General features: G+C 41.5%; 43 protein-coding genes (2 of these 43 only partly in view). 13 read left to right on the top strand and 30 right to left on the bottom strand.

What is annotated here, in order from left to right; translation table 11 throughout:
• The 3 genes from B9A91_RS17080 to B9A91_RS17070 form a co-directional block, all read right to left on the bottom strand.
• Window positions 1-3,277, bottom strand: the 5' portion of a protein-coding gene (locus B9A91_RS17080) for a SusC/RagA family TonB-linked outer membrane protein (RefSeq protein WP_235012588.1). It extends 2 nt beyond the left edge of the window; only the first 3,277 of its 3,279 coding nucleotides appear in the window; its start codon is at window positions 3,275-3,277; its stop codon straddles the left edge of the window (only 1 of its three bases is visible, at window position 1).
• Between the two features lie 181 nt (window positions 3,278-3,458).
• Complete coding sequence (locus tag B9A91_RS17075; protein ID WP_084240217.1) at window positions 3,459-4,526, bottom strand: FecR family protein; 1,068 nt, start codon at window positions 4,524-4,526, stop codon at window positions 3,459-3,461.
• Between the two features lie 121 nt (window positions 4,527-4,647).
• The gene (locus tag B9A91_RS17070) at window positions 4,648-5,202 is read right to left on the bottom strand and encodes an RNA polymerase sigma factor (protein ID WP_084240216.1); all 555 of its coding nucleotides are present in this window, start codon (window positions 5,200-5,202) and stop codon (window positions 4,648-4,650) included.
• A 176-nt stretch (window positions 5,203-5,378) separates the two neighbouring features.
• Between B9A91_RS17070 and B9A91_RS17065 the strand changes: the two genes are divergently transcribed.
• Window positions 5,379-5,840, top strand: coding sequence for a hypothetical protein (locus tag B9A91_RS17065; protein ID WP_084240215.1), 462 nt, complete (start codon window positions 5,379-5,381; stop codon window positions 5,838-5,840).
• Between the two features lie 56 nt (window positions 5,841-5,896).
• On the opposite strand, the gene B9A91_RS17060 is transcribed toward B9A91_RS17065, so the two are convergent.
• Window positions 5,897-7,522 (bottom strand): NADP-dependent glyceraldehyde-3-phosphate dehydrogenase, encoded by a 1,626-nt coding sequence (locus B9A91_RS17060; RefSeq protein ID WP_084240214.1) that lies wholly within the window; start codon window positions 7,520-7,522, stop codon window positions 5,897-5,899.
• Window positions 7,523-7,550: 28 nt separating this feature from the next.
• Window positions 7,551-8,990, bottom strand: coding sequence for an MFS transporter (locus B9A91_RS17055; protein WP_084240213.1), 1,440 nt, complete (start codon window positions 8,988-8,990; stop codon window positions 7,551-7,553).
• A 332-nt stretch (window positions 8,991-9,322) separates the two neighbouring features.
• Here B9A91_RS17055 and B9A91_RS17050 point away from each other — a divergent pair, with 332 nt between their 5' ends.
• Window positions 9,323-10,126: a DUF4350 domain-containing protein gene (locus B9A91_RS17050; protein ID WP_084240212.1), complete on the top strand. Its 804-nt coding sequence runs from the start codon at window positions 9,323-9,325 to the stop codon at window positions 10,124-10,126.
• A gap of 22 nt (window positions 10,127-10,148) precedes the next feature.
• Here B9A91_RS17050 and B9A91_RS17045 read toward each other — a convergent pair whose 3' ends face one another.
• The 14 genes from B9A91_RS17045 to mnmE all read right to left on the bottom strand — a co-directional run bounded on the left by B9A91_RS17045 (window position 10,149) and on the right by mnmE (window position 30,052).
• Window positions 10,149-13,592: a pyruvate carboxylase gene (locus B9A91_RS17045; RefSeq protein WP_084240211.1), complete on the bottom strand. Its 3,444-nt coding sequence runs from the start codon at window positions 13,590-13,592 to the stop codon at window positions 10,149-10,151.
• A gap of 149 nt (window positions 13,593-13,741) precedes the next feature.
• Complete coding sequence (locus B9A91_RS17040; RefSeq protein WP_084240210.1) at window positions 13,742-14,545, bottom strand: TIGR04325 family methyltransferase; 804 nt, start codon at window positions 14,543-14,545, stop codon at window positions 13,742-13,744.
• A gap of 12 nt (window positions 14,546-14,557) precedes the next feature.
• Window positions 14,558-15,751, bottom strand: coding sequence for an enoyl-ACP reductase FabV (gene fabV, locus B9A91_RS17035; protein WP_084240209.1), 1,194 nt, complete (start codon window positions 15,749-15,751; stop codon window positions 14,558-14,560).
• 69 nt (window positions 15,752-15,820) lie between these two features.
• Window positions 15,821-16,351 carry an isopentenyl-diphosphate Delta-isomerase gene (gene idi, locus B9A91_RS17030; RefSeq protein ID WP_084240208.1) on the bottom strand — a complete coding sequence of 177 codons (531 nt, stop codon included), beginning with the start codon at window positions 16,349-16,351 and terminating at the stop codon, window positions 15,821-15,823.
• Between the two features lie 5 nt (window positions 16,352-16,356).
• Window positions 16,357-16,740 carry a DUF3037 domain-containing protein gene (locus B9A91_RS17025; protein ID WP_084240207.1) on the bottom strand — a complete coding sequence of 128 codons (384 nt, stop codon included), beginning with the start codon at window positions 16,738-16,740 and terminating at the stop codon, window positions 16,357-16,359.
• Window positions 16,718-17,512, bottom strand: coding sequence for a HipA family kinase (locus tag B9A91_RS17020; protein ID WP_084240265.1), 795 nt, complete (start codon window positions 17,510-17,512; stop codon window positions 16,718-16,720). Before B9A91_RS17020 ends, B9A91_RS17025 begins: the two co-directional genes overlap by 23 nt.
• Before the next feature lie 73 nt (window positions 17,513-17,585).
• Window positions 17,586-19,175: a beta-N-acetylhexosaminidase gene (locus B9A91_RS17015; protein ID WP_084240206.1), complete on the bottom strand. Its 1,590-nt coding sequence runs from the start codon at window positions 19,173-19,175 to the stop codon at window positions 17,586-17,588.
• 62 nt (window positions 19,176-19,237) lie between these two features.
• A complete protein-coding gene (locus tag B9A91_RS17010; RefSeq protein ID WP_084240205.1) occupies window positions 19,238-19,633 on the bottom strand; it encodes a DUF5017 domain-containing protein in 396 nt (131 codons plus the stop codon).
• A gap of 28 nt (window positions 19,634-19,661) precedes the next feature.
• Window positions 19,662-21,287: a RagB/SusD family nutrient uptake outer membrane protein gene (locus B9A91_RS17005; RefSeq protein WP_084240204.1), complete on the bottom strand. Its 1,626-nt coding sequence runs from the start codon at window positions 21,285-21,287 to the stop codon at window positions 19,662-19,664.
• 35 nt (window positions 21,288-21,322) lie between these two features.
• A complete protein-coding gene (locus B9A91_RS17000) occupies window positions 21,323-24,721 on the bottom strand; it encodes a TonB-dependent receptor (RefSeq protein ID WP_235012587.1) in 3,399 nt (1,132 codons plus the stop codon).
• Window positions 24,722-24,974: 253 nt separating this feature from the next.
• The gene (locus B9A91_RS16995) at window positions 24,975-26,144 is read right to left on the bottom strand and encodes a FecR family protein (protein ID WP_084240203.1); all 1,170 of its coding nucleotides are present in this window, start codon (window positions 26,142-26,144) and stop codon (window positions 24,975-24,977) included.
• Window positions 26,145-26,233: 89 nt separating this feature from the next.
• A complete protein-coding gene (locus B9A91_RS16990) occupies window positions 26,234-26,821 on the bottom strand; it encodes an RNA polymerase sigma factor (RefSeq protein WP_084240202.1) in 588 nt (195 codons plus the stop codon).
• Between the two features lie 164 nt (window positions 26,822-26,985).
• Complete coding sequence (locus B9A91_RS16985; RefSeq protein ID WP_084240201.1) at window positions 26,986-28,665, bottom strand: PNGase F N-terminal domain-containing protein; 1,680 nt, start codon at window positions 28,663-28,665, stop codon at window positions 26,986-26,988.
• 16 nt (window positions 28,666-28,681) lie between these two features.
• A complete protein-coding gene (gene mnmE / locus B9A91_RS16980; protein WP_084240200.1) occupies window positions 28,682-30,052 on the bottom strand; it encodes a tRNA uridine-5-carboxymethylaminomethyl(34) synthesis GTPase MnmE in 1,371 nt (456 codons plus the stop codon).
• A 93-nt stretch (window positions 30,053-30,145) separates the two neighbouring features.
• Here mnmE and B9A91_RS16975 point away from each other — a divergent pair, with 93 nt between their 5' ends.
• Complete coding sequence (locus tag B9A91_RS16975) at window positions 30,146-31,279, top strand: AI-2E family transporter (protein ID WP_084240199.1); 1,134 nt, start codon at window positions 30,146-30,148, stop codon at window positions 31,277-31,279.
• Window positions 31,280-31,321: 42 nt separating this feature from the next.
• Here the strand turns inward: B9A91_RS16975 and argS are convergent, their stop codons facing one another.
• Window positions 31,322-33,103, bottom strand: a complete 1,782-nt coding sequence (gene argS, locus B9A91_RS16970; protein ID WP_084240198.1) for an arginine--tRNA ligase — start codon at window positions 33,101-33,103, stop codon at window positions 31,322-31,324.
• A 23-nt stretch (window positions 33,104-33,126) separates the two neighbouring features.
• The gene (locus tag B9A91_RS16965; protein ID WP_084240197.1) at window positions 33,127-34,077 is read right to left on the bottom strand and encodes an arginase; all 951 of its coding nucleotides are present in this window, start codon (window positions 34,075-34,077) and stop codon (window positions 33,127-33,129) included.
• A 102-nt stretch (window positions 34,078-34,179) separates the two neighbouring features.
• Here B9A91_RS16965 and B9A91_RS16960 point away from each other — a divergent pair, with 102 nt between their 5' ends.
• From B9A91_RS16960 to B9A91_RS16935, 6 genes are all read left to right on the top strand, one after another.
• The gene (locus B9A91_RS16960; protein ID WP_008246064.1) at window positions 34,180-35,571 is read left to right on the top strand and encodes an arginine decarboxylase; all 1,392 of its coding nucleotides are present in this window, start codon (window positions 34,180-34,182) and stop codon (window positions 35,569-35,571) included.
• A gap of 318 nt (window positions 35,572-35,889) precedes the next feature.
• A complete protein-coding gene (locus B9A91_RS16955) occupies window positions 35,890-36,840 on the top strand; it encodes a hypothetical protein (RefSeq protein ID WP_084240196.1) in 951 nt (316 codons plus the stop codon).
• Window positions 36,841-36,934: 94 nt separating this feature from the next.
• A complete protein-coding gene (locus tag B9A91_RS16950; RefSeq protein ID WP_084240195.1) occupies window positions 36,935-38,314 on the top strand; it encodes a PP2C family protein-serine/threonine phosphatase in 1,380 nt (459 codons plus the stop codon).
• Window position 38,315: 1 nt separating this feature from the next.
• Window positions 38,316-42,305 carry an FtsW/RodA/SpoVE family cell cycle protein gene (locus B9A91_RS16945; RefSeq protein ID WP_084240194.1) on the top strand — a complete coding sequence of 1,330 codons (3,990 nt, stop codon included), beginning with the start codon at window positions 38,316-38,318 and terminating at the stop codon, window positions 42,303-42,305.
• Window positions 42,306-42,312: 7 nt separating this feature from the next.
• Window positions 42,313-43,110, top strand: a complete 798-nt coding sequence (locus tag B9A91_RS16940; protein WP_084240193.1) for an FHA domain-containing protein — start codon at window positions 42,313-42,315, stop codon at window positions 43,108-43,110.
• Window positions 43,111-43,116: 6 nt separating this feature from the next.
• On the top strand, window positions 43,117-44,661 hold the full coding sequence (locus tag B9A91_RS16935) for a serine/threonine protein kinase (RefSeq protein ID WP_084240192.1): 1,545 nt from the start codon (window positions 43,117-43,119) through the stop codon (window positions 44,659-44,661).
• Window positions 44,662-44,686: 25 nt separating this feature from the next.
• Here B9A91_RS16935 and B9A91_RS16930 read toward each other — a convergent pair whose 3' ends face one another.
• Together B9A91_RS16930 and B9A91_RS16925 are read right to left on the bottom strand one after the other, a co-directional pair.
• On the bottom strand, window positions 44,687-46,030 hold the full coding sequence (locus tag B9A91_RS16930) for a TlpA family protein disulfide reductase (protein ID WP_084240191.1): 1,344 nt from the start codon (window positions 46,028-46,030) through the stop codon (window positions 44,687-44,689).
• 164 nt (window positions 46,031-46,194) lie between these two features.
• A complete protein-coding gene (locus B9A91_RS16925; protein ID WP_084240190.1) occupies window positions 46,195-46,629 on the bottom strand; it encodes an Hsp20/alpha crystallin family protein in 435 nt (144 codons plus the stop codon).
• 87 nt (window positions 46,630-46,716) lie between these two features.
• Between B9A91_RS16925 and B9A91_RS16920 the strand changes: the two genes are divergently transcribed.
• Entirely contained in the window at window positions 46,717-47,205 is a 489-nt protein-coding gene (locus B9A91_RS16920) for an acyl-CoA thioesterase (RefSeq protein ID WP_084240189.1), read from the top strand.
• On the opposite strand, the gene B9A91_RS16915 is transcribed toward B9A91_RS16920, so the two are convergent.
• Entirely contained in the window at window positions 47,202-47,576 is a 375-nt protein-coding gene (locus B9A91_RS16915) for a dihydroneopterin aldolase (protein ID WP_084240188.1), read from the bottom strand. The genes B9A91_RS16920 and B9A91_RS16915 overlap by 4 nt on opposite strands.
• 103 nt (window positions 47,577-47,679) lie before the next feature.
• On the opposite strand from B9A91_RS16915, the gene B9A91_RS16910 reads away from it, so the two are divergent.
• On the top strand, window positions 47,680-48,870 hold the full coding sequence (locus tag B9A91_RS16910) for an acyl-CoA dehydrogenase family protein (RefSeq protein ID WP_084240187.1): 1,191 nt from the start codon (window positions 47,680-47,682) through the stop codon (window positions 48,868-48,870).
• Window positions 48,871-49,251, top strand: coding sequence for an SRPBCC domain-containing protein (locus tag B9A91_RS16905; RefSeq protein ID WP_084240186.1), 381 nt, complete (start codon window positions 48,871-48,873; stop codon window positions 49,249-49,251). It abuts the gene before it with no gap.
• A gap of 37 nt (window positions 49,252-49,288) precedes the next feature.
• On the opposite strand, the gene lysA is transcribed toward B9A91_RS16905, so the two are convergent.
• The gene (gene lysA, locus B9A91_RS16900; RefSeq protein WP_084240185.1) at window positions 49,289-50,440 is read right to left on the bottom strand and encodes a diaminopimelate decarboxylase; all 1,152 of its coding nucleotides are present in this window, start codon (window positions 50,438-50,440) and stop codon (window positions 49,289-49,291) included.
• 187 nt (window positions 50,441-50,627) lie between these two features.
• The gene (locus B9A91_RS16895; protein WP_084240184.1) at window positions 50,628-51,941 is read right to left on the bottom strand and encodes an aspartate kinase; all 1,314 of its coding nucleotides are present in this window, start codon (window positions 51,939-51,941) and stop codon (window positions 50,628-50,630) included.
• A 209-nt stretch (window positions 51,942-52,150) separates the two neighbouring features.
• Between B9A91_RS16895 and B9A91_RS16890 the strand changes: the two genes are divergently transcribed.
• A complete protein-coding gene (locus B9A91_RS16890; RefSeq protein WP_084240183.1) occupies window positions 52,151-53,884 on the top strand; it encodes a phospho-sugar mutase in 1,734 nt (577 codons plus the stop codon).
• 11 nt (window positions 53,885-53,895) lie between these two features.
• Here B9A91_RS16890 and B9A91_RS16885 read toward each other — a convergent pair whose 3' ends face one another.
• The 4 genes from B9A91_RS16885 to proB form a co-directional block, all read right to left on the bottom strand.
• Window positions 53,896-54,336 carry a response regulator gene (locus B9A91_RS16885; protein WP_084240182.1) on the bottom strand — a complete coding sequence of 147 codons (441 nt, stop codon included), beginning with the start codon at window positions 54,334-54,336 and terminating at the stop codon, window positions 53,896-53,898.
• Window positions 54,337-54,356: 20 nt separating this feature from the next.
• Window positions 54,357-55,409, bottom strand: a complete 1,053-nt coding sequence (locus B9A91_RS16880) for a sensor histidine kinase (RefSeq protein WP_084240181.1) — start codon at window positions 55,407-55,409, stop codon at window positions 54,357-54,359.
• Window positions 55,410-55,612: 203 nt separating this feature from the next.
• Window positions 55,613-56,860 carry a glutamate-5-semialdehyde dehydrogenase gene (locus B9A91_RS16875; protein WP_084240180.1) on the bottom strand — a complete coding sequence of 416 codons (1,248 nt, stop codon included), beginning with the start codon at window positions 56,858-56,860 and terminating at the stop codon, window positions 55,613-55,615.
• Between the two features lie 8 nt (window positions 56,861-56,868).
• Window positions 56,869-57,671 carry the 3' portion of a glutamate 5-kinase gene (gene proB, locus B9A91_RS16870; RefSeq protein WP_084240179.1) on the bottom strand. 232 nt of this gene lie beyond the right edge of the window, so the window shows 803 of its 1,035 coding nt (coding positions 233-1,035); the start codon falls outside the window, past its right edge; its stop codon occupies window positions 56,869-56,871.

Here is a 57,671-nt window from a genome sequence, read left to right as displayed (position 1 = left end):
AAAACTTAACACTTACATTCAGGCCAAAAGTTCTGGCCGGCGGCACTCCGCCTAATTCCAGTCCGGGGAAAGTAGCGTTATAGCTCGATTCCGGGTCTATGTTGTCGGTTTTCTTCATTAGAATAAATAGATTCCTTCCCACCAGGCTCACATTTAAGCTCTTAATTTTGTTGTTGAATATCTGAGCCGGAAAGTTATACCCTAGTGTAAGTTGCCTGAACTTGATAAAACTTGCATCCTGCACAAACGTGGTAGACACGTTATCTACAAATGACAAATAGTAATCGGCAGCTGTAGCACCCAATGACTCCCGGTCTGCAACGGTTGCCTGGTGCAGACCGAAACGATAGCCATAATAGTCGGTTGCCGAAAACAGCTTTCCTCCCCATTTTCCGTCTATCAGGAATGAAAGGCTTACTCCTTTATAATTAAATTCGTTATTCCATCCGGCAAACCATTTGTTATAGGCAGAGCCATGTGCCTTTAACAAACCTTTCGCAGGCGCTCCGTTTGCGCCCTTTTCTATCTGCCCGTTTGCGTCATACTTATAATCGTATGCCATTACCTGGCCCGCGGCTTTCCCTGGAATATTTTGAATAAAACCATTTCCGGTACGTGATGTGGCGATTAGCTGAGAGGATACCCCTTCGGCGAGTTTAAGCACCGTATTGTCGTTATAACTACCATTGAAAGAAGATGTCCAGCTAAAATTGCTGCTTTTGATGATTGCTCCCGAGATCAGGGCTTCTACACCCTTGTTTTCAATTTCACCAGAATTTAGCACGGCACCATTATATCCTGTTGTACTTGAGGTTGTAACGGTGGTTATTTCATCTTTTGAGTGTTTCTTATACCAGGTCAGGTCCAGATTCAAACGGTCTCTAAAAAACCTGAGTTCGGTACCTATTTCAAATTCAGAGGCTTTAGATGCCTTAAGTCCTGAATTTGGAATGTCTACGTTGCTAATGGTTCCGAGCGGTCTGCCGTTTAATGTTTCGCTCCTGAATGCATACGTAAGCTGCGTTTGGTATGGGCCGGTAGCCTGGCCTACTACTGCATAGCCGGCCCTCAGCTTACCAAAACTCAGAAAATTGGTTTTAAGTAGTTCTGAAAACACGAATGAACCACTCACAGAGGGATAAAACACGTATGGCTTATTATTTTTACCGGGTGTTGCAAGGGTTGAAAACCAGTCGTATCTGCCGCTTCCTGTTAAATAAAGAACATCACGGTAAGCCAGCTCCATGGTTCCATAGGCAGACTGGGTTTCTACTTCGCTTTGTACAATGCCTACAGACTTATTTGTTGCATTCAGGATATTATAGACACCAAAAACTGCGAAATCTGTGCCATTATTGGTGGTCTGATCAATTTTAGTATTCCTATAACTGGCACCTAAATTAGGCGTAATGGTAAAATCCTCCTGTACCCTGAAGGATTTACCCAGCAACACATCTGCATTTAAATCCTGGAACTTTGTTTTTTGTTCCGCAATTTTTCCTGCCGCATAATAAGCCGTGCCAGATGGAACTACATTTTTGTAGCTGTCGGTATAGTCATCCATCCCAACCCTGCCCTGGATAAACAGACCATTGTCCAGCGTATATCGCGTATTGAATGAACTGATTAGTCTTTTTCGTCTGGTGTCATTTACAAATTCATTTGCTGCAAACCAGGGGTTGGTGGCATATACGTTTCCTTTGTTGTAACCGATTTCGTTGCCGCTGGCATCCTTCCAGGGTTTAAGGTCGTTTACATTGATACTGGTAGGTAAAAATATCACATTAAAATTGGCGTTACCCGCCCCATCAGAAAGCATTGGCCTGTTTTTAGCCTGTTCAAGAATATAATTTGCACGGGCATCTATGGTTAGACGCTTTATAGGCTCAAATGTACCTACCAGATTGAAAGACTGCCTGTTTAAGCCAGAGTTTGGAACGATGGAATTGTTGTTGACGTCATTGGCAGAAAACCTTAATGATCCACCATCAAATGTTTTATTCAATGCCAATGTATTAGACCAGGTACTTCCATCTCGGTAAAAATTGTTGATATTGTTTCTTTGTGCAGTGTATGGTCTTGAAACCCCATCAAATTGAACCACGCTGCTTCCATCTAATTTTCCTCCCCAGCTGGAACCACCCACATCGGAGGCTGAGCTTGCACTGGTTGGTTTAACCCCATTGGCACCTTGTCCGTAAACATATTGCCAGTTGGTCCTATCCATTACCTGTTCAATAACATAATTGCTGTTGAAGTCTATACTTGTTCCTTTTCCACTTTTTGTTGTGATGAGTATTACACCGGCCTTGGCCCTTGAACCATACAAAGCCGAGGCGGCAGCACCCTTTAAAACGGATATACTTTCAATGTCATCAGGGTTCAGGTTGCCCACTGCGTCCCCAAGATCGGGTGCATTGTCCCATTGACTGCCCTTATTCCCATTTGGATTACTGTTGTTTAGTCCAACTGGTTTGTTTTCCATAGGCATACCATTGATCACATAAAGCGGTTGGTTCGTTTGACTCAGACTGGATACCCCCCGGATTGTTATGCTTGTTGCTGCGCCGACACCACCTGCTGTGGCGCTTACATCTAAACCTGCAACTTTGCCTACCAGTGAATTGGCCACGTTATTTTCTCTTGCCTGGGTGAGCGTCTCGCCCTGTATTTGTGAAACAGAGTATCCTAAAGCTCTCCGTTCCTTTTTGATGCCCAGGGCCGTCACTACCACTTCACTGAGTAATTTGGTATCCTCCATAAGAACAACCTCAATGCTCGTTTTATTTTCGGTACTGATTTCTTTACTCTGAAATCCTGCAAAGGAAATAACAAGAACTGCATTTTCAGGAACCGAAATAGCAAACCTTCCATTAATGTCTGTGGAGGTGCCTGAAGCTGAGCCTTTCACGCGTATGGAAGCTCCGGGTAAAGGAGCACCCGTATTGTCCTTTACCGTACCACTAATTTTTACATCCTTTTTTCGGCTGATTACGATTAGCCCTCCCTCAGAAATGGAGTACTTCAGGTTTGTGTTGTAAAATATAGTGGAAAGAATATCTGCAACAGGTGTATCTTTCACGGATAGCGTATAATCTTTGTTTACCGGTACATTTGCCGAACTGTACACAAAGTGGTAACCGCTTTGCTCTTCAATGATTTTTAGCACTTTACTTAACTTGGTCCTTTTAACATCCAAAGAGACCTTTTGCTGAGAAAAGACCGATGCCGATACATTAAGACATGTAAAAAAAATGAAGATACACGTTAATTTCATTATGACAATGAATTTTAGGAGCACTTTATAATTAAAGTACTCTTGCACTAAGTAAGAATTAATCATATTTTTGTTTTTTTGGTTGCTTTAGTATTTGGCAGGAATCTGTTTGCGCATAAATCTGCCATTGCTTTATATCAAAAAATTAAAGGGGGTGGTGCGTCAACATCGCCCCTCTTTTTTATTTTGATATGATCACCTGGTTTCCTTTTATTTCATATTTAAAAAATTCTGCACATTGAAGTGCGTATAATACTTCTGTTAAACTCTCGTCTTGGAATGTCGCTGTAAATTGATATTTTTCTATTTCTTTATTTTTGAATGTTATTTCTACATTATACCACCTCTCCAGCGTTTTTTTAAGTTCCATAAAACTCTGGTCCTGAATCTCGAGGCGGTTTTGTGTCCAGGCCATTTCCACAACCGTACTGTCGCTTTTTTTCGTGTAGCTGTTTATCGTGATTTCGGGATGTTTTACCTGGGCCTTCATTGGCTTGATTGCAGGTGTTTCTGGCAGGTTTTTATAGAATGTAACTTTTTGACTTGGCTTTAAGGTGATTGAATTTCCATTGCTGCCTGCCCCTTCCATTACAATAACCCCCTTAATTAAAACCGCTTCCGATGTGGGTTCGTCGGGATAAGCTTTTACGTTAAATATAGTACCCAATACGTTGATATTGAAGTCTGACGTAAGCACCTTGAAAGGTTTATTCTTATCATGGGCAACATCAAAATAGGCTTCCCCCACAAGCGTGACCTCACGGTTATCAATATTGAATTTCTTATTTAATCTGATCGAGCTTTTGGCATTTAACACGATGATGGTCCCATCTGGCAGGGTTATTTTTTTGCGTTCTGCACCATTAGTATGGTAATTGGTTACCAGATTGGGTATAGATTTTTCCTTAACCACGTTTGCCCGAAATACCAGCACCAGACCAGAAATCAACAACAAGACAGCAGCAATCTTTAACCAGGTATATGTTCTTCTTAGCGGAACTGTACTTTCCTCGTTTTCGGCTTTAATATTGTTTTTTAGTAAGCCCAGTTGCCGATTTAAAGGTTTCTTTTGACCACTTAAAATGATATATAAGCGTTTAGCCTCGTTAATAGTGGCCTCCTGTTCCGGATGAGCTTTAATGTAATCTTCCCAATAGGCAATGCAAAGTTTGTCTTTACCGGCACAATATAACTGAAATGTATTGTCAACAAGGAAGTCTTCAATATTGAAAAGACTACGATCTATCATAATATTTGGCTTTTATAATATCAGTGCCAAAAAAATGATCTTTTTCCTAAAGAAATTTTATATTTTTTTTTGACCTGTCTTTAAACGGCCAATTAAATGACGTGGAGCCTATAAAATAGACTTATGCTTTAAGCTCCTTTCTTAGGATTTTTAAAGCATCATAGACCGTATTGTAGGCAGTTTTAACACTTTGCTGGGTTTGATTTGCGATCTGTTCATAACTCAAACCATCAAAAAACTTCAGATGAATTAATTGTTTCTGTCTGTAAGTTAGTTTTTGTAAGGCACTTTTAAGTTTAAACCTGACCAACTCATCTGTCTGTACTTTGACGATAAACTCTTCATAAGACATTTCCATCCACTCACCTTCAGCCCCAGCATTCGCCAGGGCATCATCTATCTTTTTCTTACGTTCCAGCAGGCGTAAGATCTTACGTTTCAAAAAAGTACGCAGATATGCACCAACATGGTCTACCCGGTTTAGCTGGGCATGCTTATCCCAAATTGTAATGAATACCTGATCAGTAGCCTCTCCCGATGTTTCAGCGTCACCACAAACCCTTATACCGAAATTTACAAGGTCGTAGTAGAGTTCCCGGTACAGATCAAAAAAAGCATCATGATCACCTCCACGCAAGCGTTCCCATAGTAAGTGATGTATAAGCTTATTTTCCATTTGGTCAGATTAGGTGATAGCAATGTTAAGAAAATCTGCTGACAAAATCTTATGAAGTTTTATTTGGCAACACTATTTTTCTAAAATATCCTGCAGGTATTAATTCTAACTAAAAAGGCTTTGAATATTTAATATTTGTAGTTAAATTTGAGTACAAATGTTTAATTTACAGACATATGTACACATCTAAATTTAAGCTTCTTCTTCATTGGTTAGGTATTGTTACTGGTTTTTATGTCTTTTGGGCATTAAGCTATCTGATTCTGGCCAAATTTGCCACATCCCAGTTTAACAGGTTTCAATATACCAAACAAAGCCTGTGGACCGAACTTACTGCCAGTGATGTATTCTGGTACATCATGTTCATTTTCGGTATGATGCTCACCATCTATGTGATTCATATGCTGATAAAGTATGCGCCCCATAAAAAAGCAGCGGCTTTAGTGTTTGCTGTCTTAATCATACTATCTGTAGGCGTATTGCTAGATAAGTTGCTGGAAACCAGCTCAGGTTTTAGCAGTCTTCCTCACATCTTTATCAATGGGGTTTTTCTGATCTCCATTGTTTACGCATTTATCAAAGCTGAACAATCGCCTGTCAGAAATGAGGAAGACTATCTGGAGGAAGGTGAGGAATAAAAAACGCTATTAAACAGTTTAAGTTGTTTAATAGCGCCTTAAATTCGAACAGTTGTTTAGAAAAGGTACTTCGTACTTAGGAAATTTGAACTGTTACTGTCTACTATTTCATTAATTAAGTGTTTGTTGCTGTCATTCAGTTTTGTTGCAACCAGAGACCGGATAGAAAAAGACCTAAGGGCGTCAACTACTGAAAGTGTACCCTCAGCACTGTCTTTTCTTCCTGTAAAGGGGAAAACATCAGGCCCACGCTGACACTGGCAATTTATATTAACCCTGCTTACCTGGTTAACCAGTGGGTCAATAAGGGCAGCAACTTCTTCGTCATCATTGCTAAAAATGCTTACCTGTTGCCCGTGAGTAGAGTCTATCAGGTACTGTATTGGTTCTTCAAGGTCATTAAAAGGAACAACGGGGATCACTGGTCCAAATTGCTCCTCGGTATAGAGCTTCATGTTTTTGTCTACTGGATAAACTACTGCCGGGTAAACAAATGATTCACAACTTTCTCCACCATGCGCATTCACCACCCTGGCGCCGTTAGCCAAAGCATCAGCTATACATTCTTTAAGGTAGGCCGGTTTATGTGGTTCTGGTAATGGCGTTAAAGCCACGCCTTGCTCCCACGGCATGCCAATTTTAAGTTTAGCGACTTCCGCTGATAGTTCTTCTAAGAACCCTTCTGCCAGGCTGCTATGAATAAAAATGATCTTTAGCGCCGTACACCTCTGTCCGTTGAAAGACAAAGCGCCGAGCACTGTTTCCTGTACCGCTAGTTTTACATCAGCTTTTGAAGTGATTATTGCTGCATTTTTGGCATCCAAACCCAGAATAGCCCGTAACCTGTTTACTTTCGGATGAAGCTTTTTAAGTTCATTTGCAACTTTGCTGGAACCGATCAATGTCAATACATTAACCTGACCAGATTTCATTAGGTCAGGTATAATTTTATTGCCCCGCCCATAAATGGTATTTACCACACCTTTTGGAAAACAATCCCTAAAGGCTTCCAGTAAAGGGTAGTGAAGCAAAGTGCCATGTTTAGGTGGTTTAAACAACAAGGTGTTTCCCATAATCAGTGCCGGAATTAAAGTGGTAAAGGTTTCATTCAATGGGTAGTTGAATGGCCCCATACACAAGACCACACCTAAGGGCGAGCGCCTGATCTGCGCTACAATACCTTGTTCAATACTGAACTTGGAAGACTGTCTGTCCAGATCCTTTAATGCATCAATAGTCGCATAAATATATTCCACAGTACGGTCAAACTCTTTCAATGAATCCGCATAGGATTTGCCTATTTCCCACATCAGCAGTTTCACAACTACAGCCTTCTTTTCAATAATTCTATGTGTAAACTGCTCTACACAGTAAATGCGGTCTGCAACGCTCATTGTAGGCCATTCGCCGCGTCCATTGTCGTAAGCTTTAACAGCAGCTTGCAATGCCGCATCTGCCTCTTTTTCACTGCATAAAGGATAGGTACCTATTAATTTTCTCTGCAGGCCGGTTTCGGTTCTGATACAAACTGGAGACAGTACCTCATGTACTTCACCACTCCAGGTATGCATTTCACCATTACTTAGGTACTCGCGCTGGTGTACTTCTTCTGATAGTTTAAATTCTTCAGGGATCTGATCTTCTTCTACAAAGATTGAATCGAGCTGATTTTTTGGAAACATTAGTTAAATATTAATTTTTGGTTATAGGTTATAAATCTGAAATAGGTTTGTATTTAGGCACCAATGTTTTCATCACTGTCCAGCCTATTAAATAACAAACAGAACACAATGAGAATATGATAAAGTATCCTGCTTCTTCACCTTTGAACCCCATAAACACCATTTGAGTCTGGCCTGCGTAGTCAAACAATACCCCAGACCCTTTATTGATTAAAAATGCACCGATGCCTCCAGCCATACCACCAATGCCCGTAACCGTTGCAATGGCTTTTTTAGGGAACATATCTCCTACTGTAGTAAATATATTGGCAGACCAAGCCTGGTGAGCTGCTCCGGCAATGCCAATGATAATTACAGGAATCCAGTAAGTAACCTGTCCCAGTGGTTGTGCCAGCAGCGCGAGCAAAGGGAAGAAAGCAAAAATCAGCATAGCCCTCATTCTACCTTCATAGGGATTCATTCCTTTTTTTTCAACAAAATAAGTAGGTAGCCACCCGCCAATAATTGAAAGCAAAGTTATCATATAAAGCACAAATAATGGCAAGGCACTTTTTGTAGAATCCATTCCATAAACAGCACTTAAATAAGCTGGTGTCCAGAAAAGGAAAAACCACCAGACGCCATCTGTCATGAACTTGCCAAAAGCAAATGCCCATGTCTGATTATATTTCAAGCAATCTACAAAAGAAGCTTTGGTGGGAGTCTCTTCAACATAATCTACCAACTTTCTGTCTGCTATCAGATCTTGCTGAATATACTCCAGTTCCGCAGCGTTTACTTTTGGGTGTACCTCTGGCTTGTGATAGATAAACACCCAAAAGCCCATCCATACAAAGCCGAGTGCACCGATAATTATAAAAGACATCTCCCAGCCCCATTTTGCCGCTATAAAAGGAATGGTTATAGGAGCAGCAAGAGCGCCTACTGTTGCTCCAGCATTAAAGATACTGGTTGAAAAGGCCCTGTCTTTTTTTGGGAAATACTCTGCTGTTGCTTTAATAGCTGCAGGAAAGTTTCCTGCTTCACCAACTGCCAATATAAAACGTGCAAAAATAAACAAAGTAACGCTTACAGTAATGATCATTGCTGTATCGTTTACAAGGGCCAGTGATTCTTTTGCACCTTCAAAACCAACGAGCCAGTTGCCTGTAATTATACCAGAGGTTGCTATTCCACAAAATGCGTGTAAACAGGCACCTATCGACCATATACCAATAGCCCATAAAAAACCCTTTTTTGTATCTAACCAGTCTACAAACCTACCGGCAAACAGCATAGAAACCGCATAAAAAATGGAAAAAAGAGCAGTAATGTTACCGTAATCATTGTTTGTCCAATGAAACTCCGGAGCTATAAAATCTTTCCAGGTTAACGAAAGGACCTGCCTGTCCATATAATTAATTGTGGTAGCAAAAAATAACATGGCACAGATGGTCCATCTGTAATTTCCTCTTTTAGTCTCTTTCATTATATTTGGTTTAGTTAAATTTGCATCTGATAGAAAAAATCTGTTTCTGCTCGTTATATCTTTAATCGTCATTTTAGGACTCAATATATATAATTCCCTGTAATTACCACATCCAAATTCTTGACCCAATTTATCGGACACTTGAATTCTGAGTATGCCTCTGTGGTAATAAAGGTCCTCAACGTTAGCAATTCTACATAATAATTGTAAGTAAAAGTATGGTTCATCCGAAAATATTTACGCAATCGTTATCGTTTAGCTAATTAGTAAATTATTTTAGCAATTGCCATTTTTGACGCATCCATATTGGTTTTATTTTTATAGATTTAATTATGTTACTAAAATACGTATCCAGGAAGAATATACTCGCAATTGTCTTTTGCTGCTTAACTACTATTTCTAGTGCTATTGCCCAGCAAAAAACAGTGTTGCTCGATAATTATTTTAATCATGAGCTAAAGAAAGACAAATCTGGTAAAGAAATCAGGTTTCATTACACCTGGGAAGACAAAACATTAAATGGCTTTTCCATGTTGGGAGATATTTTTACCAGAGAGGGGCTGTCAATAAAAAGTCTGGATATGGCTCCCAGCACTCAAAACCTTAAGGAGGCTTCGATCTACATCATTGTTGACCCCGATAACCAAAAGGAAAGTCCGGTTCCAAATCTTATATCGGCAAATGATGTTAATGCTATAGTAAATTGGGTGAAAAAAGGCGGGGTTTTGGCCATTTTTGCCAACGATAGCAGCAACAACAACCTGGTACAGCTGAATGATTTGTCGAAGAGATTCGGAATTACTTTTACCAATAAGAGCAGGAATATGGTGAGAGACAAAAAAATTGAAATGGGAACCGTAAATGTCCCTTCCGGAAATGAAGTGTTTCCTGGCTCCAGGAAATTTTACCTGAAAGAATTAGCTGTAATCCATGCCGAAAAACCGGCTATACCCCTGATCAAAGAAGGGGAAGATACCATCATGGCCATCTGCCGGTACGGTAAAGGTACCGTGTTTGCCGTTGGAGATCCGTGGTTGTATAACGAGTATATTGATGGCACAAGGATTCCGGCGGAATATGAAAATTATAATGGGGCTGTGGAGCTTGTGAAATGGCTGAAAAAGCAGATTCCTTAACAGCCATTTCCAAAGCTCCTGTTTATTCAGCTAATTCCAGAACCAAATCGTCAGTATTCACCATAGTTCCTGCATTGAGTGTAATGGATTTAACAACCCCGTCAGTTATGGCGGAGATATTTGATTCCATTTTCATTGCTTCTATCATAAACAAGGGTTGATTCTTTTTCACCTGATCCCCTGCTTTGACAAATACTTTAGACAACAAGCCCTGTAGCGGAGAGCCAACATGACTATTGTTGTCTTTTTCTATTTTGCGGTTTTCTGGTTTCACTACTTTTATCGATTTATCCTGGATTTCAATATTCCGGGTTTGCCCATTTAGTTTAAAGAATACCGTCCGCATGCCATTGTCATCAGCCGGGCCTATAGAAAGTAAACGAACCAGCAATGTTTTTCCCTTTGCAATTTCTATGGTCGTTTCTTCACCTGGCTTCATTCCATAAAAAAAATAACGGGTTGGTATCACAGATACGTCGCCATACAGCCTAAAGGTCTTGATGGCATCGGCCGTAACTTTAGGATAGAATTTGTAGGCGAGATACATGGTATAACTCAGATCGTCGCCAAACTCTTTTTTAAAGTCCTCAAAATCCTGGTTAAGGTCTAATGGCTGTAAATGTTTATTTGGCCTGTCGGTAAACGGAGTTTTACCTTTCAATAAAATTCGTTGTAATTCTTTCGGGAACCCTCCTTCAGGCTGACCGATTTCCCCCAGAAAAAAGGAAACTACAGATTCAGGAAAGGAAAGCTGTTCTCCCCTTGTGAAAATATCCTCAGGTGTGATTTGGTTTGCCACCATAAATTGCGCAAGATCGCCTACAACTTTAGAGCTTGGAGTAACTTTTACAATATCTCCGAAAAGCCGGTTTACATCTGCATACCTTTGTTTAATCAATTCAAACTGATCTCCTAAACCAAGCGCTATTGCCTGCGGCTTTAGATTGGAATATTGGCCTCCAGGGATTTCATGTTCAAAAACTTCTGCAGAGCTTGCTTTTAAACCAGATTCGAAAGGATAATAATACTCCCTTACGGCCTCCCAATAATTGGAATACGCATTTAACGATTTCTGATCGTATGGATTTTCCCGTTCGTGAAAACGCATCATCTCTACGATTGCGTTGAAGTTGGGTTGGGAAGTAGTGCCCGATAAGGCTCCTAAAGCACAATCGACCACATCAACTCCTGCTTCAATTGCCATTAAGTAAGTTGCTGACTGCAAAGACGATGTGTCGTGTGTGTGTAAATGGATAGGAATTTTTACAGTATCCTTTAAGGCCTCTATCAACAATTTGGCTGCATAAGGCTTGAGCAGACCAGACATGTCTTTGACACCAAGTATATGGCTTCCCGCATTCTCCAGATCTTTTGCAAGCCTTAAATAATAATCCAGACTATATTTGCTGCGTTTGGGATCAAGGATATCACCTGTATAACACAGTGCCCCTTCGGCAAGTCCCTGCGTCTTCTTGCGCACCATTTCGATGCATGGGGCAATATTCTCCATCCAGTTCAGGGAATCGAATATCCTGAAAATATCTACTCCTTTTTCCCAGCTTTTTTCAACGAAAGATTCAATCAGATTGTCGGGATATGCCGCATATCCTACACCGTTACATCCTCTGATGAGCATTTGAATCAATATGTTTGGCATAGCGGCCCTTAATTTCTCCAGGCGTCTCCATGGATCTTCATGTAAAAATCGCAGACAAACATCAAATGTAGCTCCGCCCCAGGCCTCCATACTAAAGGTCTGAGGATGGTGTTTGGCAAAACCCTCTGCCACCTTAAGCATATCATAGGTGCGCATACGCGTTGCCAAAAGGGATTGATGCGCATCCCTTAATGTAGTATCGGTGTATTGTATTTTCTTTTCCGCTTTAAGCCACCTGGAAAAACCATCTGGCCCAAGTTCGGTTAAAAGGTCTTTTGTGCCTTTTGGATAAGCACTATAATGATCAAAAGCAGGTATCTCTGGCTTTTCCAGCCTTTTGTTTTCGTCCACAAACCGTATATCCGGATTTCCATTTACAGAGACCTCTCCTAAATAGGTCAGAATCCTTGTACCTCTGTCAAGCCTTTTTTTAGATTCAAAAAGTTCAGGATGTTCCTGTATGAAATTGACAGTAGCCTTTCCCTGAATAAAGGTGGGGTGATTGATCAGGTTCTCCAGAAACTGTACATTGTTTTTAACTCCCCTGATCCTGAATTCCCTCAGCGCCCGGTTCATTTTTCTGGCGGCATCTTCCAGGGTAGCCCCGCTTGTGCTTACCTTAACAAGCATAGAGTCAAAAAAGGGGCTAATTTTCATGCCGGGATAGGTACTCCCCTCGTCTAATCTGATGCCGAAGCCTGTCGCATTCCTGTAAGTGATCAGTGTTCCATAATCAGGTTTGAAGTCATTTGCAGGATCTTCAGTTGTAATCCTGCATTGCATGGCAAAACCATTGCACATGATGCTATGCTGATTGGACAGGCCAATTTCAGCGTCTGAAAGACGATGACCATCAGCAATAAATAATTGAGTTTTGATCAGGTCTATGCCGGTAATCATCTCTGTAACAGTATGTTCAACCTGTATCCTTGGGTTTACTTCTATAAAATAAATATGCTCGGCCTGGTCTATAAGAAATTCAACCGTTCCAACATTATTGTACTGCACTGCTTTTGCAATAGAAGTAGCGTAGTGATAAAGCTGGTCCCTGGTTTGCTGACTTAAATTTAACGATGGTGCCAACTCTACTACCTTTTGAAAACGACGTTGCACAGAACAATCGCGTTCATACAAATGGACCACCTCACCGTGACTGTCAGCTACGATCTGGACTTCAATGTGGCGCGGGCGGTCAATAAATTTTTCAAGAAATATGGTATCGTCGCCAAAAGCGTTTTTTGCCTCACTCCTGGCTTCCGAAAAGCCTTTTTCCAGTTGTTCGTCGTTTCGTACAATGCGCATCCCTCTTCCACCTCCACCAGAAGCGGCTTTGATCATCAGGGGATAACCGATCCGATGCGCTTCTTTCAACGCTGTTTCAATTGTCTTTAGTTCTTGTTCATTACTCTCAATAATCGGTAAGCCCGCAGCTTTTGCCACAGTTTTAGCAGTTACCTTATCACCAAGGGCACGCATTACATCTGGTCTGGGGCCAATAAATACAATACCATTTTGCGCACACCTTTTTGCAAACTCTTCATTTTCAGATAAAAATCCATATCCGGGGTGGATGGCATCGGCTCCGCTATATTTAGCCATTTCAATAATGGCATTCATATCCAGATAGGGTTTCAGTGGTTCATGATCTTCTCCAATCTGATACGCCTCATCGGCTTTGTAACGGTGCAGAGAATAACGGTCCTCATAAGTATAAACCGCGACTGTCTGGATATTCAGCTCACTACAGGCGCGCTCAATACGGATGGCAATTTCGCCCCGATTGGCAATAAGTACTTTCTTAATGTTCATTTGGTTTTGTCTTAAGTGTCGCTAAATTATTACATTACTTTGAATCCAGCACCATCAAAATGCATTTATTATCAGGGATTTAAAGTGTAAAATGTACACGAAGAAAGTACCAAAACAAAGAAAAACCTTGCTGCCGGATGTTTACTTGTCTATTTTTTATGTTTAAAATAAAAGCCTTTGCTGTATGCAACCGGCTTGTTGTCGATGTAAAGAATAGGCTCACCTTCTACATAGGATGAAAAATCGGCCACCAGTTGATATTGATCAGAGAAGTGTTTCAGAAATCCTTCCTGGTTAAAGAACCAGGAAGGATAAGATGCAGGATAAATTTCAGGAGGTACGACTTGTAATGTTAGCCGGTCTTTATCTCCGTAATGAAAGGCTGTTCTGTCAAAAAGAATAAATTCAAAATTATAAGTTGCCAATTTATCAAGAAAGGCATGCGGCTGTTCGAGATACTGAACTGAGCTGGAAAGTAAAACAAAATCAATTTGCTGATCTTGCATACAAGCTTCAATTGAGCGGTAAAACTTCAATTGCTGATCCTGAAAATGGGTGTTGCCGGCAACTACATAATGTTCCTGCTCTACTACACTCCAGCTTGAACATACTTCAGGCGTCAGAAATTCCCGGATCTGGTAATAGGTGCTGCCCAGTGATCCGCCAAAATCCAATACATGAAGCGGCTTTTTTTTAGAAACTGCACTGTGAAGCAGGAAGGATAACAATGGAAAGGGATATTCTTTTTTATCAAAAAGTACCGAATCCCTTTCGTAAGCTGCCTCGCCCCTTTTTACTTTCAATAAGGCATTTTTAGTTATTTCAAGAATAACACCGGCATCATAACCATTGGCATTTTTCAATACGTCATGCCAGGACTGATAATTACCGGACCAGCCGTATCTTTGTACTTTCCCTTTCGTCAGTTTCTTCCAGAGTTTCCTTAAGCCCATACTTCAGTTGCCTTATACCAGTCCCGGTATTTCTACCATTTCATCGGTATCTTTTCCGTAGTCCACACCTGCAACATCAAAACCAAATAAATTCAGGAAGTCCCGTTTATAACCAGGCAAATCACCAATTAAAGGTAAGCTTTCATCTGTAGCTTCGGCCCAGAGCCTGGCTACTTCTGTTTGAACATCATCGCGCATTTCCCAATCGTCGATACGGATACGTCCTTCAGGATCAACAGGTATTTCGTTGCCACTATACAGTCTTTCTGAAAATAAACGTTGTATTTGCTCTATACAGCCTTCATGAATACCCTTTTGTTTCATAACCTTATACAGCAATGATATATATAAAGGAATTACGGGGATAGCTGAACTGGCCTGGGTAACCAGCGCCTTGTTTACTGAGACAAAAGCTTTGCCTCCAATGTCTTTTAAACTGTTCGTGATACTGAAGGCTGTAGACTCCAGGTGGTCCTTTGCCCGGCCTATGGTTCCTTTCCTGTATACAGGTTCTGTTACCGCAGGACCAATGTAGGAATAAGCAACTGTTTCTGCTCCTTCAGCCAGTAACCCTGCTTCTTTCAGTTCATTGATCCACATCTCCCAGTCTTCTCCCCCCATTACAGCTACCGTGTTTTCGATTTCTTCTTCATTGGCCGGAACTATAGATACCTCTGAGACTATGCCGGTGTGAAAATCAACTGTTTTGTTACTGAAAATAGAATCACCGATAGGCTTTAATACAGAACTATATACCACTCCTGTTTTAGGATGGGTCCTTTTTGGCGAGGCCAGGCTATAAATCACCAGATCAACCTGCCCAAGGTCTTTTTTTATGAGTTCAAGTGTTTTTTGTTTAATCTCATCCGAAAAAGCATCTCCATTTATGCTTTTGGCGTACAAGCCGGCTTTAATGGCTTGCTTTTCAAAAGCAGCAGTATTGTACCAGCCCGGTGAAGCTGTTTTTCCTGGTGCAGGTGGCTTTTCAAAGAAAACACCAATCGTGGCAGCACCCGATCCAAATGCACTTGTGATTCTGGAGGCAAGACCAAATCCTGTTGATGCACCAATAACCAATACCTTTTTAGGCCCTTCAATAGTACCTTTGGATTTTACATATTCGATCTGGTTGATTACATTTTGTTCACATCCAGTTGGATGTGCTGTAAGGCATATAAACCCACGCATTCTAGGTTCAATAATCATAAAGAGTTTTCTTAGAGTTAGAAATTAATATAAGAATGGATAAACATAAAAACAAAATAGCCATTGTTTTTATATATTTCCAATAATTTTAGGATAAGTTTCCAGTACCTGCTCAAAGCAGATTTTTAACCATTCCGTATACGTCTCTGCATTTTCTTTTAAATCCAATTTAAGGGATTCAATATCAATGTACTTAAAGGAGGCCACTTCAGCCGGGTCAGGCACGGGAAGCTGGTCGCTGGTCCCGAAAAATACATGATCATATTCATGCTCTGAAATGTCGCCCAACAATTCAGCCTGATAAATAAAATGGAAACCATAGTTGAGTTCACATGTCAGCCCCATTTCTTCCTGCAATCTTCTTTTGGCCGCAGTTATGGTCTCTTCGCCTTTTCTGGGATGACTGCAGCAGGTATTTGTCCATTTGCCCCCGGAATGGTATTTGTTTATTGCACGTTGCTGGAGCAGCAGCTGACCTTTGCTGTTAAAAATAAATACAGAGAATGCTCTGTGCAGGCTACCTGTCAGGTGTGCTTCCATCTTTTCCATCGTTCCGATTTCAAGATCATTTTCGTCAACCAATATTACTTTTTCTATCATTTTATCTAGCAAACCAATTGATGGTGTAAGTTTTTTAATGTTTCTGCCGGATCATCACAAAAGCCCGGATGTGGCCTGGAGGTTTGCAGAACAGTACTTCTTACTGCAGTTAACCATCTGAACCTGGATGGCAAGTCCAGGTTGCCAATTGCTCCTGAACCATTTCCCCCTCTACAAATCCGCTCAAATGACTCCAGGTTTTCTTTCAATGCCGAAATATCCAGCTCAGGGCAAAATGCGTTCAACCGTTGTTCATCCAGCTTAAATATTACATTCAGAAATTTCTGCTTTGCGCAATAAACTACCACGCCTACATTCATAAACTCCTCACGTTCAACCCTCGGCACAACGCGAATGACAGCATACTCAAATAAGTACTTTTCTTGCATTTTGTGCTTCCTTTACAAAAATTTCTGAATGGGCTATCCTCGATATTAAAAACTGCTCATATGCTTTTCTATGGGCCTGTGTTGTTTCAAATGCATCGTCCTGCAGCCACTCCTCAGGAATCAGCGCTACTATGGACCGGATAATGTCCGGGCTAAGCAGTGCTCGAAACTCCTTGTCAACTGTTTCAAGCTCATCAGCACGGGACAACAATACATGGTCTTTTATCAGTACGAACGGACGCAGGGCCTGTTCCTCCCAGTTTTGCCAGGAATGATGGAAATAGAGTGATGCCCCATGATCAATTAACCAGAGCTCTTTATGCCAAATCAACATATTTGTGTTTCTAGCGGTGCGATCCATATTCATCAGCAAACAATCCAGCCATACAATCTGGGAAGCTGTCCTGGAATCAACAGTAGTAACTACCGCATCAAATGTTATGGCACCCGAAAGGTAGTGCAAAGCAAGGTTCAATCCTTCACTTGCCCTCAGCAAGTCTTGTATCTCTTCATCCGGTTCCGTTCTGCCGAAGGCTTCGTCTAATGTTGAAAAAACAATTTCAGGTACCCGAAATCCAAGTTTCCTGGCAATTTCACCACCAATTATTTCTGCTATTAGGGCTTTGGGCCCCTGACCGGCGCCTCTAAACTTTAATACATATAAAAAACCATCGTCTGCCTCAGCAATGGCGGGCATAGACCCTCCTTCTCTTAAAGGAGTTACATATCTTGTTACGTTAACAGACCGTAAAGCCAATTGGCTATCGCTCATCTTCATCTTTAATAGCGGTGAATAATCAGCGCTAAGATAAGGTTTAGGCAGCAATATGATGAAGCATTGTGGATTAATCCAGGTAAGAAACAGATAGCTTTTTCGGAATTGGCTCTGGATTGGTCTTTTTGTTGTTATAATAATAGATGCCTGCTGCTTTAAACTGCTCAAGGTGATTTTTTAACCTTAGCTGAAAATCGCTGAAGTCCTTTTTAACATCTGCTGTCCAGGCGGCCTCTGCCAATGCACTTATTCTTGGGAATAGCAGATAATCCAATCGCTGATTACTGTTTACTGTTTCTGTCCATAAATTAGCTTGTATGCCCATAATCTGTTTTTCGTGCCCTGCAGTTTCAACTATCTGCCCGGGAGAAAAGGCGTACACCTTTTCAATCGGACTGTATTCACCTGCCGACCACCTCCTGCCCGAAACGTCACTTGCATCTTGTACAAAATCAAAATATAATGGGATTCTCGGGCATATCACAACAGCATAACCTTTATGCAGCGCTGTTTTAAGCGTATTGGGTCGATCATGCCTCCACCAAAAAACAATGGTGTTCTTCGATTCGAGTTCAGCTTCTGCTACTTCATCCCATGCAAGCATTTTGTTGTTTATTTTGGCTATAGAGTCTGCCATTCTTTTGATGAAATAGTACTCAACCGCTTTCAGATCCTTTAAGCCTTTTGTTTTCATCAATTGCTGTACATCCGGATCATTATTCCATTTTTTGTTTCCAAATGCGACTTCATCTCCGCCAATATGGATCATTTGGGAAGGAAAGAGTACATCAGTTTCTTTAAGGATGTTAGTGAGGTATTGATAAGTTGCTTCCTTTCCCGGGTTGAAGGTAAATTCAGGATGTTTTTCCGATCCACCACCGCTATACTCCGGATAAGCCATGTTTGCGGCTGTAGCGTGCCCGGGCATGTCAATTTCAGGAATTACCTGAATATACCGTTCGGCTGCATACTGTACAATTTCATTGATGTCGTCCTGACTATAATATTTTGCCGGTGCAAATGGATTAAAGTAATTGCCTATGCCACCTATCAAAGTCAGCTTCGGATATTTTTTAATGTCTATACGCCAGCCAGGCTGGTCGGTCAGGTGCCAGTGAAACCGGTTTAATTTATAAAATGCCATCCAATCCATCAGCTGCTTCACTTTTTCCTTTCCAAAAAAATATCTCGACTCATCCAGCATCATGCCTCTCCAGGCATATTTGGGTGCATCTGTTATTTTCCAGCAGGACAGCGATGAAGTTGCCGATTGCCTTACCAGCTGCAAAAAAGTACTGACACCATTGAACAAGCCGTTGTGATCATGAGCACTTATGGTGATGGCTTCTGGTTTCATATCCAATTCATAAGCTTCAGTTCCAGCTGTTTTTTTTGTGCTGATTTTCAATGAAATTGTCGAAGCACTCTTTTTTTGTCCAATGTTCAGGCTCAGGTTCTTATGTTTGAGCAACTCCTTTTGTAAATAATGAGCAAGGGGGGCCAGATTTGGTTGATCAAATACTATAGTGCTGCGTTCCGAAAGCTCAAAACTTCCAGCAACTTCTTTAAAATCAGCCGGCAGCGGAATTACAGGGCAGGATTGCTGTGCAGAAACAGCCATACTTATGCCTACAAAAAAGGATAGCAGCAATTTTTTCATTAGAAATTTATAAGGTTTTTAATAAAGCCAAGATAGCGCTTTTCAGCGCTATCTTCAGGCCACTAGGGTACTATTGTGAGAACTATTTCTTTAACATCACTAATTGAACGGTATACATTTGTATTGCTTACCACAAAAGTTGCCCTATAGGTGCCGGCCTTGGCATAGCTGTATGGATAGGTCAGTAGCTGAGTGGTCATATTCTGTAGCGGTACACCAATATCGCTCCTTGCTCCGGAGGTAATACGATCCCTGAATTCATACATCCTGCCATCCTCTCCGGAATAAAAAGTGATATAATTTGGGTTTCCTGCAAAATTAAAGTTGATCTGCTCGTCTACCTTAAAGGTAGTTTTGCCTTGATCAATACTGACATTAAAATTTGGGGGCTGTACTTCTTTCTTGTTACAGGCAAATAATGTCATTAAGAATACGTATAATAATAATATTTTTTTCATTTCTAGTTTTTAAATTGAATATCAGGTGTTAATAACCATCATTTTGTACCATGGCCTTGTTGAGGGACATTTCAAGAATGGGTATCGGATACAATAAGTGCGTTGCTGTTACCCTTTGTGCCGCATCTCTGGCGTTTTTATATATGGTTGTAGTCATTGATGCATAAGTGGTGAACTCTGTTGCCACTTCCTGCATGGTATTCACGAAAATCCCCCATCTGATCAGGTCATATTTACGCAATCCTTCAAAGCACAATTCCCTGGCTCGCTCATCTTGTATTACTTTTAAAAATGCAGCCTTACCTAACGAGATTGCTCCCGGATAGTCAGCATTTCCCAGGTTAGTGGCCCCTGGCATCAATTTTCCGTAACCACGCCTTCTTACTTCGTTCAATGCATTTACGGCAGTAACATTAGGTCCGTTATTTATTTCGTTTTCGGCTTCGGCCTGCATCAGCAGAACATCTGCATATCGTAAAATCTGAAAGTTTGTAGGGGTATAATTTTTATTCTTGGGAGACAGCAGTTCATATTCCCTGCGCCATTTTGCACAGTTCCTGGCATAGATATTTGTAGCCCCAATGTTCGCTTTAACGCCTGAAGCATTTAAGGTATAGGTAGAAATGGCCCAGTCCCTTCGTAAATCTCTTTTTGAGACATCACTGGCATTGAATTCGTAAGAGGTATACAGTTTTCTTGTAGTACTGATAAAGCCATAGGCATAACCTACCGAAGCAATTACAGCTGCATCGGTAGCGGCACACCGTACGCCATTTTCATTGCCTATCCTGCCACCTTCTCTCACAGCGTCATTATTCGTCCCAAACTCCTCAGCTTCAAAGATACTTTCCTTAATATCATATTGGTCTTTGCATAGGTTAATGAAAACCTGGCTGTAGTCAGGATTTAGCGAATGTTCTCCAAATTCATTAACCTTGCCTGCCCATTCAGCTGCATCTTTAAACTTGGAGATATCTTTCAGAGGATAGCCAGCCATTGTTAAACATACTCTGGCAAGGATACCGCGAACGGCTGATTTCGATACCCTGCCACCGAAACCGATCTGGGAGATTTTAAGCACTCTCCCTTCAGCCTCTGTCATGTCCTTCAAAATCTGGTCATAAACCTCCTTAATGGTATTTCTCGGTATGTTTACTTCATTTATCGATGTGGTCGGGTTAAGTTTTAACGGTACCCCGCCCCAGTTTTGCACCAGGATGAAATAATAGAAAGCGCGTAGAAAAAGGGCTTCACCTTTTACTACCGATCGTTTTCCATCATCCATAGTCGCTTTATCCAGGTTAGCCAACAACACATTGGCCCGTTCTATACCGTCGTACATGTACTGCCATAAAACCCTGATGGTGGCATCATCTGCACCAAAATTATAATAAAATGGCCCGGTTGGAAATGACGCATAAGAAAAGAACGATTCATCTGTGCTGGGCGCATGCCGAATGGGCAGCTGACCGCCATAAACCTGCTCTTTTCCTAAAATGTCGTATACGCCATTCAATGCAGTATTTACTTCTTTTTCTGTGTTAAAGTAGTTTACCGGAGATACGAATGTAGAAGGTACTTTATCTAAAAATTTCTTACAGCCTGTTGATGAGCAAATGATTGCCAAAAAACTTAAAAGAATTATTTTTTTCATGTCCTGTTGTTTAATCAGTTGTAATAATCTTATGTTTAAAAGGATAAATTGGCCCCAAAAGTGATGGTTCTGGCCCGTGGATATGCCGAGTAGTCAAAACCTGGAGTCAGTGCTGTACGCTTTACATTCACCTCCGGATCAATCCCCGTATAGTTAGTCCAGGTATACAGGTTCTGTGCGGATGCATATAGCCTTAAACTCTTCAGCTTAAGCTGCGTAAGAATGCTTTTAGGTAAGGTATAACCCAAAGCAACCGTTTTAAGCCTCAGGAAAGAGCCATCCTCCACAATTCTTGTCGAATAATTGTATCCGTACTGTCCACCCGGTCTGTGCATGGTAGTGTTGGTATTTTCAGGTGTCCATCTATTCTGATAGCTGGCAAACTGGTTTAAAAAAGCCTTATTTCCCGCTTCAAAAACCAGCTTGTTGGCATTGATGATGTCGTTCCCGTAAGACCACTGAAAGAACACACTAAGGTCGAAATTTTTGTAACGGAAATTGTTGGTCATACCTCCCTGATGTATTGGATATCCCCTCCCAATTACCGTTCTGTCAAAATCATTAACTACACCATCTCCGTTGATATCCCTGTATTTGATGTCACCAGGTCGTATAGACGCCCTTGCATTGCCATTGGTTGTAATTTCAGGCTTTAACAAATAAGTAGTTGAGGTTGGCTGTGTAAAATCTTCCAGCTGATAAACCCCGTCCCAGATATAACCATAAATCTGTCCGATTGGCTGGCCAAGTTTGGCAATATACAACGGAACTGCACTGTAAAAGCTGTCCCAGCTTACGGTGCTGGTTAAACTTTCCTGGTTTTCGGTCAACTCTATCACTTTGTTTTTGTTGAAAGCAATATTGAAACTGGTTGTCCAGGAAAAATTATCATTTTGAATGTTTGAAGTATTCAATGAAAATTCAAAACCTTCATTTCGGGTTGCGCCAATGTTCTTAAAGGCACTTCCATAACCAGAGGTATAAGGTAGTTGAGCATTCAGTAACAGATCTGTTGTATTTTTACGGTAATAATCTACGGTCAGTGTTATCCTGTCTTTAAAAAAACCAAGATCTAATCCAGCATCTACCTGTTTTGTTGTTTCCCATCTTAAATTCGGACTGCCCACATTGGTAATGTGTATACCTGGCACCAATGTATTGTTAAACGAGTATGAGGAGGCAATTGGATAGGTCATCTGCGCAAACCGGTCGCCATCACCAACACGGTTATTTCCTGTAGCCCCAAAGCTTGCCCTTAGCTTTGCCTCTGAAAGGAAAGACAGCTTTTTCATAAAGTTTTCATTCATCAGCTTCCATGCTACGGCGCCTGAAGGAAAGTCACTCCATTGATTTCCAGGTGCAAATTTTGATGAACCGTCGTTACGGTACGAGAGCGTCAGCAAATACTTGCCTTTGTAACTGTAATTGATCCTTGAAAGTACGGATACCATAGACCATTCCGAACTATAGGAAGTCACAGGTTGTGGTGTTCCGGATGACAAGCCACTCAAACCCAACGCTTCATTTGGAAGCGCGTTTGCAGATAAACCATAATACAGATACTTGTTACCGGTTAAACTAAAAGCCCCAACGGCGGTAAGCCTGTGGTTCTTTCCAAACTTTTTGTCATAGGTTAATATATTCTCATTCGACCAGGTAGTTGTCTCATAGTTGACAATACTTCCATTTGGCCCATTTGAAAAAGGGTTAGAGGGGCTGCCGCTATAAGTATTTGAATTGTTAAACGATTCCGAACGTCTGTTAACCCTGTTTAAGCCGCCGGTTACCTTCAGTCTCAATTCAGGTATAAAAGCATATTCCGCATATCCGTTTCCTATGAAATTTCTTGCAAATGTTTGCCTCAATTGGTTTTTGGCTGTCATAATCGGATTGAACCTGTAATCCGTACCTGCCGAGACATATTCGTCGGTATCCTCTTCAATTACCTCTTCAGGCAATACCCCTATTGGTGTGACCGGTCGGTAGCCCCATACGCTGTAAAGAAAGTTATTCATTGAAGAACCCGATGCTGTAGATGTAGCTGAGCCAAAGGTTTTCGAACTGGTATAAGTTAGGTCTGCCCCTACTTTAAGTTTGTTGTTTACAGTTTGGTCTAAGGTCATTTTAACCTGCTGGCGTCTGAAACCAGAGTTTATAATGGTGCCATCCTGTGAAAAGAGCTGTCCTGAGAGCGAATAACGGGTTTTATCGGTGCCTCCCGACACGGATAATGAATTGCTCAGCATTGGCGCAGTTCTGAACAACTGACTTTGCCAATCTATGCCTTGCGCATTTCTGTAATCTTCCAGGGTATATTTATAGCCTATTGGCGGGTCTGTTGGATCTACCGGATCGGGGATTGGGCCCAGATAAGCATTTTTGAAGTCGGTTGCATTGATTTCACTTTGCAACTTCAGGTACTCGTACGGACTCATTAAGGGAATCTGGTGCACATTATCCTGTATGCCAAACGATCCATTATACCTGATTGTTGGAAGTCCTATTTTTCCTCGTTTTGTAGTGATCATGATCACACCATTTGCTCCCCTGGCACCATATATCGCAGTAGCAGATGCATCTTTCAATACATCTATCGATTCTATCTCAGCGGGATTAATTGCGTTGTTGTCAAAGTTATCGATCGGAAAACCATCGATTACATACAATGGGGAATTGTCTTGTGTGATGGAATTGGTACCACGGATGATGATGTCTATTCCTGAACCGGGTTGCCCTTCGGATGAAGTGACCTGTAGCCCCGCTACACGGCCGGCAAGGGCCTCATCAAAAGACCTGACCGGAGCCTGCTGAAAATCGCTGATATTTACCTGGCCCACAGCGCCCGTCAGGTCCGAACGCTTAACAGTTCCATAGCCGATTACAACCACCTCATTCAGTTTAGATAAATCGGCCTCAAGGTATACATTGAATTGATTTTGGGTACCAACAACAATTTCTTTGCTGGCATATCCGATATAGGACACAATTAAAGTTGATTTCGGGTCAACCCCTTTTAGTTCAAATTCGCCATTTGTATTGGTAGTAACCCCTTTGGTTCCACCTTTAACCCGTACATTAGCGCCTGGCAGGGGCTTCCCTTCAGTGTCGAGTACTTTTCCCCTAATGTCAACCAATGCCATAATACTGGTCGGCGAAGATTTGTTCTGATTCGACTTAATGATAACGGTTTTGTCTTTAATGGAATAACTGAGCTGTTGATTGGCAAAAAGTTTTTCCAAAGCTTCATTTAAGGAAACATTAGAAAAATCTATGTTTACAGCTTTTGCATTAGCCAGGTCGGTATCCTCGTAAAGAAAGTTGTAACCACTTTGCTGCCTGATTTTCTTGATTGCATTTTCAAGTGCAATATTTCTTGCAGAAAGTGTTATTTTTTGCCCGTAGGTAGCTGCACTCACCTGAAGTATTGCAACCATTAATAATACTGAAGTTAATTTCATAACCATCAGGAATTTCGTTCTATAGCAATGAGGTTTAAATAAAATCCTTGTAGAAATTTTATACATTTGGTTTGGTTTTGGTTATCATAAACAATTGTTTCGCGACATTTTTTATAAGTACCTTAACTCTTTTTCAGGAGTGTTGGTCGCACTCCTGATTTTTATTTCAGCACTTCTTTTAGTCTGTTAGGGGTCTCTTTTAAAATCTTTCATATTTGGTTTATTTGGTTTATTTGGTTTGTATAGTTATTGTTTGTTTTCCTTTTCCGGGAGATACTTTTATTTCACGGCCTTTAACCTTAAATTCTACTTTATTGGTCATTTCCAGCATCTGCAATACCTCGGTAACCTGTGCGTAACGGGATAATGTTCCGGTAAATCTTAAAGCAGAAACATTTCCGTCATAGCTGATGTCAACATTGTACCATCTGGAGATTTTGCGCATAATCGCAGTTATACTTTCGCTTGAAAAGACAAACTGACCATTCTTCCAGGCAATGGCTTCTTCGGTATCCACATGTTTGATACGGATTCCGGAGTTATTTCTCAAAGCCTGATCTCCGGGTTTGAGCCGCCGTTCAGCGCTAAAGTCTGCTGCATCATTAATGAGCGGACTAATGCTCACAGCACCTTCTATAAGTGTGGTGGTTGTTTCGGGTTCATCTGTATAAGCATTGATATTGAAATGCGTTCCCAGTACTTTAACTTCCTGGCTGGCACTGTGAACTATAAAAGGCCTGGCTTTGTCTGTTGATATTTCAAAATAAGCTTCCCCGTTTAAGAATACCAAACGTTGGTTAGACTTTGTAAAAGATGAAGGGTATTTTAATGAAGATGCGGCATTCAGCCAAACCTTTGAGCCATCAGGAAGGAGAATATGGTATTGTCCACCCTTCGGGGTCTCTATGGTATTATAGCGCGGCGTTTCATCGTCGTTCTGCTGGTCTGAAACAGTATACACCAATTGTCCTTCAGCTGTCTTTTTAATTTGCACTCCAGATTCGTTCAGCACTTCCCCACTGTTTAAATCATTTAACGCTACTCGTTTGCCTGAGCTTAACGTCAGGTAGGCAAGATTGTTACCGGGTAAAATAGACGTGTTGTTTTTTACAATGTTTTTCTTGTCCGAATCTTCTGAAACGAGGTATATCGCAAATACTGAAAACCCTATTAAAATCAATGAGGCTGCTATATATTTAAGCCACGGACGTCGTATCTTACCAGATTGATCCCTGGTAGTCAGACGTTCGATATGCCGGTCCATGTCCTCTTCTATAAATTCGTCCATTTCATCGATGCCCATCAGCCCGAATAAGGATTGCAATTCTTTTTCAGACGCTGCATTTTCTGCATAACGTTGAATTAATTTACGCTTATGGCCTGAATTCTGTTCGCGCATACCTGGCAATGATTTCTGTTGTTTGTGGTATGACGATTAGCATACAGGGCTAAGGTACCCCTGTTAAAAAATAAAATTCAATATTAAGGTTAGAGTCTTGTCAGAAAACAAACTAAAACACTTAAAGAAATTCCCAGCTCAGTCTCTGCAGCAACACGCAATACCTTCATAGACCTCACCATGTGTTTTTTTATGGCATGACGTGATATGCCCAGTATCGCCGCTGCTTCATCATAACTTTTAAATTGCTGCCGGCACAATTTAAAAATCTGCTGGCTCTGAGGCGGCAATTTTAAAAGTGTCCGATCAATAAAGCGAAGGTATTCATTATACTGATGGTTATCTTCACTGGGATTGTTATGCAGTGGGTAAGCCTGAAGGATCAGGTTCATTGCAGTTTGTTCAATTGCTGCGCGTTTTAAGAAATCCAGGCAGAGCCTTTTGGCAATGGTAAATGCATAGGCATTAAAAGTATGAATACCACTTAGCTCCTCTTTCCGTTCCCATATTTTTAAAAATACGTTTTGGCAAATATCATCAGACAATTGTGCTGATTTCAGGTATCTTTTAATGAACAGATAGAGGCGAATGTGGTACCGCTCATATAACACAGTAAACGCTACTTCATCTCCCGCAGATACGAGTTGGAGCAATGAATATTCGTCAATGTGATCCATTTTTATCCTATGCAGAGCGGCTTTTAAGGTTGAAATTCATCTGCAAAATATTGATATTTTTTAAAATAATAGCACCTGAATTGAAAATAAATGTTAAATTTTATTTAATTGTGTTGTTTTTTGTTTAAATTAATTACGAATCCACTATTTAAAGCTAGAAATATCTATTCTGTATCTCCAATTAATGTCCCGGAGACATTCCAGGCGCTAAAACTTCCACCCTCAGGTTTACCAAGAGGTATGGCTACCTGTAGCGTATGCTTGCCAGGTTTTAGATTTGGGAGTGGGATCTCTACAGGCAGGGTAATTGTTCCAGGACACCAATTGGAACGACTCAGATCGGAAGAAGATAAGCCATTGCCAAAATTACCGGAAGCCGGGTTTAAGAATCTGTATGTCGCACAATCTTCCCGCCAGGGTATAAAATGATAAACACGCTTGCCGTCAACAAAAATTTCATTCTGCTTAGGTACAAACTCGTCACCACCACCCCAGCCTCCATGACCTGTGGTAAGGTATCTTAATTTAAGATTTTTTACACCTTCCGGTATATCAAAGGTTACATGGAGTGAATCCTGGTCGAACATGGTCCCGTATTCCTGACCAGACATTTCCATTAAATTCGTGGTGTTAAAAATCGGCATTAGCCATTTTTTTTCTTTCTGTTGCTTATCTCCTTCATATCCAGGATAATACTTGAAATAAAGACTCGCTTTGTGCCCGCCTTTATCGTAATTTCCAATAAAAACACCTATCCATACTTCTTGTTGTAAAGCTGGCAGAAGCGCCGTAATATCTTGTTTATACACCACCGAATCGGCCCAGTTGTACCCCTTTATCTTTGCCTGGGCATTGAAATGCCCAACCCCAAAAGAAGTAAAAAAACGCATCAACTCCAGCGGTGGTAAATAGTCATCTGTAGCAGTAACCCCCTGGTATTTTTTTCCATTCCGGCCAGTATAAATGGGTAAAACCTTAATACCGTTCTGAAGGGCATTAAGATAAGAAATGGATTTATCTGCAGGAACCATAAACACAGAACCTGTTCGGTCATAAGCATCACCGTTAGAGCGTTGTACCAGCTCCACAAACAATTGCTGGCCAGCTTTTGTCTGAGGTAATCTTACTTTCTTCAGTATAACGGTTCCACCTGAGAAACGATAAGTTACATTGGTTTGCACTCCCTTTGGGTTTTCTATGCTATTGCCAAAGCTAATCTGTTCATCATTAAAAATTGTAAGCTTGGTATAACGATTTTCTATAACCTGTCTCTGGTAAGCCGCTTCATCTAATATAGTGCCCCAGCTACTTGGCCAGGCAAGTTCTTCTTTTGTTACCGGACGATAGTCAATGTGTTTTGCAAAAGTCTCTGCGTTGCCGTTACGGATGGTCTTTAACACCAAACCTATTCCGGGTGCAACGGATATAGCAGGTGTTCCCTTGATTTTAAGGCTATTTGTATACCAGATTTCTATGGTATTGGAACGGATAAAAACCTTTGCTCTTTTACATGGAATACCAAGGATGGTATCAATTCCCGAAAGTAATTCGGCCTTGGCATATTCGTTAAAGTTCTTTTTTAGCGTATAAAAACTGCCGTTACTATTTTGGACCTGATAGCTCGCCTTTTGGGCCATTTGAAGATACTGCATTTCTGATTGGTACCCCGGAGCAGCCAAACGTACCTGATTGCCTTTCACAAACATTTTTTGTTCGCTGTTCGACTCCTTTCCGTTATTCCGGAATCCATAGGTCACCACTGCTTCGGTAGCTGCTGTATTTATCTGGGAAAATAAAGCACTGGGACTTAAAAATAAGGCCAACCCTAATAAAATTACTCTCATGAATATAAAGTTAGTTTTATTTTCCGATACAGAATTTGTTAAAGATATTCTCCAGCAGGTCATCTGTTGACACAACCCCGGTGATGAGCCCAAGATAGTAGAGCGCCTGCTTGATGTCCATAGCCAAGAAATCAGAAGTAACAGGATTGTTCAACCCTTCAGCCACATCACTTAAAGCTGCCCGGGTTTTTTCCAGTGCTTCCACATGCCTGATATTGGTTACCATTGTATGGTTGTTGGAAAGCTTATCTCCCACTGCTGCATCATATAGGAGTTGTTTCAATTCTTCAATATGCTGGTTTTGTTTTGCAGAAATTGAAATGAATTGTATGCCGGCAGGTAATTTAAGTTCTTTTAAGCGGTCACTGAAGGAAAGGTCCATTTTATTCGCCACAGCAAGAAATGCCAGACCAGGCTTATGTAAGCGTAAGATGTCCTCTTCAATCTCTGAAGCAGAAAGGTTTACCACATCAAACAGATAGACCAGTAATGCCGATTGATTAATTTTCTGCATTGTTTTCTCCACGCCAATGGCCTCAATTGTATCCGTAGCTTCCCGGATTCCGGCAGTATCGATGAGCCTGAAATTAATGCCGTTTATATTCAAAACCTCTTCTATGGTATCTCTTGTCGTACCTGCAATTTCACTTACAATGGCCCGGTCTTCATTGAGGAGGGCATTTAGTAAGGTCGATTTTCCGGCATTGGGTCGGCCTGCAATTACCGTATTGATCCCCTGTTTAATTACGTTGCCTAATTCAAAAGAGCGAATCAGTTTGTTCAAGACCAAAGTGATCTTTCCAATAAGTTCCTGTAGCTGGTCACGATTGGCAAACTCTACATCTTCCTCGGCAAAATCAAGTTCCAGCTCAATCATAGATGCAAAATGTATCAGCTGTTCCCTTAACACATTCAGTTCGGTGCTGAAGCCACCCCTTAGCTGGTTCATTGCCACATTGTGGGCCGCGGCCGAATCTGAGGAGATCAGATCAGCAACAGCTTCAGCCTGAGAAAGATCCAACCCCCCATTTAAAAAAGCTCTTAAGGTAAATTCACCTGGCCTGGCAGCCGAAGCCCCTTTCCTGATCAACAGGTTAATGATCTGCTGTATGATATAATTGGAACCATGACAGGAAATTTCTACAACATTTTCTTTGGTATATGATTTAGGCGCGACAAATAAACTTACAAGTACTTCATCTATAATTATTTCACCATCCTTAATTAAACCAAAATGTATGGTATGAGAATCCTGTTTTAGTAAATCCTTTCCACTAAAAACGGCGTTGGTAATGGCAATGGCATCTTTTCCTGAAAGTCGGATTACTCCTATAGCACCCGTACCCGGCGGTGTAGATAAGGCAACTATAGTGTCGTTTGTAATCATGGCTAATTTTATTATGTTTGATTAAAGGCACAAAACTAGCCAAACATTTGATACCTTTTACTGTTTACCTCTTGAAAAACAAACAAATTACGAATGAAAGACATGCCCCTAACCGTCCGACGGTCAATCGAACTCCTTGGAATTGCACTTGTTGGTGCAATTCTGGTCATAGGAAAGGACATCATCATGCCAGTCATCATGGCATTTTTTATTAGTATCGTTCTGCTACCTGTATTTCGTTTCTTAAGGAAATATAAGTTTCCGGAAATAGCCGCCATTATTCTCCCGATCTTACTTGTTGTTATTTTTGTGGGGGCTATTGTCTGGTTCTTCTCTGCTCAGATTGGAGTTTTGGCTGCAGATTTTCCCCAGATCAAAAGTAATGTCAACACGCATTTAAAGTCGCTCAGCGAATGGTTTAGCACCATCAGTCATGTTTCTACAACCGAACAAATGAAGTTCATTACAGAAAAGAGCGATGATCTGCTCGGGATGGCAGGAAAGGCTGCAAGCGGGGCTGCTGTAACGCTAAGCTCCATTTTTGTATTCCTTGGCCTTCTTCCCATTTACATCTACCTGATGCTTTTTTACAAAGACATTTTGCTGCGTTTTATTTTCATGTGGTTTACACCGGCACACCATCCGAAGGTAAAAGAAGCGATCTATGAGACCGAGTCCATCATTAAAAATTACCTGATAGGCTTGTTGATACAGGTTACTTATATGACCATTCTCCTGGGCGGAATCCTGTTGCTTGTTGGAATTAAACATGCGTTGCTGATTGGTGTTATTTTTGCCATTTTAAACCTTATCCCCTATGTGGGTGCATTAATCGGAAATATCATTGGCGTATTGCTTACACTGACCTCTTCCACGGAGCTGTGGCCGGTAATTACAGTTTTAGGGGTGATAGCGGTTGTTCAGTTCCTTGACAACAATATACTGATGCCTAGGATAGTTGGTTCCAAAGTAAAGATCAATGCTTTGTTTGCGATCCTGGGGGTGATCATTGGGGGTAGTATCGCTGGTGTATCCGGAATGTTTCTCTCTATGCCAATTATAGCTGTTTTAAAGGTAATTTTCGACAGGACAGTTATCTTCAAACAATGGGGCGTACTGCTTGGTGATGAAAGGCCTTCAAAAAGCCCGATGACTTTTGCTTCTTTCAGAAAGAAGCAGGCCGTACCTGCAAAAGCCGGTGTAGAAAAAACAAAAGAGAAGGATTAGCCCTTCTCTTTTGTTTTTATCTGGGTTCAGAAATACTCCTGTCTACATCCTTTCCGGAACAGTAATGCCTAAAATGCGCATACCTCGTTTCAATACATCTGCAGTAACATGGCTCAGATTCAGGCGGTGCAGCTTTACAGCCTCGTTTTCCTCTTTAATGATTGGTGGTACTTCATGGTAAAACTTATTGAACATCTTAGCCACTTCGTATAGATAATTGGCTAAAGTAGCCGGACTATAAGTTTTAGCTGCAGATGAAATCTCGGCAGGATACCTGGCCAGTAGCATGATCATGTCGCGTTCGGTAGCTGTAATGGCTGCAGCATCAATACCCTTTGCAGCAAAATCATAGCCTGCTTTTCCCAGCAAAGATTTGATCCTTGCATGCGTATACTGTATAAAAGGTCCTGTATTGCCTTGAAAATCAATAGATTCTGATGGGTCAAACAGCAGTCTTTTCTTAGGCTCTACTTTTAACAGGAAATACTTTAATGCACCTAAGCCAATGTTATAATAGAGTGTCTTTCTTTCCTCTTCTTCAAAATCGTTTACCTTGCCCAGTAGTTCCGTTTTTGCCCTGGCGGTTTCTATCATTTCGGCAACCAGGTCATCGGCATCCACTACTGTCCCTTCTCTGGATTTCATCTTTCCACTTGGCAAATCGACCATACCATATGAAAGATGGTGCAGACCTTTTGCCCAGCTTTTGCCCAGCTTTTCTAAAATCAGGAACAAAACTTTAAAATGATAGTCCTGTTCATTTCCCACTACGTAGATGGATTCATCCATTTTAAAATCATCGTATTTCATCTGAGCGGTACCCAAATCCTGGGTAATGTAAACGGATGTTCCATCGGCGCGCAATACCAGTTTCTGATCCAAACCGTCTTCAGTGAGGTCGATCCAAACCGAGCCATCAGGCTTTTTAAAGAAAACGCCTTTTTCCAGGCCTTCGTCAACAGTTCCTTTACCCAATAGATAGGTATTGCTTTCGTAGTAATATTTGTCGAAATCAACTCCAAGGTTCTTATACGAAACTTCAAAACCCGCGTAAACCCAGCCATTCATCTTTTTCCAAAGCTCAATCACCTCAGGTACGCCAGCCTCCCAGTCCTGCAGCATTTTTTGTGCTTCTTTAATTAATGGCGCATTTTTTTTGGCTTCTTCCTCGGTTTGTCCTTCCAGTTTTAAAGCATTAATTTCCTTTTTATATTCCTTATCGAAAATTACGTAATACTTCCCAACCAGGTGGTCTCCTTTCATCAAGGAACTTTCCGGTGTTTCTCCATCACCCCATTTTTGCCAGGCCAGCATAGATTTACAAATGTGAATTCCTCTGTCGTTTACCAGGTTCACTTTAATCACCTCATAGCCATCAGCCTTAAGGAGTTCTGCTACAGAATAACCCAGTAAGTTATTTCTTACATGCCCCAGGTGCAGGGGTTTGTTGGTATTGGGTGATGAATATTCAACCATCACCTTCCTGCCATTGGGTTTAATGGCCATAAACAAAGGATCCAACAACTTGTTATTGAACAGGTTTAACCAATAGGAATCAGCGATGCTAAGGTTTAAGAATCCCTTAATCACATTAAAGCCAGTTACCTCCTGCAAGTGCTGCACCAGATATTCACCCAGCTCAGTTGCAGTTACTTCGGGCGTTTTTTTTGAAAACCGTACAATGGGGAAAACTACAAGTGTCAGTTGCCCTTCAAATTCTGGTCTGGTATCCTGTAAAGTTAACTGGTTTTCTGGTAAATCCTGATTGTATAAGTCTTTTACTGCCGCTGTTACTGCAGTGATAATTTGTAGTTCGATATTCATATTGCTAATAATCCCCAAATCTACTATTCATTTCTGAAAGCATTGGTAGCTTTAATTAAAATTTCAAAAGCATGTTCTGCCATTTGATTTTCACGGTCTAAGGTTGGGTTTACTTCTACAATTTCAAAGCAGCATACCTTTTGATTGGTAATTAGGCGCGACATCAGGTTCCCCGCTTCACGCTCCGTAAGGCCTTGGGCTACCGGGGTACCTGTGCCCCTCGATGCAGTTGGGTCAAGGGAATCCACGTCAAAGGAAACATAGATCAGGTCACAATGCTCCAGGTACTTAAGCGTTTCAATCACTGTACGTTCCACCCCTCTTTTACGCAGTTCAGCTGTAGTCACAATTTTAACCTTGTTTTTTTTCAGCAGCAACTCTTCAGGGCGTTCCATATCCCTGGCAGAAATTAATACCAGGTCCCGGTAACTGATTTTAGGCGCTATTTTACCCACGTTCTTCAGCTGATACCAATAGTTTATCGTTTCCTGATCCAGTTTGTTCACCTTAGCGTCCAGATTGTCTTCATCAAGTGCCATCGCCAGGGGCATTCCGTGCATATTTCCTGAAGGTGTTGTGTAAGGCGAATGTAAATCTGCATGTGCGTCAATCCATATTACACCTAACCTGGCCTTTGGATTTACTGCTTTAATGCCGGCAATGGTGCCGGCCGCTGTACTGTGATCGCCCGCCAGAACGATCGGAAAATCACCTTTATTTAATGTAGAACTTACCTCATCACTTACCCGCTCCACCATGGTCAGAATTCCTGAAATCCGCTTTGCATAGGGGCTTCCAGTACTTTCAAGCAACAAATGGTTCTCGTTAGGAACCTCTACTGTCTTGTGTTTTTTAAAAAATCTGCTCCCAAAATCAAGCGCCGCAATCTTGATTGCATCCACACCCAAACTCGCCCCTCGCGTGCCGGCACCTATCTCAGATTTTACTTCTATAATTTTTAAAGTCTTAGTCATAAAAAAAATACGGGTGTATTTTATAAAGTGTTTATCTTTGAGCCCAAAATTAACTCATTTTAATTTGCCACACCTTATAAATAATAGTTCAAAAATAAAAAAATGCAGAGTTACTCCGAATTTCTTGATCTAAGTGTTGGGTTTCCACAGGAAGGTTACAGCGTAATAGACGACGAATTATATTTTCAAGACCTCAATCTGATGGAGATGATTGAAACCTATGGCACGCCATTACGTTTCACTTACCTTCCAATGATCAGTAAGAAAATTCAGCAGGCCAAGTTGTTGTTCCAGACAGCGATTATCAAAAATAACTATCGGGGCGACTATAAATACTGCTATTGCACTAAAAGTTCACACTTCAGACATATCGTAGAAGAAGCGTTAAAAAATGGAATCCACCTGGAAACCTCTTCTGCATTCGATATGCCGATGATTGAAGCCCTGGAAAAGAAAGGCGCCTTGACCAAAGATATTACCGTGATCTGCAATGGTTTTAAAACTTACCAGTATAAGCAGTACATTATTGATATGCTGCACGATGGTTATAAAAACATCATTCCGGTGCTGGACAATAAGGAAGAATTTAATCTTTTTGACGATGAAGTAGAAATGGACACCCCTTGTAACCTGGGTATCCGGATCGCTGCAGAGGAACAGCCAGATTCGCAGTTTTATACCTCACGTTTAGGTGTACGTATGGAAGATGTGATTGACTTTTATAACAACAAGATTTCCGCTAATCCTAATTTCAGAGTTAAACTGCTGCATTTCTTTATCAATTCCGGTATCACAGACTCACCTTATTACTGGAACGAGCTTGAGAAATATGTAACTTTATATTGTAAATTCAAAAAAATCAATCCGGAACTCGATACTTTAGATATTGGTGGTGGAATGCCTTTTAAAGATTCACTGGTATTTGATTTCGATTACGAGTATATGGTAAATGAAATTGTAAAGCGAATCAAAGAAATCTGTGCAGAACATGACGTGGTTGAACCGGATATCATTACCGAGTTTGGAAAATATACCGTTGCTGAGGCCTCTGGGATTCTATATAAAGTCCTTGGCCGTAAGCAGCAAAACGACCGGGAGAAATGGCTGATGCTGGATGGGTCATTTATCACTAACCTTCCGGATGTATGGGCTTTAAACCAGAAATATATCTTATTACCCATCAACAATTGGGATGCCGAGTATGAGCGGGTAAACCTTGGCGGTATCACTTGCGATGGGCAGGATTATTATAATCAAGAGGCGCATATGAATAGTGTGTTTATGCCTAAAACCAGAAAAGTGCAATACCTTGGATTCTTTAATACAGGGGCATATCAGGAAGTGTTGAGCGGATATGGCGGAATACACCACTGCCTGCTTCCTAGCCCAAAACACGTCATTATTCGCCGCAACCGCGACGAAACTTTTAACTTTGAAGTCTTTGGCGAAGAACAGAACAGCAAACAGGTTTTAAAAATACTAGGCTATACCTAGAATGAGCCTCCTGCAATTTTTATTACCCCGAAGAGATGATATCTATCGGGGTATTTTTTTTCGGTACGGTCTTGCCCAGGTCCCCTCCAGCTTAAGGTCAAAAAGCACCTTTATACTGCCTTAATAATGCCTTTATCCCACCTTTGTTCGCAAAAAGTACCCTTTTTGTGGCGCAGGGCAGAACAATCTCCGAATAAAGGCCAATGAAAGCTGGCTTTAGCCCCATTTTTGCAGGTTAATAAGATAATGGTTATTTTTAGTATTGTTGGTACCGAATTAGCTAGCTTTACCGTTATATAGAAATTTAAGCATTTATAGATGACAGACAAACCTTCTTTTTGGCAGCGGATCGGTATACAGGATTGGTTTTTAAGTAACAATAACTCGGCCCCCATCGCTAAACCGGAACCGCTTACACCAGACACCGTATACAAGTACATCATTGATAAATTCAAGGAATCCATTACTGAACTTTCTTTTGCCGAACGTGTTGTTTTTTATCATGAATTCATCATTTGCCTCAACACAGAAGATTACCGGATGTTTATGGACAATAAAAACGGCTTGTTTGGATTAATCGCCCAGGAATCGGTAAAGAAGTTCTATGAGATACTAAATGATCAGGCCGCAATAGGCAAAAGAGTTGAACCATCCAGCAGCAAATGGGTATTCCGCTTTGTTTCCCATCCTGATTATAAACAGGGTGATAAAGGCTTTATAGGTAAACTGATGCCGGATGGTGCACAAAAGCAGGAAAATTTAAGGGTAACTTTTATACCAAGACAAACCGGACTTGCCCAAACATTTGATATCAGTAATGAGATCTTAAAGGATTTCATATTTTACAGCGAAGGTTATTACGAAATCCCTTATCTGGCTAACCTTAAATTTGAAACTAAAGCCGAGGCAGAAGATGGAAATTTATTGCTGGCCAGGTTTGAAACTACCCTGCCGGATAAAGCGTATGTAGGCCAGAAACTGGAATACCTGATGAAATTTAACGAGATCACTGTCTCGGGCAATGAAGAAATAAAAGAAAGCCCGAACATTTTTAAAATACCTTCGGATTGGGTCAACTCTCCTCACCTGCGCATCCGGTTCAACAAAACAGAAGATAAGTTTTATTTGTCTTCCTTTGGTGAGAAAACTATTCTCAATGAAGCCCTGGTGGAAAGAAGTAATATAGATGATCCGCAATGGGTAGAACTTCCCCTGAACTCCAGGATAATATTGAATGGAATTATTGGTGTTAATATATTTAAAAATTGATTTATGTCGCAGATCGCGTCTATTGTGTTACTAATGATATGTGTGATCCTGTTGATCGCCCATTTTGTGGCCATTAAAAAATCGACCAGCAGGAATGGATAAAAATTATTTTGGAATAACCGATACCGGAAAAGTACGCAGCAACAATGAGGATACCTTTATTGCAGAAAAGATAACGGATACCGATTTTGTGTTGGCCTGTGTGATAGATGGTGTGGGCGGTTATAGTGGTGGCGAGGTAGCTGCATCCATAGCCAGGCAAACATTGCTGCGTTTACTCGATAAACCGGAAGGTGACCTTTCTTTGTTAATCCAGGCCGCACTTGCCGAGGCAAACGATCAGATCATCATAGGCAGGCAACAAAATAAGGAGCATGAGGATATGGCCTGTGTACTTACCCTGGCCCTTGTTGATATCAAAAACAACCAGTTCTATTATGCACACGTGGGCGATACCAGGCTATACCTGCTAAGAGATGGTTCATTGATAAAGATATCTAAAGACCAGTCCTTTGTCGGCTTTATGGAAGATTCGGGCCGTTTAACAGAAGAGCAGGCCATGCGGCACCCCAAAAGGAACGAAATCAATAAAGCCCTTGGTTTTGCCGGTAATATTGGCTGGCAGGAAGATTATATAGAAACGGGCCATTCCCCCTTTCTGCCGGGCGATCTGATCCTGCTGTGCAGCGATGGTTTGTCGGATATGGTAAACAAACAAGAACTCACAGCTATATTGTTAAAAGAACCTGATCTGAAACTGCAAGGGATTGAATTGATCAACGCTGCAAACAGAAATGGCGGACTCGACAACATCACTGCCGTACTGGTAAAAAACACTAATGTTCCCTTTGCGCATGAAGCAACCAAACCGGTATCAAAACACAATAAAAAGAAAACGCCACAGGCGACACCTGCAGCATCAGTTCCGGTTGTACAGCCTGGCATTGAGAATGCAGACCAGCCTGCTGTTATAGCCCCGGTAGCCGGCGGGAAAACAAAAGGCATCCTCCCCTGGCTGCTGTTTGTTGCGGTGATTATCCTGCTCAGTGGAGCTTATTTTCACTGGAAACAGTCCTCCGGAAGTCTGGGCAATGGATCTGCAAACCTACCCGACTCAACTTTGACAAGCCAAAAAACACAGGAAGAACGATTGCAGGACACTTTAAACAAATTAAGAGGAAATATATTAATCCTTGATGATTCCTTATTTAAATCGCCTGTATTGATCAGCAAGCCTATTCAGATTACCAGAGATAGCCTGTATTTAAAAGCCGAAAGCAATATTGTGTTTAAAAGTGACAGCGGTTACACCGGGCAGCCATTTTTTATAGCACCTGCAAATAAAAGTTCCCTATTTGAGAATTTCACCTTCGAAAATTTTAAAGAGGTAAACGCATTGCAAAAAAAAGGTGTTTTACTGAAAGATGTGAAATTCCTGAAAACAGATTCTTTAACTCCAGCAGCTAAACCTTAACATGGGAATAACAACGGTAAACCATCAAGGCAGAAAGACAGAGCGTATTTTTTTACTGCTCATTTCGCTGGTTCTTGCAGCTTTGTTTGTGATCTTGTTTTTTGCCCAGCAGCAGAACTTTAAAGAGGTGCATGCCCGTACGACTGATGGCACGATGGTGAACCTTAACGATCACGAGCCTGGGAAACACATCAGAACTTTACTTACGAAGGGCTATTATTTTGAGGATAAAAAAGATATAGACCTGATTGAAAAAGTGGTAAATCAAAGTACTGCAGTGTATAAAGCGCCCATTGATAATATCGGCGAGCTGAATAAACGCAACTTCTTTGTATCGGCCGCCCAGGCCTATGCCCTGGGCGGAAAGAACTTTAAAGAACGGGTGCTTGCTTCCCGGCTTTTGCTTGGTTTTACAGATTCTGATTCCCTGGCTTATGTGCAGGAACAGCGTCAGCCGAGACAAGCTCCCGCACAGCAGGATTTTGCCCGGGGAAATTACAGCATTGGCGGAAAAATAACCGATACTGCAGATAGGCCTGTAGCAGGGGTGTTATTGCGCTTAAAAATGATACTCCCCCAGGACACTCCCGGAATAGAAGACACAATAATAAATGATTTTACAGCATATACCCGAACTGATGCAAGCGGCAGCTACAAATTTGCACACCTTCCTGATGGTAAATCCTATGGGGTCCTGCCACTAAAGCCTGGTTTCCAATTCGGCCGTTCTCAAGGTGTTCAGGAACTGGATAAAGACATCATTTTCAATTTCCGGCAATCGGAACACAGTATCAAACTATTCTCTACCCGGGATTTCAAAATCCTTAAAAAAGAAAAATCGCTCATTGTACGTAGTCCTGAAGCCTACAACCAGTGGTATTGGATCATTGCAACCACTTTCTTCGCAGGCTTCTTTTTGATCCATTTTTTAATGAGTGTAAAATATCCGTCAGCAGATCAGCTTATTTTACCGGTAGTGATGCTCATGACAGGCCTTTCATTTCTTACTTTGCTGAGCTTGCAGGATCCTTTGAGAGATCGTTTCTTGGCAAAGGATAGTTTGGTCTTCTTTGGTTTAGGCATTGCAGGGATCTGTTTGATGCTTATGGTAAAACTGCGCAAGTTCAATGTAGATTCGGGATGGTACCGGATGTTTATCGTGAACAATACTTTTAGCAAGGCAAATGGCTGGCAATGGGCTTTTGCGGCATTGTGTCTGCTGGCGCTGACCATCGTATTTGGTACGGGGCCCGAAGGTAGCGGCGTAAAGGTAAACCTGTTCGGTGTACAGCCTAGTGAGATTGTAAAATATACTATCATTTTGTTCCTGGCTGGTTTCTTTGCCTCCAATGAACGTTTTATTACCGAATATAGCAGCTGGCATAAAAGGTGGTTCTTTTTTTCATTTGCCCTGATCGCCATGGTAATGGCGATATTGATGTACCTGGTACTCGGAGATCTTGGGCCAGCCATGGTGGTTTGCTTTACCTTCATCATCCTGTTTTCTTTCTCGAGAGGCGATTTTATGATGATGCTTACTGCCATTATTGTTTATGTTTTTAGTGCCTGGTTCCTGAACATCTGGATAGCTACATTGGTAACCGCTGCACTGATAGCCGTATTTATGATAGTCAACAAAAAAACCAGCGAATCTGCAGTGATGATTACCCTGGTTATGGCCGCATTTTTACTGATCGATCAGGTACCTTATCTGGATAAACTGATTCCGGGTCCCGTAAACAGGCTTGCCGAGAGGAAATCCATCTGGCAGGATCCCTGGAACAATGAGGTTTATGGTGGCGATCAGGTTGCCAATGGCATCTGGGCAATAGCAAGCGGCGGTATTAGTGGCCAGGGGATCGGTGAAGGTTTTGCCAAAACTATTCCTGAAGCGCATACAGATATGATTTTGCCCGCCATCGGTGAAGAATTTGGCTGGGCCGGTATTATAGGGATATTTATATTGTTCCTGGTATTTTTGCATCGGGCCATTATTATAGGCAGGCAAACCGGAACTCCCTTCCTGTTTTATCTGTGCGCTGGAATTGGAATCAGTTTATTCATGCAATTCCTGCTGATAGCAGGAGGATCTACAGGGGCGCTACCCCTTTCAGGCGTGGCTTTGCCTTTTATCAGCTATGGTGGTTCTTCATTAGTTGCCAATATGCTTGCAGCAGGCTTTTTACTTTCCGTTTCACTGATCAAAGGTTCTGAAGTACAGATGACCTATATTACAAAACAGCAGGATAACAACCTTGTTCCTGCCCTGTTGGCGGCCAGTATAGCGATTTTGTTGCTTACCCTGACCGTATCCAATTATGTTGTTCACAATAAAAAATGGGTAGTGCAACCGGCACTTGTGGCCGACCGAAGTGGTTCGCGGATGTTCAGCTATAATCCACGGATCGCTATTTTAATGAATAAACTTGCAGCAGGCGATTTATACGATAGAAACGGGCGCATTCTGGCCAGCAGTGAGCCGCAACATATCAGAAAGCAGCTGTCCTTATTAAAGAAATCAGGTGTTGATTATAACCTTGACTCAGCTCAGCATAAGAGGGTTGACCGCTATTACCCTTTTGAAGAACAAATGTTTTTTTGGGTGGGAGATAACAATACTGGTATTTTTAACGGTAGTACTAATGGCTATTTTGCCGAGTACGAACACGTAGCCGAGCTAAGGGGCTTTCAAACGCCGGCAGTTTCGATAAACACCCAGGCCAGTAAGTACCGGGAAGACAGGTTTCTCCCCAGAGGGATAAAAGAAATGTCCGTTAGTAAAAGGGATTATACGGCTTTGGCCCCACTTTTACTTGCTGGTATTAATAGTGCTGATGTTGAGCAGTTTAAAAAAAGAAATAGAAATATTAAGTTGACGGTTGACGCCGGCCTACAGACTACCATTCAAAACACCATTGCATTGGATACGGCAGTAAATAAAAGCAGGGTTTCGGTAGTCATCATGGAAGATATTACTGGTGATGTACTGGCATCGGCGGTGTACCCGCTTCCGCCGGTAAAAAACTGGGACCTGTTAAATATGACCATCTCAGAGCAAAACAAGCTCTCGGGCTGGTACACCACTGCAGATCTTGGTTTTACAACCGCCACTCCTCCCGGTTCAACTGCTAAAGTCTTAACCGCAATGGCGGCATTCAATAAGCTTGGAGTTGCTGCAGCCCAAAAAGTATTTACCGTAAGTTATACCGAACGTATTCGCACCAAAGGTATTGAGCCCGACGAGACAGGCCGGATAAACCTGGAGCGCGCCCTGGTTAAATCCAATAACGTATACTTCATTAAATTAGCCAATGAGGCGCAGCTGCAGGACGAAATGGCTACCTTATACTTAAAAACTGGTATGTTTCTAAGAGGTGTTGGAGGATATTATTATGACCGGGATACCGCCAATATAAAACAGGAAAACAAGTGGAGGGCGTTATGGCAAAAGACCGAATTTAATACCAAACCTAAATATGATCCGGCAAGGATACGAAGGACGAGGGCAAAAGGTATCTCAGGTATGGCCTGGGGGCAGGGGGAACTAATTGCAAGCCCGGCAGCTGTGGCCAGGCTGGTTTCGGGCGTGGCCAATAAAGGAAAGCTTGTAGGCAACCGGTATGTGTTGAAAATCAGTGATTCTGTAACTTCGGTTAATCCGGCTGTTAAAATTGCGAACGATCCGGTTTATGCGGATCTGATTAGCGGCTATATGCTGAAACAGAGTGAAAATAAAACCTATACGTTGGGACTAAAAGTTGCAGGTAAAACCGGAACCCCGGAACGGATATGGAAAAATGAACAGATAAACGATGGTTGGTATACTTTTTTTGCTCCGAAGGCTAATGGAAAAGGTCATATCGTAGTATGTATCAGGATAGAATCAACCAGAGGTTCAAGTAAAGCTGTAAAATTGGCCGGACAGCATGTTGTGCCGGCATTGTTAAAATTTGGCTACGTAAAAAAGGAAACCAGGGAATCAAAAAAATAAGAACAATATGTTTAACCTATTCAACAAACGTAATCCGGAGCCTCCGCAGGATGTTAAAGCCGTAAGAGAAATGTTGCTGGCTTCAATAAAACAGGAACTCCAAAAACTTGAAGGTGGCGAAGGCAAGCATATTAAAGGGCTAGCCCTTTTTATTGCCTGTCAGCCAGCAGAGCAATACATGTACGAATCGGCTGTTTTTGCTGAGGATGAAGTTCGTCTGAAAAATGAGGTCCAGCGGATAGCGGATGACTTTGCGATTGATCTGCCGGAAAACTGGAACATGCAGGTTACTTTTATGGAAGAACTACCACCGGATGCCATAAAGTTTGCAGGTTTAAATGCTGCCCTGCACATAAAAACCCCGGAACATGTAGTGGTTACAAAATCCAATACGGCCTATATCCGCACCTTGAACGGGGAATCTGAAAAGAGAATTTACAGAATTACAGCAGACGGTGGTAAGGTCAATATTGGAAGGGAGCATAAAGTACAGGTAAATGATGGCTTTTTCAGAATTAACCAGATCGCTTTTCCTGATGCAAGTGAAAATGAAGCCAATAAATTTATCAGCCGGCAGCATGCCCATATAGAATGGGATGCAGATACAGGTTCCTTCCTATTGTTTGCAGATGAAGGTGGAATCCCGCCAAGGAATAAAGTGAAAATCAGATCTGTTACGGATCATAGCCCCATAAAATTAAATGTTGCGGAACTGGGCCATGTATTGCAGGAAGGCGACCAAATTATACTTGGAGAACTCGCTGTGCTGGAATTTAGTTATCTTGAGACCGATTATAATCAATAATTAAAAATGAGTAAAGTTTTTACAATAACGGAAGGATTAGAAAACCTGGGTGCTTTAAGTACCGGCGGACAGGGCTCTGTATATAAAGGAAAAAGAATTGGAACCATCATTACGGCGGTAAAAATTATGCCTACACCAATTCATACAGAAAGTGAAGATGATAAAAACTTCATCAGGTTTAAGAATGAGGTGGAGAAATTGAAAAAGGTAAACGAGGTGCCAAACCCTAACGTAGTCAAAATATTGGGATCGGGACTTACTGAAAGTGGCTCCTTCCCTTTTATTGAAATGGAATATATCGAAGGCCCTGATCTGGAAAAACTTTTGATGCCGCCACATACCCCCGTTTTTAGCATTCAGGAAACCATTAAGCTTGCTGAACAGCTTGCAAATGCGCTTTCACACTGTCACCGTGTTGGAATTAAACATGGAGATATCAAAAGCAATAACGTAAAATTCAATACAGAAACCGGTAATTACGTATTGCTTGATTTTGGCCTGGCTGTAATGTCTGATGAACAACGCAGAACCAGTCTCCGCCATGCAGGTGCAGTTGAGTTTATGGCACCGGAGCAGCATGATGGGGAAATGTTCTTCCAGACGGATATATACAGTTATGGCATCATTCTATATGAATTGCTGGCGGGCACAGTACCGTTTCCGTTGATCAATAAGAACGAGAGTACACGCAACCAGGTAATGCTTGCGCATATGGAAAACCAGGTGCCAGATGTACTGGCTTTGCGCAGGAACCGCATGCCGCAGAACTGGGATGACGCAAAGAAGCAAAAAGAAATGGATGTTCCGGCCTGGCTGTTGCATGTGATGATGAAATGCCTGGAAAAAGCACCTGAAAAAAGATACGCAAATGGTGAGGCTTTACAGGAGGCAATAATGCACCGTACCTCCGGACCTGCTAAAGCAATTGAAGTGATTGTATCTCCACCTCCACCTTTTCCGCAGAAAAATCCGGTAGCTGACACCATTCCCGGCCAGGTAAAGCTGTCAAAATCTGTTTTTGCCATCATGATCTTGTCAATTGTGATCCTAGGAATGCTTTCTGCATACGGACTGTTCCTTAAAGGTGAACATTTGAAGAAAGGGGGTGTTACCGATTCATTAGCGCCTGCACCTGTAGATACTACCGCACATGAGCCCGTATATCAGCCTGATACTACTGCGCAGGTTCAACCTATCGCTATTGATACTGTAGCACAGAAAGCAGAGATAGACAGTTTAAGAAAAGAATACGAAGCGCAAATGGCTGCAGCAGCTAAGCGTGCACAAGCAGAAGCGCAGGCAAAAGAGAATAAGGAAACAGTGATCCTGAGTGGCGGAAAAAAATACCTGCTGCCCAAAGGAACCGTTTATTTTTATGAAGCTGCAAGCGGAGATGCCCCAAGAAATGCTGTGTTGGGTTTATGGAGTAATGCCAAGTTTAATGTAATAGATGAACAGAATGGTTTTATTTATGTAACCCATACCAATAAAGATGGGCAAACCACCAAAGGCTGGTTGAATAAAAACGACTTAAAAGAAGTAAAGGAATAAGCACGGCCTATTCCTTTTATATTCTTTAGTTCAGTAGCTTATTGATTGCTGCCGCCGCTTTTGCGTCTGAAGGGAGTGCTGCATTCATATCCGCTATTTTAAAATCTTTGCCTATAAGCAGAATCCTTGGGATACCCACTATGTTATAAGGCTGCAATTGGTTTCGGTTGATATTCCACTGCAGTCCCGTCGCTTTACGTGCAGCCACATTAGCCTTCCACGGAGCTTCTGTATCATCAATCGATAAGGAAACAAAGGCTACATCCGGATTGTCCTTGTATTTGAGCTTTAGCTTTTCAAAATGTGGCATTTCTTCCATGCATGGCCCGCACCAAATGGCCCAGAGATCGATATAAATTACTTTACCCTTCAGGCTGCTTAAGCTTACGCTTTTTCCGTCAATATCTTTTGCAACAAAATCGATTGGGGTGTCCCCTTTTCCAAATGCCATTAACCGGGAAAGCATTTGGTTTGAAGCTTTTCGATAACCGGATGTTTTAATGGCAGTCAGCTTAGGTATAAAATCATTTAGTTTTGATTTGTCGCTTTCCTTCTGCATTTCCCTTACAAGCGAATAGGCACTATACCAGTCTTTAATTTGTTGGAGGTCTTCGGGTTTTCCACCCTGTTTAACAAGTTCATCTGCAATGTCGCGATACACCACCAGTTTCATTAACGAAGCATCAACAAAGTTCTTACTGTATAAAGCCACTTTAGGCGCTATGGCTTTCCTATATGATTCGGTATAAGCTTTTGCCTTTTCGTCCTTTAGCCTTAGCATATAGGTGCCATAGTTTTCGCCACTATAAAGACTGTTGATCAGGTCGGCCTTAATCCTTGCATTTTCCAATCGTCTGAATTCGGGAGATATGTTCTTAGTGGCGGCCAGCTCTTTTGTCCTTGCAGCGGCAAGTGCTTCGACTGCGGCAATGGTAGCTTCCGGTGTTTCCTTTATGTTCTTGCCCCCTTCAATAAAAGACCCTCCCTTAGGAAAAGGTGTGTTTCTTAAATATTCGTTTGCAGCAGCACCTTTGCCCTTAAAAGTTGATATGGTGTTGTTGCTATAATCAACCGATATTTCCATGTCATCGCCCGGGCTCAGGTAAAGAATGTTCCGACCCAGTCTGAAATAATTCGGTGCAGCCAGCTTGAATTTAGTATCGAAACGTTGCTGCGCATCCGGAACAATGAGACGATCTGTTGTTGGCGGCAATAAATACTGGAACTCACACAGGTCCTCGATCTGCACCTGATTACTGAAATTTTTGAGTTCACCCTTCAGGTGAACCCATTCTGCTTTCTGTTGTGCCCTTGCTGTAAAGGTTAGAAGCAGGCAAAAGGCAAACAATGAATTTAATCTTTTAGTCATTTTTATGGCGTTTAGTTAACATAAAAGTATATAAAACCTGTTCATATACCTAACCTTTAAGAAGCGTAAAGCCATAAACAGGACTATCGGCCGGTAAAATAAATTTAAAAAAAATAGGGGCCGTCTTTCGACATGCCCCTATCACCTTAAAACAAACTAACCAATTATGAAACCTTTATTTCTTTAGCGGCCGATTTTGATTCATCTTTTTTACCAATGGTAATATTTAAGATGCCATTTACATACTCGGCGCTGATTTTCTCTGCGTCTACACTTTCAGGCAATACAAATGATCTGGCGAAAGAGTAGTAATCAAATTCTTTTCTGGTGTAATCTTTTTTCTCTTCTGTTTCGGTTGTTTTTTTCTCAGCCCAAACTGAAAGGGTATCTTTTTTCAGGTTAATTTGAAAATCTTCTTTTGTAAGGCCTGGAGCAGCCAGTTCAATTTTATAATCGCTTTCAGATTCTAAGATATTTACACCTGGTACTTTATTTATAGTTAAGTTTTTATTTAGCGCTTCACTAAACAATGAATCGAAAACATTGTTAAAGTAAGGTGCAGTGTTTCTGGTTCTGTTGTTAAATTTTACTAGTGTCATTGTTGTTTTCTCCTATTTTAAGTTTTTTATGTTTTACTTATTTGTATACTAACCCTTTGTTCAACTCCCATACCAACCCTATATTTTATGATATTTAAGACATTTTGGCGTAATAAAAATAAAAATAAAGACAAAACGGCAGATTCAATCAGCATTTTAGACAGTTTTAAGTATAAAACTATAATTGAAACCCGATTCACAGACTTTGATATGATGGGCCATGTAAACAATGCAGTGTATTTTACCTATATGGAGATTGCCCGGGCAAAATACTGGAACCACGCCATACAATGGGACTGGAAAAAGACTGGAGTAGTCATTGCTCAGGCAACATTAGACTATATTTTACCTGTTTTTATAGAAGATAAGATCAGCATGTATGTGCGTACCTCCAGGATCGGCAAGAGCAGCTTCGATCTGGAGTACCTGCTGGTTAAACTGGTAAATGGCCAGGAGCAGGTTTGCAATAAGGGCAAAACAACATGCGTGGCCTTCGATTATGCATCGAGAAGCCCATTTCCTATTCCAAAGGAGGAAAAAGAACGTATGATTTCGTTTGAACAGCTTGAACCTTAAGAAGCTTTATAGCTGAGTTGTACAAAAGAATGACCGATCTGCCCGGGCATAGGTGGGTTCAGCTTCCTGACACCAACAACAGCAGTTAAAATAAAAGGATAGGCAGCTATTGTACGGTCTATAATATTTCTGACTACAGTTTCCAGCATCTTTTGCGTCCTGGCCATTTCTTCCAGTATAATGGTATTTAGCACTTCGTAATTAACAGTGTGCTGCAGGTTTTCGGTATCACCATAAGGAATAAATTCAACCGTAATGTCTACCATAAAATAAATCCCCGTAAGTTGCTCTTCAGGATAATACCCATGTAAAGCAAAACATTTAATATCTTTTAAGGCTACAGTTTGAAGGTAGTTATGTTCCTGGGACATCTCTGAATATTTATTTTTTTACGAGCTTTTAATCAGCCCCTAACCCGAATTTAGTACCTTTGGAAGGATAGCCGATATTGCTGGACCAAATATAGTGTAAACCATGAATAAATCTGCCAAAAAAGACCTTTACGAAGCCCCTGATTATTATTTCCTGGATGAATTGTTATCTGAAGAACATAAGCTGATCCGTTCAACGGCAAGGGATTGGGTAAAAAAAGAAGTAAGCCCGATCATTGAGGGGTACGCCCAGAGAGCGGAATTTCCGAAGCATATTATCAAAGGACTGGGGGAAATAGGTGCCTTTGGCCCTACCATTCCGGTTGAGTATGGCGGTGCAGGTTTAGACTACACTGCTTACGGCATATTAATGCAGGAAATTGAACGTGGGGATTCCGGCATCAGGTCTACCGCTTCTGTTCAGGGCTCATTGGTTATGTATCCTATCTATGCCTACGGTACAGAAGAGCAGCGCAAAAAATATTTACCTAAACTGGCGACCGGCGAACTGATGGGCTGTTTTGGTTTGACCGAACCCGATCATGGATCCAACCCAGGCGGAATGGTAACCAATATTAGAGATAAAGGCGATCATTACCTCCTCAACGGTGCAAAAATGTGGATATCCAATGCCCCTTTCGCAGATATTGCAGTGGTTTGGGCCAAGGATGAAACGAGTAAGATCAGGGGAATGGTTGTAGAGCGTGGAATGGCAGGTTTTACTACCCCAGAGACACATAATAAGTGGAGCTTAAGAGCCTCAGCAACCGGAGAACTGGTTTTTGACAATGTGAAAGTTCCGAAAGAGAATATATTCCCGGACATTACCGGCCTAAAAGGGCCGCTGGGTTGTTTAAACCAGGCACGTTATGGCATAGCCTGGGGTGCGCTGGGTGCGGCTATGGATTGTTACGATACCGCCTTACGTTATTCCAAAGAGCGGGTTCAGTTTGGTAAACCCATTGGCGGTTTCCAGCTTCAGCAGAAGAAACTGGCCGAAATGGTTACCGAAATCACCAAGGCTCAGCTATTGGTATGGCGCCTGGGGGTTCTTAAAAGCGAAAACAGGGCCAGCGCTGAACAGATATCTATGGCAAAAAGAAATAGCGTTGAGATTGCACTCGATATTGCCCGCAATGCCCGGCAGATGCTCGGAGGTATGGGAATAACCGGCGAGTATTCTATTATGCGCCATATGATGAACTTGGAATCAGTGGTAACTTATGAAGGCACACACGACATCCATCTTTTAATTACAGGAATGGATGTAACAGGCTTAAATGCATTTAAATAAATGAAGACGTTTAAAAAATATTATCAGATCCCAGCCCCTCCTGAAGAAGTATACTGGGCACTAACAAAAGCCCAGAGCATACAGTTGTGGACAGGCGCTGAGGTTGAATTTACAGAAGAGCCTGGTACCGAATTTTCCTTTTGGGATGGGGACATCGTAGGGAAGAACCTGGAATTTGATTATGGGAAAAAAATTGTACAGCAATGGTATTTTGGTGAGGACAGCGAACCTTCCATTGTTACGATTAAATTGCACGCAGACAAAAAAGGAACTTCGCTTGAATTTGTGCAGACAAATATTCCTGATGCAGACTTTGACGAGTTTACTGCAGGTATAAATGAGTACTACCTGGGCGGTTTACTGGATTTTTTTGAGGAATAAGCAGGTATCAATCTATACCTGCTTATTTTAATATAGACTAGTCTTCGCTGTAAACAGACCTGATCTCGTCCCGAAGGTTGTATTTTGAAGCCATTACTTCACCGTAAGCACCTGCGCTTCTGATGGCGTACAGATCCCCTCTAAAAGTTTCAGGCTGCTCTACTTCTTTTCCAAAGCAATCCGTGCTTTCACAGATAGGCCCTACTATATCGTATTTTAAAGCCACCTGTTTACCACGGCTAAGGTTTTCTATTTTATGATAAGCCTGATACAAGGCTGGGCGCATCAACTCAGTCATTCCCGCATCCAGAACTACAAAATTCTTCTTTTTACCATTTTTTACATACAATACCCTGCTAATGAGCGATGCTGACTGCCCCACCAGGGCCCTTCCCAGTTCAAAATGCACTTCCTGTCCGGCCCGGATTTCCAGAAAATCAGAAAAGATCTTAAAATAATTGCCAAAATCAGGAACCTGCTGATCAGGATTGTGATAATCAATCCCCAATCCACCGCCAACATTTAACACTTTAACTGTAAAGCCCCGCTCTTCAAACCACAATCCAAATTCGTTGACACGTACACACAGGTTTTTATATACATCAAGGTTGGTAATCTGCGACCCTATATGAAAATGTATGCCTATAAATTCCAGGTTTGCAGATGCCTTTAAGGTTTCCGCACATTGAGGGAGATCCCAGGAGTTTACGCCAAACTTATTTTCGTCCAATCCTGTAGTAATGTTATGATGGGTATGTGCATCCACGTTAGGATTAATACGGATGGCTACTTTTGCCTTTTTACCTTTTTTTGCAGCCAGCTCATTGATCACCTCCAGCTCCTGGACAGACTCTACATTAAAGCAAAATATGTCTTCATCCAGCGCCAGGTTAATCTCTTTATCTGATTTTCCAACACCGGCAAATACAATCTGGTTCTTGTCAAAACCAGATTCAAGCGCCTTGCTTACCTCTCCTCCGCTTACACAATCGGCACCAAAACCTGTTGCCTTAATTTTTTGCAGTACAACGGGATTGAAGTTGGCTTTCATGGCATAATGCACATGAAAATTGTATAACTTTGCAGCGTCAGCGCAGGTTTTTAACGTGTTTTGCAACAGGCTAAGGTCGTAATAATAGAAAGGTGTTTCTAAGTTTGCGAAGCGCGATATATCTTTATCAGAGAACATAATGTTTAAGTATCTTGTTATCATTTTTGTAATTATCCTGGGTCTGATTTACATTGGTAATTACATTGACCTCAGAAATCATAAAATCAATAAAAAAGAGTACGACCGTAGAATCAGGTTCTTTATCGTACTCATTTTTATTCTTATTGGTATCCTGGTGTGGATAAAAAGGAAGTAATCCTACTCCTTATTCAAATAGCCTGTTATGCAGGCTTTTTAAAGCTTCAGTTTTATCGGCTGTATTAATGAGCAACGAGATGTTGTAGTTACTTCCCCCGTAAGAGATCATCCTTAACGGAATGTGTTTAATGGCATCTAGTACACGGGCAGCATAGCCATGCTTTTCGGCGCTAAAATCTCCCACTACACAAACAATCGATTGGTTGTTGTCCACTTCTACTGTACCAAAAGCATGCAGTTCTTCAACGATTTTATCCAGGTTATCAGTGAAATCAACCGTCAGGGAAACTGCCACTTCAGAAGTAGTGATCATATCTATAGGTGTCTTATACCTTTCAAATATTTCAAACACTCGCCTTAAAAAGCCATAAGCCAATAACATCCGGCTCGATTGGATTTTAATGGCGGTAATTCCATCTTTCGCTGCAATAGACTTAATTTTTCCTTTTTCGCTTTCCGTAGAAATGACTGTTCCGGCAGCCTTAGGCTCCATAGTATTCAATAAACGAACCGGAATCTTATATTTCTGAGCCGGAAAAACAGATTGTGGGTGCAATATCTTGGCACCAAAATAAGCAAGCTCTGCAGCTTCGTCGAATGAAAGATTTGCAATCGGCTTTGTGCCTTTAACTATCCTTGGATCATTATTGTGCATACCATCAATATCCGTCCAGATCTGAACTTCCTCCGCCAGTATAGCCGCACCTATCAAAGATGCAGTATAATCACTACCGCCACGGCGCAGGTTATCTACTTCACCAAAGCTGTTTCTGCAAATAAAGCCTTGGGTAATGAACAGTTTATTCCCTTTATGCTGCTCCAGTATAGGTTTAAGGTGTTTGGTTGAAAAAGGAACATCAGGCTCATTGTCTTCATCAATCTTCATAAAATCAAGTGCCGGTAACAATACCGAAGGGACGCCTATAGATTTTAAGTAAATGTGGTACAGGGTCGTCGACAACAATTCGCCCTGAGCCAGTACAACTTTCTCTTCCACTGCCGTGAAAATATCATTGGCCAGTGTATTTAAAAAGTTAAAATGATAATCAACCACCTCCTGGCCTTGCTCACGATATTCGCCTTCAGTTAAAAGTTCTGTTACAAAGTCATTATACTTTTGATGTAATGCGTTAATCAGGGTTAACGCCTCCCGTTTATCTTCCTTTAAAAGTTTGGCTGAAATTTCTACTAAACTATTGGTGGTACCAGACACGGCCGATAACACTACAATTTGTTCTTCTGCAGGATTAATGATGTCCAGCAATTTTTTCATGCGCTCAGGGCTTCCAACAGAAGTACCTCCAAACTTTAATACTTTCATAATTTGTTTTGTTGTTTTTTTAATGGTCCGAAAGCTGTGCTTTCGTTTTAGGTTTATTTAATTTTTAAATGGTTAAAAGCTACATAATAGCTATATTTATTTGCTGCAAGTTTCTATACTTGTAATCGGGCGTGAATTTAAAGAAATAGCGCTTAAAAACAGCAAAAGAGGCAAAATAAAATTTGGATAAACAACAATTACGAGGCAATATGCAATTAGAACAAGCTACCCTGGCCACTGTAAACAAATGGCTCAACGGAAATTATGATCAGACAACCAAAGACGAAATACAAAATCTATTAAATAAAGAAGCCTATACAGAGCTTACAGATTCCTTTTATCGCGACCTGGAGTTTGGTACGGGTGGGTTAAGAGGCATTATGGGTGCCGGATCAAACAGGATAAACAAATACACAATTGGAACAGCCACCCAGGGACTGGCAAATTACCTGAATAAAAAATATCCCGGAGAGAAAATTAAGGTGGCAATTGCACATGACAGCAGGAATAACTCTGATTATTTTGCAAAAATCACCGCGGATGTGTTTTCTGCCAATGGTATCCATGTGTATTTTTTTTCAGCCTTAAGACCAACTCCTGAACTTTCCTTCGCTATACGCCAGCTTGGCTGTCGCAGTGGGGTGATGTTAACAGCTTCTCACAATCCAAAAGAATATAACGGATATAAAGCATATGGTGCGGACGGTGGGCAATTTACTGCTCCGGACGATAAAATGGTAATGGACGAAGTTGCAAAAATTACCGACATCGATGAGGTTAAATTTGATCGGGTTGATGCCAACATAGAACTGATTGGTGAAGACATAGATCAGCTGTATCTCCACAAGATCACTGCGTTATCGGTATCACCCGAGGCAATTTCACGTCAGAAAGACCTTAAGATCGTATACTCTCCTATTCATGGAACTGGAATTACACTGGTGCCCAAAGCACTGGAGCAATTTGGCTTTACCAATTTAACCGTGGTGGAAGAACAAAGTAAACCGGATGGGAACTTCCCTACCGTGGTTTATCCTAACCCCGAAGAAAAAGAAGCCCTTACGCTCGCATTAAATAAAGCTAAAGAAATTGATGCCGACCTGGTATTGGCTACAGACCCGGATGCAGACAGAGTTGGAATTGCTGTTAAAAACAATGATGGCGAATTCGTATTGCTGAATGGCAATCAAACCGGAAGCCTGCTCATCAATTACCTTTTAACTGCCTGGCAGGAAAAAGGAAAGCTTACCGGAAACGAATACATTGTAAAAACCATTGTCACCTCAAATTTAATAGAGGCCATCGCAGATGCTAAAAAAGTAACCTGTTTCAATACCCTGACCGGCTTCAAATGGATCGGACAGATCATGACCAATCTTGAAGGTAAAAAGACCTTCATCGGCGGTGGAGAAGAAAGTTACGGTTATTTAATCGGTGACCTGGTAAGGGATAAAGACGCGGTTGTTTCCTGCGCATTTATAGCAGAAATGACTGCTTTTTACAAAGATAAGGGCAGCAGCCTTTACGATGCATTGTTAAATATGTACGTTGAATACGGCTTGTATAAAGAAGAACTTGTTTCTATTACTAAAAAAGGGAAAACAGGTGCTGAAGACATTAAGGCGATGATGGAGAAATTCAGGAACAATCCGCCTGAGACTTTGGGTGGGTCCAGGATCAGCACCCTTAAGGATTACGAATTGGGTGTTGAAACAGATTTAGGCTCGGGCACAAAAACAAAACTGGAATTGCCCAAATCTGATGTTTTACAATTTATAACTGAAGACGGGACTATTGTTTCTGCAAGGCCTTCGGGTACAGAACCAAAGATTAAATTTTATTGCAGTGTAAACACTCCGTTAAAAGACAAACAGGCTTTTAGCGAAACAGATGCTGTTCTTGGCGATAAAATTAAAGCAATAATGAATGATTTAGGGGTTTAACAACCTCTAAATCAATTCTCTTTGATCTCTTCAAAATACTTATCTGCGATAGTAGAAAAAGCCTGCATATTCAGGGGTTTGTGCAAATAGGTAGCTATCTCCTCTACTTTTGCGGCATGCAGTTCATCATCAGGATTAAGTGAGGTTGTCAGCATAACTACTACTATCCTGGCCTTATGCTTTTCATCCAGTTTTTTATATTCGGCCATAAAGTCCCATCCATTCATACCGGGCATATTGATATCCAGAAAGATGATGCCTGCTTTCGGCGCATCTTCTGTATGCGCATACTTACCGGAAAAGGTCAAATAATCCAATGCTTCCCTGGCAGATGTTATTTCTTTAACAGCTACATTAATTTTTGTGTTTTCAACTATCCTCCGATGAATGAAATTCGTTGAAATGTCATCGTCAACAAGCAATACGCAATCGAGATCTTTATACTTTTTCATCCCTATATATCAATCTAAAGTTATACTCTTAATGTGAACCTAAATGTACTTCCTTCTCCGAGCGCAGAATCTACGGAGATTTGTCCGCCATGCAGTTCTACAATTTTCTTACAATGTGAAAGACCAATACCATAGCCCTCATAATCAGAGGCACTATGCAGGCGCTGGAACATGACAAAGACTTTTTCCTGATACCGCTCTTCTATACCAATACCATTGTCCTTAAACTCAAAATGCCAGAAGTTTTCACGGTTTACCACTGAAATACTAATCTCAGGGTCAATATAGGGATGTTTAAATTTCAATGAATTACTCAGAAGGTTCTGGAAAAGTTGCCTTAAAGCTGTCTCGTATCCGTAAATCACCGGAAGGTCCTCGTAACAGATAGTTGCCCGGGCAGTGGTAATGCTGCTGAAAAGGTCATTTTCCAAACTGTGCAACAGCACATTGCAGTCTACCAGCGTTTTTATCTGTTTTCCGCCCAGTCTGGCATAATCGAGCAAACCTTTAATCAGGTTTCTCATTCTTTCGGTCGAACGGTCTATAAACTGAAGGTAAAGTTTCGCATTATCATCAAAAACATCCTTGTATTCATCCTTAAACAGTTCAACAAAGTTCTTTACCGTAAGCAGCGGTTCCTGTAAATCATGCGAAGCAATGTAGACAAATTGTTCCAGCTCTTTGTTCTTAAGCTCAAGTTCCCGGGCGTACTCTTCTGTAGTTTTTTCCTGATTGTGCCTGGCAGTAAGGTCCCTCACAAATTTAGAAAATCCGATCACCGAATTGTTATCATCGTAAATGGCAGATAGTGTGACGAAGCTCCAGTAAAGCTTCCCACCTTTTTTTACACGCCAGCCTTCATGCTGCGCACGCCCCTTGGATCTGGCTTCTTCGATAAGTAATTCTGGGAGTCTGTTTTTGCGGCTCTCTTCATTATAGAACACACTGAAATTACGTCCGACGATTTCTTCTTCTGTATACCCTTTGATTTTCTCAGCCTCTTTGTTCCAGTTCCCTACATTACCATGCCGGTCCAAAAAAAGGATGGCATAGTCATCTATTACCTCAAGCATTCTAAGTAGGCTATCTGATCTCAAGTACTTGTAATTTATATTTTAGTTGATCTGATAAGTATTTTCAAAAGTCAGGCCATATTATCAAGGGCCAAATCTAAGTCAATAAAAGCTTTTAATGTTTAAACATCCAATTTAGCGCCGCATTTTTTACCCAAAAAGGGGAAATTATAGCGCAGGTTATCCACTTGAAAACAAGAAGCTTAACGGGTCTGCCCCGCGCCCCTGACGATCCATTTTTCTGTTACCAGTTTTTCAAGGGCAAAAGGTCCGCGGGCATGAAGTTTTTGTGTAGAAATTCCAATCTCGGCACCTAAACCAAAAACCTGACCATCAGTAAACCTGGTTGAAGCATTCAGATAAACTGCCGCCGCATCCACCTCGCTGAGAAATCTTTCTGCTTTCGATTCATCTGTTGTCAAAATTGCTTCAGAATGTTTTGAAGAAAATTGGGCAATATGCTGCAATGCCTCGTCCATGTGCTCCACTACCTTTACCGAACACTTAAAATCCAGGAATTCGCGCCCAAAATCATCCGGGCCCGCCAGGTTCAACGGTGTATAATTCAATTGTTTCAGCATGTCATGAGACGGCTGATCAGCAAATAACTCTACCTGATAGGCCGACAACAAAGGAGCAACAATCTTTAGAAAGGGAGCTGCAATAGCACTATCCAGTACAATTGTATCCAGGGCATTACAAACAGACGGCCTGGAAACTTTTGCATTAACAACAACAGCAGCAGCTTCATCGAGTTTTGCCGTTTGTTCCACATAAGTATGACAAACCCCTGCACCTGTTTCTATCACCGGAACCAAAGCATTCTTCCTTACATACTCAATCAGCTGATTTGACCCCCGGGGAATGATCACATCAATAAATTTCTCAGCCTGAAGGATATCAAGGATATATTTCCTGTCAGCCGGTAATTGCTGAACTATATTTTTATCCAGTCCGTGTGCCTCCAGTACCTGCTGAATTAAAGAAACGATAAACAGGTTGGTATGGTAAGCATCCTGGCCACCACGGAGCAAACAAACGTTTCCCGATCTGATGCACAGCGCTGCTACGTCTATTGTCACATTTGGTCTCGATTCGTATATCACCCCAACAACACCCAGGGGAACAGTTTTTTTCTGAACAACCAAACCGTTTGCAAGTGTTCGTTCCGAAAGGATCCTATTGGTAGGATCTTCTAGGCAGGCTACATCTTTCAGGCTGTTCGCGAGGTCTTGAATCCTGCTTTCATTTAACAACAGCCGATCTTTTTTTGGGTCTGAGGCGGACATCTTCTCCAAATCTTTCAGGTTCTCAGCAATGATCTGCTCCTGCATGGCGGAGATTAAAGCCGCCAGGTCTTCAATCAGCAGTTGTTTTGCTTTATCACTTAAGGCAGATATGCTATGTTGAGCTTTCCGGGCGTTGGTTAATTGTTGTTGTATCGTTTGCATGGCTCCTTTTACAGTATAACGATGTCGCTGGCATTCGCTATTTCGAGGTTATGTTGTTTTAAATTTTCTATCATTTTTTGAGAGGAGGTTTTGGCACGTGCAACAGCAATAATATGCTGCTCCTTATCGGTAATTTCAAAGATCTCCCCATCACTGAATTTTTCGATCACTTCGAGCACACCAACTGCCAGGAGGCTTTTGCGTTTCCGTATTGCTTCACATGCACCATCATCAACCTTTACCCTACCTGTTACCAGGCTTCCGCTGGCCAGCCATTTGTTCCTGGCCGATACATTGCCTTCCTTCGGCATACAAACTGTACCTGTACTTTCCTTAATTGCATTCAGAATACCATTTGTACTGCGAACACCGAATATCACGACCTTGATCCCCATAACCGTTGCCAGATGGGCAAATGTCAGCTTTGAGATCATCCCTCCGAGGCCTAAATCTGATTTATTCTTATCTGCCAGAGAAAAAATATCGTTATTGATGCTCTCTATCCGCTCAATAACCTTTCCTTCCCTATCCAGCACTCCGGGCACAGAAGTTCCCAGCAAAATAACAGATGCACCAAAGCCTACACCCAATAAAGTAGCCAGCTCGTCGTTGTCAGAAAATTTCAATTCAAGACTGCTAACGACATCATTTTCATTGGCAATGGGGATCACACCATTTTTCCAAAGTTCCTCGTAGGTTTCTTTCAGCTGCAGAAATTGTTTCCGGTTAGAAAAATGCTGCCGCTCACAAAGACTTTGGGCAATGGAGATGTTGTAAGGTAAAAAATGTTTGGAGTAGGTACCGAGGAGCA

The sequence above is a fragment of the Pedobacter africanus genome, assembly GCF_900176535.1.
Classification (GTDB): domain Bacteria; phylum Bacteroidota; class Bacteroidia; order Sphingobacteriales; family Sphingobacteriaceae; genus Pedobacter; species Pedobacter africanus.
Note: the sequence above shows the minus strand (reverse complement) of the source record. Positions and strands in the feature narration are given on the sequence as shown.

Excerpts from the sequence above, each read along its gene's own strand:
- B9A91_RS17075 (WP_084240217.1), bottom strand. The coding sequence starts at position 4,526 with ATGATAGATCGTAGTCTTTTCAATATTGAAGACTTCCTTGTTGACAAT.
- B9A91_RS17070 (WP_084240216.1), bottom strand. The coding sequence starts at position 5,202 with ATGGAAAATAAGCTTATACATCACTTACTATGGGAACGCTTGCGTGGA.
- B9A91_RS17065 (WP_084240215.1), top strand. The coding sequence starts at position 5,379 with ATGTACACATCTAAATTTAAGCTTCTTCTTCATTGGTTAGGTATTGTT.
- B9A91_RS17060 (WP_084240214.1), bottom strand. The coding sequence starts at position 7,522 with ATGTTTCCAAAAAATCAGCTCGATTCAATCTTTGTAGAAGAAGATCAG.
- B9A91_RS17055 (WP_084240213.1), bottom strand. The coding sequence starts at position 8,990 with ATGAAAGAGACTAAAAGAGGAAATTACAGATGGACCATCTGTGCCATG.
- B9A91_RS17050 (WP_084240212.1), top strand. The coding sequence starts at position 9,323 with ATGTTACTAAAATACGTATCCAGGAAGAATATACTCGCAATTGTCTTT.
- B9A91_RS17045 (WP_084240211.1), bottom strand. The coding sequence starts at position 13,592 with ATGAACATTAAGAAAGTACTTATTGCCAATCGGGGCGAAATTGCCATC.
- B9A91_RS17040 (WP_084240210.1), bottom strand. The coding sequence starts at position 14,545 with ATGGGCTTAAGGAAACTCTGGAAGAAACTGACGAAAGGGAAAGTACAA.
- fabV (WP_084240209.1), bottom strand. The coding sequence starts at position 15,751 with ATGATTATTGAACCTAGAATGCGTGGGTTTATATGCCTTACAGCACAT.
- idi (WP_084240208.1), bottom strand. The coding sequence starts at position 16,351 with ATGATAGAAAAAGTAATATTGGTTGACGAAAATGATCTTGAAATCGGA.
- B9A91_RS17025 (WP_084240207.1), bottom strand. The coding sequence starts at position 16,740 with ATGCAAGAAAAGTACTTATTTGAGTATGCTGTCATTCGCGTTGTGCCG.
- B9A91_RS17020 (WP_084240265.1), bottom strand. The coding sequence starts at position 17,512 with ATGAGCGATAGCCAATTGGCTTTACGGTCTGTTAACGTAACAAGATAT.
- B9A91_RS17015 (WP_084240206.1), bottom strand. The coding sequence starts at position 19,175 with ATGAAAAAATTGCTGCTATCCTTTTTTGTAGGCATAAGTATGGCTGTT.
- B9A91_RS17010 (WP_084240205.1), bottom strand. The coding sequence starts at position 19,633 with ATGAAAAAAATATTATTATTATACGTATTCTTAATGACATTATTTGCC.
- B9A91_RS17005 (WP_084240204.1), bottom strand. The coding sequence starts at position 21,287 with ATGAAAAAAATAATTCTTTTAAGTTTTTTGGCAATCATTTGCTCATCA.
- B9A91_RS17000 (WP_235012587.1), bottom strand. The coding sequence starts at position 24,721 with ATGGTTGCAATACTTCAGGTGAGTGCAGCTACCTACGGGCAAAAAATA.
- B9A91_RS16995 (WP_084240203.1), bottom strand. The coding sequence starts at position 26,144 with ATGCGCGAACAGAATTCAGGCCATAAGCGTAAATTAATTCAACGTTAT.
- B9A91_RS16990 (WP_084240202.1), bottom strand. The coding sequence starts at position 26,821 with ATGGATCACATTGACGAATATTCATTGCTCCAACTCGTATCTGCGGGA.
- B9A91_RS16985 (WP_084240201.1), bottom strand. The coding sequence starts at position 28,665 with ATGAGAGTAATTTTATTAGGGTTGGCCTTATTTTTAAGTCCCAGTGCT.
- mnmE (WP_084240200.1), bottom strand. The coding sequence starts at position 30,052 with ATGATTACAAACGACACTATAGTTGCCTTATCTACACCGCCGGGTACG.
- B9A91_RS16975 (WP_084240199.1), top strand. The coding sequence starts at position 30,146 with ATGAAAGACATGCCCCTAACCGTCCGACGGTCAATCGAACTCCTTGGA.
- argS (WP_084240198.1), bottom strand. The coding sequence starts at position 33,103 with ATGAATATCGAACTACAAATTATCACTGCAGTAACAGCGGCAGTAAAA.
- B9A91_RS16965 (WP_084240197.1), bottom strand. The coding sequence starts at position 34,077 with ATGACTAAGACTTTAAAAATTATAGAAGTAAAATCTGAGATAGGTGCC.
- B9A91_RS16960 (WP_008246064.1), top strand. The coding sequence starts at position 34,180 with ATGCAGAGTTACTCCGAATTTCTTGATCTAAGTGTTGGGTTTCCACAG.
- B9A91_RS16955 (WP_084240196.1), top strand. The coding sequence starts at position 35,890 with ATGACAGACAAACCTTCTTTTTGGCAGCGGATCGGTATACAGGATTGG.
- B9A91_RS16950 (WP_084240195.1), top strand. The coding sequence starts at position 36,935 with ATGGATAAAAATTATTTTGGAATAACCGATACCGGAAAAGTACGCAGC.
- B9A91_RS16945 (WP_084240194.1), top strand. The coding sequence starts at position 38,316 with ATGGGAATAACAACGGTAAACCATCAAGGCAGAAAGACAGAGCGTATT.
- B9A91_RS16940 (WP_084240193.1), top strand. The coding sequence starts at position 42,313 with ATGTTTAACCTATTCAACAAACGTAATCCGGAGCCTCCGCAGGATGTT.
- B9A91_RS16935 (WP_084240192.1), top strand. The coding sequence starts at position 43,117 with ATGAGTAAAGTTTTTACAATAACGGAAGGATTAGAAAACCTGGGTGCT.
- B9A91_RS16930 (WP_084240191.1), bottom strand. The coding sequence starts at position 46,030 with ATGACTAAAAGATTAAATTCATTGTTTGCCTTTTGCCTGCTTCTAACC.
- B9A91_RS16925 (WP_084240190.1), bottom strand. The coding sequence starts at position 46,629 with ATGACACTAGTAAAATTTAACAACAGAACCAGAAACACTGCACCTTAC.
- B9A91_RS16920 (WP_084240189.1), top strand. The coding sequence starts at position 46,717 with ATGATATTTAAGACATTTTGGCGTAATAAAAATAAAAATAAAGACAAA.
- B9A91_RS16915 (WP_084240188.1), bottom strand. The coding sequence starts at position 47,576 with ATGTCCCAGGAACATAACTACCTTCAAACTGTAGCCTTAAAAGATATT.
- B9A91_RS16910 (WP_084240187.1), top strand. The coding sequence starts at position 47,680 with ATGAATAAATCTGCCAAAAAAGACCTTTACGAAGCCCCTGATTATTAT.
- B9A91_RS16905 (WP_084240186.1), top strand. The coding sequence starts at position 48,871 with ATGAAGACGTTTAAAAAATATTATCAGATCCCAGCCCCTCCTGAAGAA.
- lysA (WP_084240185.1), bottom strand. The coding sequence starts at position 50,440 with ATGTTCTCTGATAAAGATATATCGCGCTTCGCAAACTTAGAAACACCT.
- B9A91_RS16895 (WP_084240184.1), bottom strand. The coding sequence starts at position 51,941 with ATGAAAGTATTAAAGTTTGGAGGTACTTCTGTTGGAAGCCCTGAGCGC.
- B9A91_RS16890 (WP_084240183.1), top strand. The coding sequence starts at position 52,151 with ATGCAATTAGAACAAGCTACCCTGGCCACTGTAAACAAATGGCTCAAC.
- B9A91_RS16885 (WP_084240182.1), bottom strand. The coding sequence starts at position 54,336 with ATGAAAAAGTATAAAGATCTCGATTGCGTATTGCTTGTTGACGATGAC.
- B9A91_RS16880 (WP_084240181.1), bottom strand. The coding sequence starts at position 55,409 with ATGCTTGAGGTAATAGATGACTATGCCATCCTTTTTTTGGACCGGCAT.
- B9A91_RS16875 (WP_084240180.1), bottom strand. The coding sequence starts at position 56,860 with ATGCAAACGATACAACAACAATTAACCAACGCCCGGAAAGCTCAACAT.